This window comes from Streptomyces sp. NPDC046349 (genome assembly GCF_055587885.1).
This window is the reverse complement of the sequence record NZ_JBVJFK010000001.1, coordinates 1-55,768: the sequence shown is the minus strand read 5'-3', so window position 1 is coordinate 55,768 and position 55,768 is coordinate 1. Positions and strand designations below refer to the sequence as shown.

The following is a 55,768-nucleotide window of genomic DNA, read 5'->3' as shown; positions in this document are numbered from 1 at the left end:
GATCATGACCACGTCGTCCCAGCCCGCGCCGCCGGCCTCCAGGACGGAGCGGACGTTCTCCAGGGTCTGGAGGGTCTGCTCGCGCAGCGTCGGCCCCGCGGGGGTCGGCGGCCGGCCGTCGACGTGCGGGAGGAAGCCGACCTGGCCGGCGACCTGGAGGATGTTCCCCTTGCGCACGCCGTGCGAGAACCTCGCGGGCGGGACGGTGTGGGTGGCGGGGGTGATGGCGGTCTTCCCGGTCACGCTGTCTCCTGTACTCCTGAATAGTCCCGGCTGATCGCGCCGGCGGTGCGCAATACCTGCGGCAGCAGTTCGAGCAGCCCCTCCGCCGGGACGACCACGCCGGGCGCGGAGACCGACAGCGCGGCGACGACCCGCCCGTCGGGACCGCGCACGGGCGCGCCCAGGCAGTTGATCGACTCCTCGTGGCCGCCGAGGTCGGAGGCCCAGCCCTGTTCCCGTACGAGGTCCAGTTCGCGCAGGAAGGCCTGCGCGTCCGGGGTGGAGCGGGCGGTGTAGCGGGGGTACTCGATGCGGTGGGCGAGGGCCCGGCGTTCGGCCTCGGGGAGGTCGGCGAGGAGCAGCTTGGCGACGGCGGCGACGGTGAGGGGCACGGGCCGGCCGATGCGGGAGTACATGCGCACCGGGTAGCGGCTGTCGACCTTGTCGACGTACACGACCTCGTCGTCCTGGTGCAGGGCGAGGTGGACGGTGTGCCCGGTGGCCTGGTTCAGCTCGGCGAGGTGGGGGCGGGCGACCTCGCGGACGTCGAGGTTCTCGACGGCCTCGGCGGCGAGCGCGAAGAGGCGTGCGCCGAGGCGGTAGCGGCCGTCGGGGCAGCGGTAGACGAACCCGCCCTCGTTCAGGGTGCGCAGCAGGCGCAGCGCGGTGCTCTTGTGCACGCCGAGCTCGTCGGCGACCGCACCGAGACCGGCCGGTCCCTTCGCGAGCAGCGGCAGGATGCCGAGCGCCCTCTGGACCGACTGGCTCATCGCTCGCCCCTTCCCACGCTCACTGCACCGCCGGCTCCGGCGGCGCGCCGGGCAGCGTTGACCCGCCGTCACCCGGGATGTTAGACAGCATGCAGTGGTACACGCAACGACCGTTGCAGCCAACGCAACACACCCGGGAGGCATCCGCATGGCCAGCGCCAGCGACCCCGTCAAGGACCTCGCCGACGAGCCGGTGGACCACCGGTTCAAGGGACTTCCCCCGGACGCCCAGGCGGACGGCCTGACCGTCGGGCAGCTCGCGGCCCAGCGCCGGGACCTGCACACCGGCGGGTTCACCACCCCTGTCCTGACCCTCGACGCGGACGCGCTGGAGCACAACCTCACCGCCCTCGGCACCTACTCCGCCCGCCACGGCCTCGCCTTCGCGCCGCACGGCAAGACCTGCATGGCCCCGCAGCTCTTCCGCCGTCAGCTGGACCACGGAGCCTGGGGCATCACCGTCGCCATGCCCCACCAGGCCCGCGTCTGCCGTGCCTTCGGCATCCGGACGGTCTTCCTGGCCAACGAGCTGGTCGACGCGCCCGCCCTGCGCTGGGTCGCCGACGAGCTCGCCGCCGACCCCGGCTTCCGGTTCGTCTGCTACGTCGACTCCGTCCGCGGGGTCGAGCTGATGGACGCCGCCCTGCACGGCCGCGGCGCCACCCTCGACGTCGTCCTCGAGCTCGGCGCCGGCGCCGAGGGGCGCACCGGGCTCCGCACCGACGCCGAATGCCAGGCCGTCGCCGAGGCCGTCGCCGCGTCCCCCGCCCTGCGGCTGGCGGGGGTGGCCGGCTACGAGGCCACCATGCCGGGCGCCGACGCCGACAGCGTCCGTGCCTGGCTGCGCCGCCTCACCGCGCTCGCCGCCGATCTCGACAAGCAGGGCCTCTTCACCGGCACCGGCCTGGACGAGGTCATCGTCAGCGCCGGAGGCAGCGAATGGTTCGACGCCGTCGCCGAGGTCTTCGCGGAGATCCCGGAACTGTCGCTGCCCGTCCTGCCGCTGCTGCGCTCCGGCGCCTACGTCTCCCACGACCACGGCTGGTACTCGGGCTTGACCCCCTTCAACCGCGTCCCCGAGGAGGGCGGCCTGCTCCCCGCCTTCCGGCTGTGGACCCAGGTGGTCTCCCGCCCCACGCCCGGCCAGGCCTTCGTCAACGCCGGCAAGCGCGACATCGCCTACGACCTCGGCCTGCCCAAGGTGCTCGCCGTGCGCAGCGCCCGCGACGGCGTCGAGCGCGCCGCGGCCGGAATCCGGGTGGCCAAGCTGTCCGACCAGCACGCCTGGATCGAGACCGACGCCGACGCCACCGCGCTGGAGGTCGGCGACTGGGTCTCCCTCGGCATGGCCCACCCTTGCACGATCTTCGAGAAGTGGCCGCTGATCCCGGTCGTGGAAGCCGACGGCACCGTCACCGACTACGTCCGCACCTTCTTCTAGGCACCGGCCGGTGGACCTGGTCATCCGCGGGGTCCGCGTCGTCGACGGCACGGGCGGCCCCTCGTACACCGCCGACGTCGGCGTCCACGAAGGCCGGATCGCCGCCGTCGGCAGGCTGTCCGCAGGCCGCGAGACCCTCGACGCGCACGGTCTCGCCCTGGCCCCCGGCTTCGTGGACATGCACGCCCACAGCGACCTCGCCCTGCTCCGCGACCCGGACCACAGCGCGAAGGTCGCCCAGGGCGTGACCCTCGAAGTCCTCGGCCAGGACGGCCTGTCGTACGCCCCCGTCGACGACCGCACCCTCGCCGGGGTGCGGACCGCGATCGCCGGCTGGAACGGCCCGGGCGACGACGTCGACTTCGACTGGCGCACGGTCGGCGAGTACCTCGACCGGCTGGACCGCGGCTTCGGCGGCGAGGGCGTCGCCGTCAACGCCGCCTACCTCGTCCCTCAGGGCACCGTCCGCGCCCACGTCGTCGGCTGGGACGACCGCCCGGCAACCGCGGCCGAGCTGGACCGGATGCGCGCCCTCGTCGCCGACGGCCTCGCCCAGGGCGCCGTCGGGATGTCCTCCGGGCTCACCTACACCCCCGGCATGTACGCCTCCGGTGCCGAACTGGCCGAACTGTGCCGGGTGGTGGCCCGGTACGGCGGCTACTACTGCCCCCACCACCGCAGCTACGGCCGGGGAGCCCTCGCCGCCTACGCCGAGATGCTCGACCTGACCCGCGAGGCCGGCTGCGCCCTGCACCTCGCGCACGCCACCATGAACTTCGGCGAGAACGCGGGCCGCGCCGCCGAGCTGCTCGCGCTCCTCGACGCGGCCGTGAACGCGGGCGCCGACATCACCCTGGACAGCTACCCGTACACCCCGGGCTGCACCACGCTGGTGGCGCTGCTGCCCAGTTGGGCGAACGACGGCGGCCCGGAGGCGGTCCTGGCCCGGCTGCGCGACGACGGCACGGCGGAGCGGATCCGCCGCGCCCTCGAGCACGAGGGCGCCGACGGCTGCCACGGCGTACCCGTCGACTGGTCGACGATCGAGATCTCGGGCGTCGCCGATCCCGCGTACGCCGCCCACGTCGGCACCCGCGTGGACGGCTGGGACACCGCCCGCCGGCTCCTGATCGGCGACCGGCTCGCACCGACGATCCTCCAGCACGTCGGCCACGAGGAGAACGTCCGGGCGATCATGCGCCACCGCGCCCACACCGGCGGCTCCGACGGCATCCTCCAGGGCGCGAAGCCGCACCCGAGGGCGTACGGCACCTTCCCGCACTACCTCGGCCACTACGTCCGCGAACTCGGCCTGCTCTCCCTGGAGGAGTGCGTCGCGCACCTGTCCGGCCGGCCCGCGGCGCGGCTGCGCCTGCCCGACCGGGGCCTGGTCCGTGTGGGGCGCCGCGCCGACCTCGTCCTCTTCGACCCGGACACGGTCGCGGCCGGCTCCACGTACGAGCGGCCCCGCACCCTGCCCACGGGCATCCCGCACGTTTTGATCGGCGGACGGTTCGCCGTCCGCGACGGGCGCAGGACCCAGGTGCTGGCCGGCCGGTCGGTACGCAGAACCGGCCACATTTCCCGGTAGATCCGCCGCCTACGATGGGCGCCATGGTCGCCTTCGCCCTCGCCGCCCTGCTCTTCCTCGCGTTCTGCGCCAGCGTCAGACAGGACCGGCGCCGCTTCAGCAACGCCGTGCTCCTGGGGCTGACCTTCCTGACCGCCTTCTCCGCCCTCTTCCTCCAGGTGGCCAAACTGCCCTTCTGGGCAGCCGTCACGGTCGTCGTACTCACCTTCGCCGCACCGGCGTTCGGCATCCTGGCCCTGGGCGTCCTCCTCGTCCGCAACGGCATGACGATGGTCCGCAAGGAGGGCTTCCGCCCGGCCAACCTGCTGTCGATGCTGGCCGGCCTCGCGATCTTCGCGCTGATCGCGCTGCTGGTCCTCGTCGGCGTGGTCGGCTCCCCCGTGCTGGGCGGCATCGCCGGGACCCTGACCGTCGTCGCCGGCTACGTCTCCTTCGTCTTCTTCTGCTTCCTCGGCTACGCCTTCCTCTACGGCCGCATCAAGGTGCGCGGCGACGTCGACCATGTGGTGATGCTCGGTTCGGGCCTGGTCGGCGGGGACCGCGTCCCGCCGCTGCTGGCCTCGCGTCTGCGCAAGGGGCAGCAGATCTACGAGGGCCAGCTGGCCCGGAGCGGTCGGCCGCCGGTCCTGCTCGTCTCGGGCGGCAAGGGCTCGGACGAGAAGGTCGCGGAGGCCCGGGCGATGGCGGACTGGCTGATCGCGGAGGGCGTGCCGGCGGAGCACATCGTGCTGGAGGACCGGTCCACCACGACCGAGGAGAACATGCTCTTCAGCCGGCAGATCATGGAGGCCCACGATCCGGACTACCGGTGCGTGGTGGTCACCAACAACTTCCACGCCTTCCGGGCCGCGATGCTGGCGCGCAAGACGGGCGTGAACGGGCAGGTCCTGGGCTCCCCCACCGCGAAGTACTACTGGCCCAGCGCCACCATCCGCGAGTTCGTCGCGGTCTTCTGGGAGCACCGGACGGTCAACCTGTCGATCTGCGGCCTGCTGGCCGTCTTCGGTGCGCTGGGCACGCTGGCCGCGGTCCTCGTCTGACCGGGGGCCGCCCGCGCACGGGGAGGTGCCGTGACTCCCCCCTGGCAGTCACGGCACCGGTCACGTCACCGATCAGACCCGCTGCCAGAGCGCCGGGACGTTCGGCGGCTCCCATCCGGTCTGGGCCTGGTGCCCCTGGATGCAGCGGTAGGTCGAGCCGCCGTGGGTGACGGTGGCGCCGGCCGCGTAGACGGTGCCGGCCTTCCAGGTGCCGCCCGGCTCCGGCTCGGGGCCGGGCCCGGGGCCCGGGTCGCTGCCGCTGACCTTGAGGGTCAGCCCGTACGCCGACAGGATCGGGTTCAGCGGCTGGAAGAAGGTGGTCCCGCCGCTGGAGCAGTTGCCGGAGCCGCCCGAGGTCACGCCCTGCGCCTGGCTCCCGGAGATGTAGGAGCCGCCGGAGTCGCCCGGCTCGGCGCAGACCGTCGTACGGGTCACGCCGGAGATGGTGCCCTCGGGGTAGGTGACGCTGGTGTTGTGCTGCTGGATCGTGCCGCAGTGCCACCCGGTGGTCGAGCCGGACCGGCACACCGACGCCCCGACCGGCTGCAGCACCGAACCGGCGACCTGCACGTTCGCGCCGCCGCTGCCCTTCACGTAGGGGGTCGGGGACCAGTTGGCGTTCGCTGCGACCCAGGCCATGTCGTTGCCCGGGAAGACCGAGGCCTGGAAGGAGCCCTGGGCGACCTGGTTGAAGCCGGTGGTGGTGGTCCCGGCGCGGCCGCAGTGCCCGGCGGTGGCGAAACCGCTCACGGTCCCCTTGGTCACGGGGAAGCCGACGGAGCAGCGGCCGCTGCCGTTCATGTAGTAGGCGTCCCCGCCGCGCAGGTCGTAGAGCGGACGCGGGGCCTCTGCCGTACGGAGGACCGTGACCAGGGCCGGGTCGGTGCCGGTCGCGGCGAGCAGCCGTGCGGCGGCCCCCGCCTCGGTCTCCTCGACGACGAGCGTGTTGGAGCGCGGGGCGACGTAGCGGACGGGGGTCGCGGGGCCCGCGGCCCGGTCCAGGGCGGCCTTGGCGCCGTCGAGGTCGGCCAGGGCTCGGGGGACGAGCTTCGCCCGGGCCCCGGTGGCCCGTATCGCGGCGGTGTCGGCGGCCCGCGTGGTGGCCACGGTGAGCACGGCGGAGTCGGCCCCGTCCACCCAGGCCCCGGCGAAGGCGGCGCCGAGCCGGTCCCGGAGGCGGGCGGCGGCGGCCCCGGCCTCGGCTTCGTGGGTGAGGCGGGCCTTGGCCTGCGTGGGGGTCAGGCCGAGGTCGCGCTGCATGGCGGCGAGCAGTTCGGGGGCCGCGTCGGCGGTGCGCAGGGTCGCGGCCGCGGAGGGTACTGCGGGGGCGGGGTCGGCGGTGGCGCCGCCCGTCCCGGCCAGCAGCAGCCCGGCGGCGGCCAGGGCGGTACACGCCGCGCGGGCGTGTCGCTTGAGCATGGGGGATCTCCTCGGTTTCCGGTGGGGGGTCTGCGGAAACCGTAGAAATCCGAACCGGTGCGCGGGAGCTGCCGGTTGGCCCCTTCCCCGGTGTTATGCCCGCGACCTCGCGGCGGCCGAAGTGCGTTCATGGGACGGCGGCCGGAGTATGGGGCCAGGGGAAAACGTAGGAGGTACGCGATGGTCAGTGAACCCGACGAGCAGCCCACGCGGTCGGACCGGCTCTTCACGGGCGGGGAACGACCGTACGACCCCGAGGACCTCGTGATGGCGACAGGCCACGACCCGACTCCGGAGCGGGTCGAGAAGGCCCGCAAGTTGATCGAGAAGGAGGGCCCGCAGGTCATCGAGCGCTACCTGCCGTAGCCGCTCGGAGGCTGCCCCACCGCCCCCGGTCCCGCTCTCCTCGGCCTCGTCGGCGATCGAGGCGCGGGGCCCGGGGCGGAGCCCCGCTCTTCCGGCCCCCTCCGCGTGTGAGGCGCCCGGGGCCCGGGGACGCGCCGCAAGGGTGCCGCACCCGCCCGTCGGCGCCGCACGGCTACGCAGCGGACGCCGGCACGGCCGCCCGCAGGCCCGAAGCCCCGGCCGACCTCGCCAGAGCCTGCGCGTGCGCTGCCCTCGCATGCCCCAGCACGTCCGCGGCCCGCGCAGCGACCCGTCCGCCGGGATGCCACCCGAGCACGTGCCGCCACACCAGCGGGGTCCCGGCGAGCGGCCGCGTGACCACCCCCGGGGTCACCGGAAAAGTGGCCCGGCACAGGCCGACCGCCCGCCCCACCTGCACCAGGTGCACACAGGAGGCGGTGTCGGTCTCGTAGACGCATGCGGGCGCGAATCCCGCCCGCACGCAGGCCGCGGCGAAGCAGTCGCCGAAGCAGCCGTCGCCGGGGACATCCGTCCATGCCTCGGCGGCCAGCTCGGCCAGCTCGACCTCGTCGCGCGGGGCCCGGGCCCGGGCCAGCGGGTGGTCCTGCGCCAGCATCACGTGCACCGGGTCGCGCGCCACCTCCATCCAGGCGAGCCGTCCCGGCTCGGGCGGCGCACTCTCCCCGCAGACGCCGACCAGCGCGAAGTCCAGCCGCCCGTCGGCGACGCCCCCGGCGACCTCCCTCTCCGACCATGAGGTGTAGGTCGTCACCGGCACACCCGGCTCCTCGTGCGCGAGCCGGTCCACGAGTCCGCCGAGCAGCGGTCCGTGCGTCCCGCCGAGGCGGTAGCCCGGCGCCCCCTGCCGGGCGAAGCGCCGGGCCTCCTCCTGGAGCTCGCACACCGCGGGCAGCAGCACTCTCGCCCGTTCCAGCACCAGCTGCCCGAGCGCGGTGGGCCGTACGCCCTCCCGCCCCCGCACGAAGAGCATGCCGCCCAGCGCCCGCTCGATCCGCTTCAGCTGCGTACTGAGCGCGGGCTGCGCCAGGCCGAGCGCGGTGGCGGCCCGGGTCAGGCTCCCGGCGTCGGCGACCGCCCTGACGATCTTGAGATGCCTCAGCTCCAGATCCATACGAAGAGCTTGGTCCAGACCTATAGACGTGCGCCATGGGTCGTACGCATCCAGAATCGTTAATGCTCGTTAGCCGCCAGGGGGCCGCAACCCTAAGGACAGGCAAATGCACACACTCGAAGTCGACTGGGACCACCCCACGGACCCGCGACCCGGTCCGCAGCTCGACCACGTCCGCGCGTACGTCAGCACCGCCGGCGCCGACGGGCACCTCTGGCACGGAGTCCCCACCCTGCTGCTCACGACGCTCGACCGCGCCACGGACGCCGCGGTACGCATTCCGCTGATCTACGGCGAGGACGCGGGCCGCTTCCTCGTCGTGGCGTCCGCCGACGGCGCCCCGGACCACCCCCGCTGGTACCGCAACCTCACCGCCCACCCGGAGGCCCGCCTCCAGGTGGGCGCCGCCGCCTTCGAGGCGACGGCGCACACGGCCACAGCGACGGAACGGGAGGTGTACTGGGAGATGATGACCGCCCTCTGGCCCCCCTTCGAGGACGACCAGGCGGCCGCCCGCCCCCGCGAGATCCCCCTGGTGATCCTGGAACGCCTTCCGGGCCGCTAGGGGGTCCTGCGGGGCTCGTCCCGAACCTCGAACCGCACCGAGCGCACCCTCAGGTGGTCGGTCGCGGGTCGGCCCATGGGGCGCAAACGCCACTGGGAGCCCGCGCAGTCGGCGTCGGCGTAGACGGTCGCCCAGGAGTCGGTCTGGTTCTGCGGGGCGTAGCCCGCTTCCACGTCGTCGGAGCCGACGGCGTAGAGGTTGACGCACTCGCCGCTGTCCGGGTCGTCCAGGATCACGCGCTGCTCCTGGCCGAAGTCGTCCGTGTACTTGTAGTGGAACTGGCCTTCGGCCGCCAGGGCCGAACCGGGCAGGGCGAGGACCATCGCGCAGGCTGCGACCGCGGCGGCCGCGGCATTGCGGAGCTTCATCGGGGGAAACCCTTCGGAGGGGACCGGGAGATCTGCGGGCACGACCCTAGGAGGGCCGGCCGCGGCGAATCGATCCTCCGAACGCCTTCGGCGTGGCGGATCAGCCGCGGTCGTAGACGGTCACCGCCACGTCCCGCTCGCACAGCGCCTCGGTGATCAGCGGCTCGACGCGCGACCATCTGCCGCCCGCGAGCCCGCAGCCGATTCTCGGCATGTGCACGCCCGCACCCAGCTCCACAGCATGTCCGGCCAGTGCGGCCAGGCAGCGCTCCAGCGCGTCGTAGCGGATCGGCGGTCCCCCGCTCCCGGTCCGCATCCCGCGCTGTCCGACCATGTTGGCCACCCACACGTCCGGCTTCACCCGCACCACCTGCACGGCGCCCAGCCCGAAGTCGTTGCCACCGCGCCCCCGGTGCCAGGCCCGGTACGCGGCCTCCGGCTCGGGCCACCGCTTCGAGACGGCCAGTACGAATCCCTTCCCCCACCCTCCGAGGTCGTTGCAGACGTGCGCAATGATCTTGGGCCCCTTGGCCTGGGGGCTCGTCGCATCCCCGGCGATGATCCTCAACGGCTTCATGCCCCGACGCTACGCCGCCCCGCCGACACCACCGTGCGGGCCGACCCAAACCGGGCCGACCCAACCGGGCCGACCCCACCGGGCCGCACGCGGCGTGGGCGTGGGGCGGCGGCGTTGGGGCGGGGCCGAAGCATGGCGAAAGCGGGGCGGGGGTGGGGGCGAGGCGGGGTGGGGCGAAGGCGGCGCGCAGGCGGGGCGGGGCGCAGGCGGGGCGAGCGAGGCGGGGCGAGTGAGACGGAAGCAGGGGGAGAGGCCCGGCGGAATGCGCGGGGGCAGGGTTTCGGCGGGGTTAGGGGGTGTGCTGGGGGTTTCCCGTCAGTCCCATCGCCTCTCCGGTTCGTGCCGGCCCGCCCTTCCCCCGCCTCTCACTCCGCCGCGCCTCCCACCACACCCCCACCCCGCTTCCGCCGCGCTCCGACCCCGCTCCACGCCACCGGCCCGGGGCGCGGGGGCCGCGGGCGGGAAGGCCCCGCCCGAGCGGACCCCCATACCCGCCCGTACCCGCTCAGAGGTACTCCCGCGCGAACTCCACCGCCCACTCGACCGCGGCCACCGGGACGCTGCCCGTTGCGGGGTCGATGGTCAGGCGGGCGTCCTCCCAGCCCCGGCCGTGTTCGCGGAAGATCGCGAAGTGCCCCTCCTCCGAGGTGCCCCCCGGCCTGACCAGGAACTCGATCGCCCGGTCGTCGCCATCCGTGCCGCTCGTGGTGATCGCCATGTCACCGACTAGGAACTCCACTGTCCCGCGCCCCTCACTCGCCGCCGCCCGGGCATCACTGGCCCCGGATCAGGACTCCAGCCTCCACGGCGGGCCGGGCGCCCGCATGAGTGCGCGTACTCACCCCGCGTACTCAGTCACCCCCACGATCCCCCCAAGGTGACGAGGGCAACACGCACCGCCCCGCCGCAGTTCGCCCCACCCATTCCGCAGGTCGGGATGCGGCCGTGGCCCCGGATTCCAAGGGAAGAGCACGGCGCCACCCGCCCATCGCGCCAATCGGGACAAAGCGGCCTTCCGGTCTCCGGGCGAAAAGGCGGGTCGAGCCCGCACCCGGGCCCGTAAGCTCCCGTCATGCAGGTGATCCAGTCAACCAAACTCGCCAATGTCTGCTACGAGATCCGCGGCCCCGTGCTCGAAGAGGCGATGCGGCTCGAAGCAGCAGGTCATCGCATCCTCAAGCTCAACACGGGCAACCCCGCGGCCTTCGGCTTCGAGTGCCCGCCGGAGATCCTCGAGGACATGCTCCGCAACCTGGGCACCGCCCACGGCTACGGCGACGCGAAGGGCCTGCTGTCCGCGCGCCGTGCGGTCATGCAGCACTACCAGACCAAGGGCATCGACCTGGACGTCGAGGACATCTACCTCGGCAACGGCGTCTCCGAGCTGATCCAGATGTCGATGCAGGCGCTGCTCGACGACGGCGACGAGGTACTGGTCCCGGCACCGGACTACCCGCTGTGGACGGCTTCCGTCTCCCTCGCCGGCGGCACGGCCGTGCACTACCGCTGCGACGAGCAGTCCGACTGGATGCCGGATCTCGCCGACATCGAGCGCAAGATCACCGACCGCACCAAGGCGATCGTGATCATCAACCCGAACAACCCGACCGGCGCCGTCTACGACGAGGAGATGCTGCGCGGGCTGACGGACATCGCGCGCCGCCACAAGCTGGTCGTCTGTTCGGACGAGATCTACGACCGGATCCTGTACGACGGCGCCCAGCACTTCAACACGGCCGCCATCGCCCCGGATCTGCTGACGCTGACCTTCAACGGCCTGTCCAAGAACTACCGGGTCGCGGGCTACCGGGCCGGCTGGATGGCCGTGTGCGGCCCGAAGAAGCACGCCACGGACTACATCGAGGGCCTCACGATCCTCGCGAACATGCGCCTGTGCGCGAACATGCCCTCGCAGCACGCGGTGGCCACCGCGCTCGGCGGCCGGCAGTCCATCGAGGACCTGGTCCTGCCCGGCGGACGGATCCTGGAGCAGCGCAACGTCGCGCACGACCTGCTCACCCGGATCCCGGGCGTCACCTGCGTGAAGCCCAAGGGTGCTCTGTACGCCTTCCCGAAGCTGGACCCGACCGTCTACAAGATCAAGGACGACCGGCAGATGGTCCTGGACCTGCTGCGGGCCGAGAAGATCATGGTCGTCCACGGCACTGGCTTCAACTGGCCAGAGCCCGACCACTTCCGGATCGTGACCCTGCCCAACGCCAAGGACCTGGCCGATGCCGTGACCCGGATCGGGAACTTCCTGGACGGCTACAGCCAGGCCTGACCGCACACACTCGGACAACAACAGGATCCAGCTCAACTTTAGAACCGATCCAATGTAGGATGGTCTCCTGACCACGCAGGAGGCCTCCTCATGTACGAGCCGATCCGCACGAAGCCGGTCGTCCAGCGCATGGGCGGCGCCACGGTCGACTATCCCCACAGCAGCCGCGGCGAAGCGCTGGCCGTCCAGCTCGCCGGCCACCTCTCAGCCCTGCTCGCCGTCACCGACGAGCTCGGGCTCGACGAGGCCGCCGCCCAGATCGCCGCCCAGGTGACCCGGCTGCGCGGGGCCCAGCCCGTCCGGGCACCCCAGGGCCCCGGCGGGGACGCCGCCGCGCTGCACCAGCGCGCGCACGACCTCGCCGCCCGCGCACTCCTCGTCGCCGCGTCCCGCGCCGACACCACCGTCGCGATCCTCGCCGCCGAGCGCATGGACGCGCACGCCGCCGCCCTGGAGTCCCTGGACCCGGCCGGCGCCCTCTAGACGGCCCCGGTCCGGGGCCGCGGAGGCTCCGGACCGGGTGCCATGACTCCCAGCGGCCGACACCTCCGGGCCCTCCCGCCGCCCGCGCGCGGCCAATGAATTGGACAGATCCCGACCTGCCGAACACGATGTTGGCTGAAACATCGCGGCAGCACGGGGGAGGCCGCTCACGTGAACCATCTCCTCCACTCCGCTTCGTCCCCGATCGAGCACCCTGGAGAGATGCGCCAATGAGCTTCGGCGATCCGAACAACCCGTACGGCCAGCCCCCGCAGGGCCAGCCCGGCTACGGCCAGCAGGCCCCGCAGGGCGTCCCCCCGCAGTACGGCTACCCGCAGCAGCCGGCGCCGGGCGCGGCCCCCCAGTACGGCTACCCACAGCAGACCCCGCCGCCGGCGCCCTACGGCGCGTACCCGCCCCCGGGCATGCCGGGGATGGCCGGGGGCATGCCGCCGCTGGCCCACTGGGGTCTGCGCTTCGGCGCGTACCTGCTCGACATCCTCATCATCGTCGGCCCGATGTACGCCTTCACCGGCATCGGCGTCGCCATCGACGGCGGCGAGAGCGGCGTCGGCGCGGTGCTCGGCCTCCTCGGCTTCCTGTACACGATCGGCATGGGCTTCTTCCAGGTCTACAAGGAAGGCACCACCGGCCAGACGATCGGCAAGAAGGTCGTCGGGATCAGCCTGCACCGCGAGGCCGACGGCGCCACGCTCGGCTTCGGCATGGCCTTCGTGCGCAAGCTGGCGCACTTCCTGGACAGCATCTCCTGCTACCTCGGCTGGCTGTGGCCGCTGTGGGACGAGAAGAAGCAGACGTTCGCCGACAAGGTGTGCAGCACCGTCGTCGTCAAGGTGAACAAGAACGGCTGACCGGGCACCCGCCCCACCGGCTACGGAAGCCCCGGTGTCGGGGTGGCCTGCGTGAACTCCGCGCCGGCCACCCCGCACCAGGGCACCGTCGCCACCGGCCACACCGGGCCGACCGCCTCCCCGTACTCGGTCGCGCCCGGGGCCACCCCCGGGATCCTCACCAGCGCCTGGGCGGCCCGCCGGCCGGGATCCGCCTCCGCCCGGTCGCGGAACTCCACCGTCACGACGTACGCGCCGACGCCCTCGGCCCGCCCGGTCGCCTCCACCGCGGCCGCCACCCGCCGGCTGGCCGGATCGACACGGCAGCCGGTGACCCGTACGTCCTGCACCGCCGCCCGCGGCGGCGCCTCCGGCTGTTCACCGCCGCTCGCCCACACGTACAGGCCCAGCGGAGCGAACACCAGCAGCCCGGCGATCGTCACCAGGCCGACCAGCCAGCCCTGCCACTTCAACGCGCTCACGCCCATGCCCCCGATCCTCCCGGGCGGCCGCCCCGCCCACCAGCACCCGCGAACTCACACAGCATTTCGAAGTGGGACCGCCTGGACACCTGACGTTCACTCAAGACGGCGCGGAATGTGGGTTTCCGTGAGCAGGCTGCACCCGTGAGACGCATCCTGGGAATCCTCCTGGGTCTCCTCCTCGTCGGCGGCGTGCTCTACGTCGCACTGCAGGGGCAGGATCACCCGGAATCCACGGCAACGAAGACCGTGCGTGGCGTCATCGGTTCGGAGAAGTCCGAGTTCTTCCGCGACCCCGACGTCGTCAAGGCCCTTGCCGCCAAGGGCTACACCGTGAAGACGGAGACCTCGGGCTCCTGGGCGATGGACCAACTCGCCCTCAGGGAATTCGACTTCGCCTTCCCCGGCAGCAGTGAACCCGCCAAGGAGGTGGCGGCGGCCGCCGGGCTCAAAGGAGCGCAGGAGACCAAGCCCTTCTACTCCCCGCTCGTCGTGATCGCCCGACCGGGCGCGGCGCAGGTACTGGCCGCAGGCGGCCTCGCCACCATGACCGGCAAGAACTCCGGGACCCTGCTGATGGGCCCCTTCCTGAAGGCCGCCGCCGAGGACCGCACCTGGCAGCAGCTGACCGGCTCCTCCGCGTACGCCGAGCTGACCGGCACGGTGTTCGTCAAGACCACCGACCCGGCCTCATCCAACTCCGGCGCGCTCTTCCTCGCCGCCACCTCCAACGTCGCGAACGGCAACACCGTCGTCGCCGACGATGCCGGGATCGAACGCACCGCGCCCCTGATGCGCAAGCTGATCTCCGTCCAGGGCGCTCTGGAGACCAGCACCGACGACCCCTTCCGGGCCTTCATCAGCGGCAGCGGCGAACCGCTGATCCTGGTGTACGAGTCCCAGGTCGCCTCGCTGCTGCTGCAGAAGCAGAACCCGGGCGAGATGGTGGTGCTCTACCCGGACACCACCGTGAACACGGCGCACACCTTCGTACCGCTCAGCGAGGACGCGAAGGAGCTGGGCACGCTCCTTGCCACCGATCCGAGGCTGCGCGAGCTGGCCGTGCTCCGCGGGTTCCGCCCGCAGGACGGCGTGGCCGAGTTCACCGCCGCGACCGCCCCGCACGCCGACCACCTCAACCCGGGGCTCACCGGCATCCGCCAGGTCGGCACACCCACCGTCAAGATCCTCATGGCGCTCGCCCAGCGCGCCAAGGGCTAGGGGGACCCCACCATGACTTCGACACCTCCCGAGGACACCCCGCTGGTCCTCAGCGCTCCCGAGCCCGTCGCCCCCGTCCACAAGGAGCAGGCCGCCGGACTCGTACCGCTCGAGGACGGCGTCCGCGACGAGATGGCCCGCCGGGCCGGGGAGTACGTCGGCTCGCTCGCCGGGATCGACGCCCGCTCCCCCGAATTCGCGCAGCGCATCGGCGAGATCGCCGCACTCGGCTCGGCCGACATACGCACCGCCGCCCAGCAGTCCAACCGGATGCTGGAGCGGGCCGTGCGCTCCCTCGGCACCGACGCCGGGGCCGACGCGCAGGCGCGGGTCGCCGGCTCCCTGGTCGAGCTGCGGCGCACGGTCGAGGACCTCGACCCGCGGGACACGCCCGCCAAGGGCGCCCGCAAGCTCCTGGCGAAGCTGCCGGGCGGCAACAGGTTCCGCGACCATGTGGCGAAGTACGCCTCCTCGCAGGCCACCTTGAACCGGATCGTGGGGGCGTTGCGCAGCGGCCAGGACGAGCTGCGCCGCGACAACGCGGCCCTGCACACCGAGCGTTCCCGGCTCTGGGAGACGATGGGCAGGCTCCAGGAGTACGCCGTCCTCGCCGAGGCTTTGGACGGCGCCGTCGCCCAGCGGGTCGCCGAGACCGAGCACACGGACCCGCGGGGAGCCGACGCGCTGCGCGCGGACGTGCTCTTCCCCGTTCGGCAGAAGCACCAGGACCTGCTGACGCAGCTGGCCGTATGCGCCCAGGGGTACCTGGCGATGGACGTGGTCCGGCGCAACAACGACGAGCTGATCAAGGGCGTCGACCGGGCGGCCACGACCACCGTCTCGGCACTGCGCATCGCGGTGATGCTGGCTTCGGCGCTGGACAGCCAGCGCACGGTGATCGAGCAGGTCAACGCCCTGAAGGGGACCACGGAGGACCTGATCCGGGGCAACGCGGACATGCTGTCCGCGCAGAGCGGCGAGATCCAGCGGATCGCGGCGGATCCGGCGGTGGGTGCGGAGACCCTGCGGACGGCCTTCGCCCAGATCTACCGGACGCTGGACGCGATCGACACCTTCAAGGTGCAGGCCGCGGAGAACATGGCGGCGACGGTGGAGTCGCTGGCCGGTGAGCTGCAGAACGCGTCGGCGTACCTGGCGCGGACGCGGACCGCCGGTGCGCTCGAGGGCGGTGCCCTGTGAGCGCGGCCGGGACGGTACGGGTGGTCGAGGCTCCGCCCCGGCTCCCGCGGCCGCGGCGCCGGCGGGCGCCGACCGCCCTCGCGCTCGCCCTCGCCGTGTTCGCTGCGGCCACGGCCTGCACCTCGGACGAGCCCGCGGGGTCCGCCGGGACGGCTTACAGGGAGGGCACCCTGCGGGTGCTGGCTTCCAGTGAGCTCGCCGACATGGAGCCGGTGCTGGAGCAGGCCCGGAAGGCCACCGGCGTCACCGTGAAGCTCACGTGGTCCGGGACGCTGGACGCCGCCGAGCAGGTCGCCTCCGGGCAGGCCGACGGCACGTACGACGCGATCTGGCTCTCCTCCAACGACTACCTGAGGCTGCGGCCCGAGGCTGCCGGAAAGCTCTCCAGCGAGACCCCGGTGATGTCCTCGCCCGTCGCCCTCGGCGTGAAGCCGGAGGCGTTGGCCCGGCTCGGCTGGAAGCCCGGTGAGGTGACCTGGCCGGCGGTGCACGAGGCCGTCGCCGCCGGGAGGCTGACGTACGGGATGACCGATCCGGTGCGTTCCAACTCCGGTTTCTCCGCGCTGGTGTCGGTGGCGTCGGGGCTCTCGGGCGCGCAGTCGGCGCTGAGCGACGCGGACGTGAAGGCGGCCACGCCGCGGCTGAAGGAGTTCTTCGCCGGGCAGAAGCTGACGTCGGGCTCCTCGGGCTGGCTCGTCTCCGCGTACGGCAAGCGCGGGGACGTGGACGCGCTGGTGAACTACGAGTCGGTGCTGCTGTCGATGAACCGTGACGCGAAGGGTGCGGGAGCTCCGCTGACGGTGGTCCGGCCGCGCGACGGTGTGGTCACGGCCCACTACCCGCTGACGCTGCTGACCTCGGCCCCGGCCGGGGCCCGTGATGCGGGGCGGGCACTGGCGGACTACCTGCGGGGCTCCGAGGCGCAGCAGGCGATCACCGGGCAGACCTTCCGCCGGCCGGTCGCGGCCGGGGTGGCGCCGGCGGCCGGGCTGGACCAGGAGAAGCGGCGCGAGCTGCCGTTCCCCGGCTCGCGGGGCGTCGCCGACGGGCTGCTGGCCTCGTACGAGAACGAGCTGCGCCGGCCCTCGCGGACGGTGTATGTGCTGGACACCTCGGGTTCGATGAGCGACGAGGACCGCATCGGGCGGCTGAGGTCGGCGCTCACCGCTCTGACGGGCACGGGCACTTCGGGCACCGGGCGGCGTTTCCGGGACCGCGAGGAGGTCACGCTGCTGTCCTTCGGTTCGAAGGTGAAGGAGGTGAACACGCACGTGGTGGAGCCGGGCGATCCGGGGCCGGCCCTGGATGCGATCCGCGGTGACGTGAAGTCGCTGAAGCCGGAGGGGGGTACGGCGATCTACAGCAGTCTGGAGGCGGCATACGAGCAGTTGGGCAAGGGCGGCACGGACGCCTTCACCTCGATCGTGCTGATGACGGACGGCGAGAACACCGAGGGCGTCGGAGCGGAGCACTTCGACTCCTTCTACGCGCGGCTGCCCGAGGCGCAGAAGCGGACGCCGGTCTTCGCCGTCCTGTTCGGCGACTCGGACCGCAAGGAGCTCACCCATATCACCGAACTGACCGGCGGGAGGCTCTTCGACGCCACCGGCACGGGGGTCCCCCCAGGGGTGGCCGGGGGAGGTTCGCTGGCCGGAGCCTTCGAGGAGATCCGTGGCTATCAGTAGGGCGACCGGAGCCTTGAAGTACCTGGAGTCGCGGAAGAACCTGGCCGGCTCGGCCTGCGGGGTCGTCGGCCTGGCCTTCACCCTGGCCGGGGTGGCCGGTGCGTACTGGCCGCTGGTGGTCGCCGGGCTGTACGGGGCGGGCGCGCTGATCGCGCCGCCGGAGCGGACGGCGCCGCCGCCCTTCGACCCGCGCGAGGAGCTCGGCGTCCTGCGCGAGGACTTCGGGCGGCTGGGCGCGTATGTCGACGGGGTGGAGCTGCCGTCGGGGCCCGGGGAGGCGCTCCGGGAGCTGCTGGAGCTGTACGGGGCGCTGCTGGAGCCGGGATGGGTGGCCGATGTGCTGGCCGCCGACCCGGAGGCCGTGCACGCCGTGTCCCGGGCGGTGCGCCAGGACCTGCCGGAGAGTGTGGACGCGTACAACCGGACCCGCTGGTGGAGCCGGATGGGGCCGGGCGGTGAGGCGCCGGAGCGGCACCTGGAGCGGCAGCTGGGGCTCCTGCGCGAGGAGGCGCAACGCGTAACGGCGGGCCTCCACGAGGTGGAGGCCCGCCGTCAGCAGACGCACACGGCCTACCTGGAGGAGCGCGGACGCTCCTGACAAGGCAGGTCGGTGCTGCGGTGGGCGCCGCTTGGTCGGGGGCTCCCACAGCGGTGGGACGCCGCTTGGTCGGGGGCTCCCACGTTCATCGGCCCTTGTTCAGGGCGTGCCCTTCTTCAGGGCGTGTCCCGGCTCAGCCCAGGCGCTCCACGAGGGCGTGGTACTGCTCCCACAGCTCCTTGGGGGTGTGGTCGCCGTAGGTGTTGAGGTGCTCGGGGACCAGGGCGGCCTCCTCGCGCCAGACCTCCTTGTCGACGGTGAGGAGGAAGTCGAGGTCCTCGGCCGGGAGGTCGAGGCCGTCGAGGTCGAGGGAGTCCTTGGTCGGCAGGATGCCGATGGGGGTCTCCACGCCTTCGGCGGTGCCGTCGAGGCGGCCGACGATCCACTTCAGGACACGGCTGTTCTCGCCGAAGCCGGGCCACACGAACTTGCCCGCGTCGTTCTTGCGGAACCAGTTCACGTAGTAGATCTTCGGGAGCTTGGCGGCGTCCGCGGAGGCGCCGACCTTGACCCAGTGGGCCATGTAGTCGCCCATGTTGTAACCGCAGAACGGCAGCATGGCGAAGGGGTCGCGGCGCAGCTCGCCGACCTTGCCCTCGGCGGCGGCGGTCTTCTCGGAGGCGATGTTCGAGCCGATGAAGACGCCGTGGTTCCAGTCGAAGGACTCGGTGACCAGCGGCACGGCGGAGGCGCGGCGGCCGCCGAAGAGGATCGCGGAGATCGGGACGCCCTTGGGGTCCTCCCACTCGGCGGCGATCGTCGGGCACTGGGAGGCGGGGACGGCGAAGCGGGCGTTGGGGTGGGCGGCCGGGGTCCCGGACTCCGGCGTCCAGTCGTTGCCCTTCCAGTCGATCAGGTGGGCGGGCGCCTCTTCGGTCATGCCCTCCCACCAGACGTCGCCGTCGTCGGTGAGCGCGACGTTGGTGAAGACGGTGTTGGCGTACATGGTCTTCATGGCGTTGGCGTTGGTGTGCTCGCCGGTGCCGGGGGCGACGCCGAAGAAGCCGGCCTCGGGGTTGATCGCGTAGAGGCGGCCGTCCTCGCCGAAGCGCATCCAGGCGATGTCGTCGCCGATGGTCTCGACCGTCCAGCCGGGGATCGTGGGCTCCAGCATGGCGAGGTTGGTCTTGCCACAGGCGGACGGGAACGCGGCGGCGAGGTACGTCGGCTCGACGGTCTCGCCCTCGCCGGCCGGCGGGGTGAGCTTGAGGATGAGCATGTGCTCGGCGAGCCAGCCCTCGTCGCGGGCCATGACGGACGCGATGCGCAGGGCGTAGCACTTCTTGCCGAGCAGGGCGTTGCCGCCGTAGCCGGATCCGTAGGACCAGATCTCGCGGGACTCGGGGAAGTGCGAGATGTACTTGGTGGTGTTGCAGGGCCACGGCACGTCGGCCTCGCCCTCGGCGAGCGGAGCGCCGAGGGTGTGGACGGCCTTGACGAAGAACCCGTCGGTGCCGAGCTCGTCGAGGACGGGCTGGCCCATGCGGGTCATGGTGCGCATGGCGACGGCGACGTAGGCGGAGTCGGTGATCTCGACGCCGATGGCGGAGAGCTCGGAGCCGAGGGGGCCCATGCAGAACGGGACGACGTACATCGTCCGGCCCTTCATGGAGCCGCGGAAGATGCCCTTCTCTCCCGCGAAGATCTCCTTCATCTCCGCCGGGGCCTTCCAGTGGTTGGTCGGGCCCGCGTCCTCCTCCTTCTCGGAGCAGATGTAGGTCCGGTCCTCGACGCGCGCGACGTCGGAGGGGTCGGAGGCGGCGTAGTAGGAGTTCGGGCGCTTCGTCTCGTCGAGCTTCTTGAACGTTCCCTTGGCGACGAGCTCCTCGCACAGGCGCTCGTACTCGCCCTCGGAGCCGTCGCACCAGACGACGCGGTCCGGCTGGGTGAGGGCGGCGATCTCGTCCACCCAGGAGATCAGCGCTGCATGCTTGGTGGGAAGAGTCGAACTGGTGGGAGCCGCGTTGTCGCGCGCCACGATTGCTCCTTGTTGAGGGGTTTGTTTGGTGTAGGCCCCGTGGGGGCTGCGACCCGGACGCTTCGCGCTCCGCTCATCCGGTGTCGACCGCACTCATCTGATCATCCGGTGGATGTGCGCATATGTCCAGAGGGCCTCTCACGTGAGCATTGCCACGTCCGTCAATCTTCCGTAAAGAGGATGAGCGGAAACCTACGGACCCGTAGGTAGCATGGCGCGCATGACTTCTGACGCCGCCGCCGTCCCCGCCCCCGAGGCCGCCGCGGCCTCCGAGGCCTCCCCGGTCATCGAGGCCGCGGAAGCCGTCGAGTCCGCAATCGAGGCCAAGCCGCTGCTGCGCGGCTGGCTCCATCTCGGCATGTTCCCCGCCGTGGTCGTCGCCGGCCTCGCGCTGATGGCCTTCACCGACTCGACCCGGGCCCGCGTCGCCTGCGGCGTCTACATCCTCACCGCCTGCCTGCTCTTCGGCGTGAGCGCGGTCTACCACCGCGGCACGTGGGGCCCGCGCGGCGAGGCCATCCTGCGACGGCTCGACCACGCCAACATCTTCCTGATCATCGCGGGCACCTACACCCCGCTGACCGTCCTGCTGCTCCCGCCCTCCACCGGCCGGACCCTGCTGTGGGCGGTGTGGATCGCGGCCGCCGCCGGCATCGCCTTCCGCGTCTTCTGGGTCGGCGCCCCGCGCTGGCTCTACACCCCCTGCTACATCGCCATGGGCTGGGCGGCCGTCTTCTTCCTGCCCGACTTCATGCGCACCGGCGGCATCGCCGTCCTGGTCCTGGTGATCGTCGGCGGTCTCCTCTACAGCGTCGGCGGGGTCATCTACGGCATGAAGCGGCCCAACCCCTCCCCTCGCTTCTTCGGCTTCCACGAGGTGTTCCACTCGCTGACCCTCGCGGCCTTCGTCGCCCACTACGTCGGCATCTCGCTCGCCGCCTACCAGCACTGAGCCCGCCGGGAGGGGCCCGGCCGCACTCTCGCGGCCGGGCCCCTGCTGCGTGCGTTCAGCAGGCGTAGCCGTCGCCGTCAGGGTCCAGCCGCAGCGGATCGCTGCCGTTGACCTTCAGGCGCTTCGGGTACTCGTGGGAGGCCAGCCACTCGCAGCGGGCCTTCGTCGTCGCCTTCACCTCGGCCGGGAACCGGGTCGGCACGCACACGTTGGCCGTGCCGTAGTGCCGGTCGCAGCCCGCCACGCTCGGCGCGACCGGGACGGAGTCCCGCTTCGCCGGGTTCGGCTTGGCCGGCCCCAGCCTGTCCGCGAAGGTGTGCTCGTGCGCGGACGGCTGCTGCTGGGCGGCCACCGGCACGGACGGACCGCCCAGGTGCACCCACGTCGCGATCGACGGGACGCCGTTGGCGTCGACCGCGAAGAGCATGTACCAGCCGGGCGGCGCCAGGTTGGGGTTGCTCGTGACGTTCAGGTCGATGTTGTTGCCGTCCACCGTCATGGGCAGGTCCACGAACCGCTGGTTCGGGTCCGAGGAGTGCGTCACCGCCGCCGGGCGGATCAGCTCCGCCTTGGCGATCGGCCGGTTCACGGTGATCCGCTGCGTGTCCCCGTACACCCACTGCGTGTCGATCACCGAGGTGATCTGCGGGCGGGTGCCCTTGAACAGGTACGGCGGCGTGTAGATCGACACGTTGTGGTTGTAGGTGCCGTTGCCCGGGTTGTCGCCCACCGACATGACGCGGCCGTCGGGCATGAGGAACGACGCCGAGTGGTAGGTCCTCGGGATCGGGTCGGTCGCCAGGCCCGCCTGGTAGCTGTTGGTGGCCGGGTCGAAGAACGAGGCCTCGAAGACCGGGTCGGCCCGGTCGTGCAGCCCGCCGCCCGTCTCCAGCACCTTGCCGTCCGGCAGCAGCACCGCCGAGACGTACATCTTGCCCTCGGCGCCGGTCTGCGGCCGCTTCCCGGTGCCCGTGTCGACCAGCCCCTGGGGCAGGTCCGGGCCGGCCGTGTAGGCGGGGCTCGGCTTCTTCAGGTCGATGATGTCGGTGATCCGGTTCGCCGCCGGATTGCGTTCGTTGTTGCCGCCGCCGATCGTCAGGACCCGCTGGTCCTGGGCCGGGGGCAGCAGCACGCTCGCCGACTCGTCCCGCTCGTCCTTGTTGCGCAGGCCCGGCACGTCGGTGATGGTGTTGGCGTCGTGGTCGTAGATCGAGGCGCCCGTCCCCGGGGTGCCGTTGCCGAACGTGTGGCTGCCCGAGTAGAAGAGCCGCCCGTCCTGCATCAGGATCATCGACGGGTACAGACCCCAGTACGACCAGGTCTGGTTGACCTCGTTCATCGGCAGCCACTTGTTCTGCGCCGCCGAGAACTTCTCCGCGGTCACGTTGCCCGTGGAGTCCTCCTTCAGCCCGCCGAAGGAGATCACGTCACCGTTGCCGAGGACCGTCGCCGACGGGTACCAGTGCCCGCCGTTCATGTCGTTCGTCCTGGTGTACGTCTCGGTGGCCGGGTCGAAGGTGTACGAGTCCTTCAGCCCCTGGTAGCCGATCGAACCGTCGGCCGACGGATAGCCCTTGTTCCCGCTCATCACCAGCACCCGGCCGTCCGCCAGTTGCACGTGCCCCGCGCAGAACATGTCGACCGGCGTCGGGATCGTCCTGAACGACCCGTTCGCTGGGTCGTAGACGGCAGACGTGAAGGTGCCCGCGTTGAACTGCGCGATGTCGTTGCCCGAGCCCGCGATCAGCAGCACCTTGCCGTTCTTCAGCACGACGGCGTGCATGGAGCGCACCGGGTTCTGCGCGGGGATCACCTCCCACCTGCCCTTGGCGCATTGTTCCGCCGTACCCGAACAGGCCGGCTGCGGAGGGACCGCGCCCACCTCCTCCAGGGCGTAGTCGTCGGAGGTGAGCGTGCCCACGCCGTACACCGACAGACCCCATGCGATCTTGTCCGTGTTCGGCGGGACGACCGGCGTACGCACCTCCGTACGGGCCCACCCGGCACTGACGGGCGGATTCTGCAGGTCGGTCCAGTACTGCCAGCCCGACGTCGTGTCACGGCGGAACACCGTCACCGACACGTCAGGGGTGTTCGACTTGTACCACGCGGACAGGTCGTACTGCCTGCCCGGCGTCACCGTCGGCGCGCACGTGGTGTTCTCGGTGACCAGCGCCTTGCGGTCGCCGTCCACCCGACGGGTCAGGGACACCCTCATCGCCTTGGTGCCGCTGTGTGCGTCGGCGACGGTCGCGAAGGTGAAGTCGTTGTCGCCCCAGCCGGACTTGGACCAGCAGGACGGCATGTCGGAGCCGGCGGCGCCGGCGGTCTCGAAACCGGGATTGGAGAGCAGATTGGGCGGACCGGCCGTGGCCTGCTGCGGTGCGGTGAGCAGCAGACCCGCGGTCATCGCCCCGACGGCGAGCAGTGCGGCACGCCGCCCCGCCCTCCGCCGGAAGATCGGACGCATGGAAAGGTTCCTTTCTGTGCGGCTCAACTCCTGCTGTGACGCCCCGGCTCGGCCGGGGACGCATCGCCCCGGGGCGTGTCCACCGGGGGCGTATCGGCCGGGGGCGTACGGCGCGGCAGATAGACGAGGGCCTCGGTCGCCGCGAACCGCAGGACGAAGGTGGTCACCAGCGCCAGCGCCGTGGCGGGCAGCACCGCCATCCCGAGCTGGGCGACGAACACCGCGATCAGCGGGATGCGCAGCAGCAGATCGGCATTGGCGAGCAGCGCGAACCGGCCCAGCCGGTCCGCCCAGTGACGGTGCCGGCGCCGCTCCCGGAACAGCAGGACCTCGATGAGGACGAAGTTCCACAGCACTCCGGCCTGGTTCGCGACGATCTCGGCCGGGAGGTAGTGCATCCCCGCCCCCGTCAGCAGCCACAGCGCCGCCAGGTTCGGCACGAACCCGGTGAGACCGATCAGGCCGAAGCCGATCATCCGCGCCGGCGGGGCCGCCGAACGCAGCGACGCCAGGTGCGCCAGGAAACGCATGCCCTCACGGGCCGTGGACTTCGACTCCCCCGCGAAGCGCTCCTGGAAGACGAGGGCACCTCCGCCACCCGGGCCGGACGGCAGCGCACCGCCAGCTCCAGGAGGATCTTGTAGCCGAGCGGTGTGAGCGCCTCGGCGGTCACCGCCGAGCGGCGCATCGCGAAGAACCCGCTCATCGGATCACTGATGCCGCGCAGCGCACGCGGGAAGAGCCCCTTCGTCAGCCACGTCGCCCCCCGGGACACTGCGACGCGGTAGCTCCCGGCCAGCCCGGCCCGGCTGCCGCCGCTGATGTAGCGGGACGCGACCACGAGGTCCGCCCCGGTGCGCTCGCCCTCGCCGACGAGCTCCGGAACCAGGTGGGGCGGATGCTGCAGGTCGGCGTCCATGACGACGATCCAGTCGGAGTCGGCCCGGCCGATGCCCTCCACGACCGCGCCGCCGAGGCCCCCCTCGGCCACCTCCCGGTGCAGGACCGACACCGGGAAGGGATGGCCGGCGGCGGCCTTCTCGATGACGGCGGGGGTGTCGTCCGTGGAGTCGTCCACGAACAGCACCTCACAGGGCAGGCCGCCGGGGAGCGCCTGACCGAGCCGGTGGAGCAACTCGCCGATGTTCCCGGCCTCGTTGAAGGTCGGGATGATCAGGGTGACACTGCCGGGCACGACAAGCGGTGCATGCCGCTCTGCATCGACCGGGGCGCGCAGGGACCACAGGTCCTCGGTCATGGCGGCTCAGCTCCCACTCGCGCGGTCGGTGCGGCGGATCTCGATGCGGTCCTCACCCGCACCGAAGACGGCCACCACGGTCGAATGCTCCAGCGCGGCCTTCACCGTCGGCAGGTCCACCGCGTCACGGCGCACCGTGGGCGAGGAGACCACGTAGTCGATGTCCCGCCAGCCGCCCGGCAGGGTCTTGGCGACCGCGGGGTCCAGGTCGGCCTTGTAGAACCAGATGGCACCCGGCCCCGGCTCGAAACCGTGGTGCACCGCGTCCAACCAGAGCGCGTCATCGAGCAGCACCCGGGTGCCCGCCGGGTCGGCGACCTCGCTGCCCAGCCACGCCGCGGCCTGCCGGTACGGGGCGTTCGCGTCGACCGTCAGCGCGGTGCGGTTGCCCTCGTACCAGCGCGGCAGCACGTACACCGCCGCCGCCGCGGCCAGTAGGCCGAGCACCGTCCAGCGCACCCACACCCGTGGCCCGCGCGCCCCCGTCCCGCGGCGGCGGCGCAGTACGGCGTGCGTGACGCCGGCGGCGCCGCCCGCCAGGACCAGGGCGAGGAACGGCAGCGCCTGGATCACGTACATCGCGGGCAGGTAGCCCGACGGCCGCATCGCCACGGCGGCGAGGATGACGGCGGCGAGCGCCGGACCGGCCAGCGCCCGCGCGGTCACCGACCGGCGCACGGTGACGATCAGCAGCACCGCGCCGGCCAGGCCCCCGAGCGGGAGGACGGTGTCGTAGTAGAGCCAGGACCGGAACACGCCGTTCGAGCCGGAACCGGGCGTGAGGATGAAACCGGACCCCTCGCGCCCCATCTGGTAGGTGATGCCGTCGATCAGCGAGACGTGCCCGGAGCCGGGCAGCAGCTCGCCGTTGAGCAGGGCGTACAGCGGGTACGACAGGCCGATCAGCGCACAGGCGGTCACGGCCCCGGTGACGGCGAACTTCCTGGTGTCGCGGTGGCTGTGCCGCCACATGGTCACCAGCAGCGCCGGGAGCACCACCAGCATCGTCTCCTTGGTGAGGACCGCGGTGGCGGCCGCCAGCCCGGAGGCGAAGTGGTGCCACAGGTGGCGGTTCGGCGACGCGGCGAGGCAGAACGCCAGCAGCATCCACATCACGGCGATGTTGTCGAGGAAGATCTCCCGCTGGAGGACCACGGACAGCGGCGACAGGCCGAAGAGCGCCATCGCGAGCCCGGCCGCCCACCGCGGCAGCCACAGCCGGCGTGCCAGGACGTAGAGCAGCACCGAGGACGCGGCGGAGACCGCGAGCATCGCGAACCGCATCGGCGCGACGGTCATCCACTCCGGGACGAACAGCGACGGCAGGTACGTCAGGGCCGCCACCTGGATCCAGCCGAGCGGCGGATGGTCGTACCAGTACGTGTAGTGGGCCAGACCCTCACCCTGCTGGACCGCCCACGCCTGGGCCAGGTAGGTGCCCTCGTCGTCGCTCAGGGTCGGGAAGTTCGTGATGTTCCAGCCCTGGACGGCGATGATCACGAGCAGCAGGGCCCCGCACAGCAACAGGTCGGGGCGGGAGGAGCGGAAGCGCACGAGCGGGCGGGCGGGCGGGGCCGGGCGGACACCGAGCCCGCCCGCCGTGGTGCGCCGGGCGGGGGCGGCCGGGGTCGCGGTCCCGGGCCCGGGGGCAGTGGCCGTGGGCAGGGTGGCGGTCACCGGTGGCTGTCCTCTCGGATCGCGGCGGAGGCGGAAGCGGAGGTGGCGGAAGCGGAGGCGGAGGCGGCGGACGGGGCCGAAGCGGATACGGGGACGGCCGGGACGGTCGTCAGATGGGCGCCGGTGTGGCTGGTCAGCTCCCACTCGTTGCGGCCGCGCTGCTCGCGCCAGACGGCGCGGATCGCGGCGCCGGCGAGCATCACCTGGTAGAAGGGGCCGCCGACGACGAGCTTGACGTAGTGCACGAAGCGGACACGCAGGCCGTACTGCCGGCCGAAGTCGTGCAGGCCGACGATCTCGAAGACGAACGTCACCATCGCCGTGATCATGGGCAGGAAGGTGACGATCGCAATGCCCACCGGCACGTCGAGGAAGACCGCGACGGCGAAGTTGACCGGGATGATCACACCCGAGGCGGCCTGCATGAACGGGGTCATCAGCGTGTAGCGGGCGAGCCAGCGCTGGCCCCGGCCGGGCAGCTGCTGCCAGTCCTTCTTCCGGTACACCTGCAGGAACCCCTGGTTCCAGCGGGTGCGCTGCTTGAGCAGGCTCACCAGCGAGCCGGGCGTCTCCTCGCGGGTCACCATGTCGGAGTCGTAGGCGACGACGACCTTCTTGCCGACCGAGGACAGCCGCACCCCCAGGTCGCAGTCCTCGGCCAGGCAGTCCTGGTCCCACCCGCCGGCCTCGCGCAGCACCTCGGTGCGGACGAAGACGGTGTTGCCGCCCAGCGGGATGAACCCCTTCTCGGCGTGCAGGTGGAGCCGGGAGCGGAACCAGAAGAAGTACTCCAGGCAGTTGCGCAGGCTGTACCAGCTGGAGTGGAAGTTGATCAGCTGGACCCCGCCCTGGACCACGTCGGCCCCGGTGGAGCGGAAGGCGTGGTCGACGTGGGCCAGCAGCTCGGGGTGGACCTGGTCCTCGGCGTCGAAGACCCCGACGATGTCGCCGCGGCAGGACGGCAGCGCGGTGTTGAGTGCTTTCGGCTTGTTCTTCGTCTCGTGGTGGTCGACGACCACCCGGACCCTGGCCGGCTCGCGGGCCGCGGCCCGTTCGGCGACGGCGGCGGTCTCCGGGTCGTCGTGCCCGACGATCACGATGATCTCGTAGTCGGTGTGGCTCGATTCCAGCAGCCGGTCGATGGTGTGCTCCAGCACCGCCTGCTCGTGGCGGGCGGGCAGCAGCAGCGAGAACGCCAGGCGCCCCTCCCCGTCGGGACGGTCGAAGCGCGTGGATGCGAGCGTCTCCGGGGTCCGCCACGCGTGCATCTGCCACCAGAGCGTGAACGCGGCCATCCAGAAGAGCACCAGTGAGATGACAGCGATGAACACAGACGTGTACACAAGGCCCCCCACAGACCCGCCGCCCCCCAGGCGGCGATCAGAAACCCCCCCGGGGACTCGCGGCAGGCCCCCCGGCCCGCCGCCGCCCCGCTTCCCCCCGGACGCACCCCCCAGCGCGCCGTCTCGGTCGTTCCCGAAGCCATGAGACTAGGCAGCGAACATGACATCCAGCCTCAGTGTCGATGAAATACGTGTTTCTGAATCGACATATACACAAACGGAACTGACGGCACTCCGGGTACTTCAGGGACGAACCGCGCCCAACTGCTCGGCCAGCTCGACCGGGTCCGTCGTAGGGCGCGCGCAGACGAAATGCCGGCACACGTACGCCGTCGGAAGGTCGTGCACGAGTGTGCGCTCGGCCAGAAGGGGGAACTCCCCCTCGCCGCCGTCCACGGTCTGCGGCTGACCCACCGCCACCACCGCACCAGGAGCCGTCCCCAGCAACGCCGCCCGGTGCAGGGCCGCCCGCGCCGGATCCTCCGCATGCCCGACGACCGCCACCTCACGCGGCCCGTCCAGGAGCGCCTCGGCCACCGACAGCCCGTGCCCGATGAAACGCGGCACGCGCGGACCCAGCGCGTGCACCACACCGAGCGCCCGCTCCGCCGCGGTACGGTGCGCCGGCGAACCGGTGTATGCCGCGTACGAGAGCAGCGCGCCCGCGGCGGCCGTCCAGCCGGACGGCGCGGCCGTGTCCGTCGGATCCTGCGGCCTTCGGATCAGCTTCTCCGCGTCGTGCGCCGTGTCGTACAGCGACCCGTCCTCGGCGGTGAAACGGTCCAGGACCAGGTCCAGCAGGAAGCCGGCGAACTCCAGCCACACCCCCTCACCCGTCACCGCCGCCAGGGCGAGGAAGCCCTCCGCGACGTCACCGTAGTCCTCCAGCACCCCCGCATTGGCACCCACGTGCCCGTCCTTGCTGGTCCGCGCGAGCCGGGGGGCCCGGCCCGCGGCGGCGTCGAAGTGCACCCGCACCAGCAGATCGGCGGCCTCGGTCGCCCGCTCCACCAGGTCGGGCCGCTCGAAGTACGCCCCGCACTCGGCCAGTGCCGCGATGGCCAGGCCGTTCCACGCCGCGACCACCTTGTCGTCCCGCCCGGGCGCGGGCCGCTCCGACCGCGCCTCCAGCAGCCGCGCCCTGATCCCGGCGATCCGCTCCGCGTCCACCGCCGGTCCGTCCTGCGGCAGTTGGAGCACGGACGCGCCGTGCTCGAAGGTCCCCTCCTCGGTCACCCCGAAGTATGCGGCGGCCAGCGCCCCGTCGTCCTCCCCGAGCACCTCCCGCAGCCGACCGGGGGTCCAGACGTAGTACGCCCCCTCGACGTGTTCGCCGGTCAGCGGGTCCTCGCTGTCGGCGTCGAGGGCGGAGGCGAAGCCGCCCTCTGCGGTCCGCAGCTCCCGGACCATGAAGTCCGCGGTCTCCAGCGCCACCCGGCGCGCGAGCTCCGAACCGGTGGCCCGCCACAGGTGGGCGTAGACCCGGCAGAGCAGGGCGTTGTCATAGAGCATCTTCTCGAAGTGCGGGACCACCCACTCCCGGTCCACCGAGTACCGTGCGAACCCGCCGCCGAGCTGGTCGTAGATCCCGCCGCGGGCCATGGCCTCACAGGTGTCGGCGGCCATCTGCAGCGCCCCGTCGGACCCGGTGCGGGCGTGGTGGCGCAGCAGGAACTCCAGCACCATGGACGGCGGGAACTTCGGCGCCCCGCCGAACCCGCCGCGCGCGGCGTCGTACTCGCGCGTGAGCCCGAGCAGCGCCTGGGCGAGCTCCTCGGGCCCCGGGGTCCCGGCCTTCCCGTAGTCCAGCTGCCGTCCGGCCAGGTCCCGCACGATCTTCTGGGCGACCTCGGCGACCTCATCGCGCCGCCCCACCCAGGCGGCCCGCACGCCTTCGAGCACCTGGACGAAGGAGGGCATCCCGTGCCGGGGCTCGGGCGGGAAGTAGGTTCCGAAGTAGAACGGCTCGGCGTCCGCGGTGAGGAAGACCGTCATGGGCCACCCGCCCTGCCCGGTGGCGGCCTGCACGGCCTCCATGTAGACGGCGTCGACATCGGGCCGCTCTTCCCGGTCCACCTTGATGTTGACGAAGTGCTCGTTCATGTGTGCGGCGGTCGGTTCGTCTTCGAACGACTCGTGAGCCATGACATGGCACCAATGGCACGCGGAGTAGCCGACCGACAGCAGAACGGGTACGTCGCGCCGTTTCGCTTCTTCGAACGCCTCGGGTCCCCACGGCCACCAATCGACCGGATTGTCGGCGTGCTGAAGCAGATAAGGCGAGGTCGTACCAGCCAACCGGTTCATACGAACCAGCCTCTCACAGCGCCTGGCACGGCCGGTGAAACCCTCGCGGGATCCTCTGAGCCAGGCGTCCCGACGCCTCGAAACAGTAGGCTGAGCTCAGTACTGCCAGCCCTGCCGAGGCTCCTCGAAGGAGGTACCCGATGACCGCCGAGATGGTGGCGCCCGCATGGATGCATTCGCAGATCAGCGCAGAGCAGTACGACTCCTGGTCCGAGGAGCAGTGCGCCGGCATCGAGATCGTGGACGGGATGGTCGTCGTGAGCCCGAGCGCCTCGAAGCGGCACAACCGGCTGGCTCGGCTCCTGGCCAATGCCCTGGACGCCGCCGCGGGCCCGGACTGGAACGCCGACACGGACTTCGACGTCCGCCTGCAGGACGTTCCGCTCACCAACCGCCGTCCGGACGTCATCGTCTACCAGGCGGACACCATCGACCTCACGCCCACCCGCCCCGAGCACGTGCTCCTGGTCGTCGAGGTCGTGTCACCAGGCTCGGAGACCACCGACCGGATCGTGAAGGTGGACCAGTACGCGAAGGCCGGCATCCCCTTCTACTGGCGGGTCGAGCAAGCCGCCACCGGCGTCCCGATCGTCTACACCTACGTCCTCGACCCCGCCACCAGAGCTTACCGAGACGGCGAGATGTTCACCGGCACGGTGAAGGCCACCGCGCCTTTCTCCATCACGGTCGATCTCGGGGCCCTGTAAGGAACCGAGGCTTCGCCCCGCGGTCTACATCAGGCCAGCAAGCTTCCAGGCATGCCGGACCTTGCACAATCCATCACCACCGAATCCAGAAGGGCCGGCCTTCTTCGACTGGCCGACGCCACCATTCGGTGGACTTGAAGCAGCCCATGAGCCAGTGTGCTTCGGCACCGTCAAGGATGACGTTGCCGATCGATGGGATGAGATCGAGGCGAAGCATCTGCTCCTGGATACGCACAGGCTCCCAGTCGAGGTCGTGATGCAGCAACACCGCAAACGGCTCCCCGCGCTTCTGCCAGAAGACCATGGGCTCGCCGCATTCGTTGATGAACGGCTTGACGATGTCGCTCGGCTCGAACTCGACGTCCGCCATGTCCGCCCACCGGCCGACGCCCTCGCGCTCCCGAGCCAGGTAGTTTCGCATTCGCCAGACGAAGGCCTCGAAGGTGGAATCATCCAGAACGGACTCCTGCCGGACGACAATGGACTTCAACATCTTGCGCAGCGCTTCGGCTCGGCGAAGCTGACGAGTCGCGTTGGCCCAGAAGAGGCCGCCCCGCTCAGGATCGTGTACGACGCACAGCACCGGCAGACTGCCGTCGCGCCAGTTGTCCCCGTGGTCCCCTACCTGGACGCGATACCCCCGCCGAGTGCGCGCCGAGACCCCGCCCTTGACCTGTACGGCCAGAGAGTCCGCTGTTCGCCGCCCGTCCTGGACGAAGGCGACGTGCAGATCCTCTCCGTGGTCGTTCGCGCCGTCGATCTCCTGCACGATGTGGCCGTTCCGCTCCAGCAACGAACGGACCTCGTTCACGGCCATGCGTCCAACGCGCCGGCTCTCAGGCACCTTGGGCATCTCGCCCCCTCTTGATCTATTCGGTCAAGGCTAGGGCAGCGCACCGACGCGCAAGTCATCTTCGGAGTCACCGAATTGGCACACCGGGACAGGCACAGCCGGGAGAGCAGCGAAGAGCAGTCGGCCGATGCGGCGCGTTCGGCGGGCATCGGCCCCAGCGGGGCAACAGGTCCAAGTCAGGAGTCCGAACCCGCTCACAGTTCTCATCCGATGGGTGGCTTGCCCGAGCCGAGACCTCCCTCGGATCATGAAAATGGACCGGCAACCTCTACCAGCACGCCGAACGGGCCGCCAACGACCTTCCGATCGCCACACCTGCGTCCTCAAAACCGCGAACAAGGCCTACTGGGCAAGCGAAGCACTTCGCCGGAAGCCCATGCACCAACGAGCCCCGGGACCGGCGGGAAGAGCTCCACCTTCAGGCCTGGGGCACCTCTCACCCTGCACACCGCAGGATGGCGGCGCGCATCGAGGCGTCGTCGCCGCGCTCGCGCTCCGCGTCCCGGCCCCCGTGATCGTCCTGACCTCCGACCGCGATGACTGGTCGAAGCTCTGCGGGAGCCGCGTGATCATCAGAGAGAGGCGTGTGAGCACCGCCGACTACTGGGTTCGCGAGTCCACTGACACCAATGGCACGCGGAGTAGCCGACCGACAGCAGAGCGGGTACGTCGCGCCGTTTCGCTTCTTCGAACGCCTCGGGTCCCCACGGCCACCAATCGACCGGATTGTCGGCGTGCTGAAGCAGATAAGGCGAGGTCGTACCAGCCAACCGGTTCATACGAACCAACCTCTCACAGCGCCTGGCACGGCCGACGAAGCCTTCACGGGATCGCTCGGCCCGGCCGCATTGCACTGGTGGGCCATCAGTGGTGGGCGGCCTCATCCCCTTCCGGCCGGGCGGCCGGATACCTGGACGCCGCTGCGGGCCGGGAGTCGAGCGCAGACACGGACTTCGAGGTCCGCCTGCAGGACGTCGCCCGGTTCGGAGACCACCGACCGGCTCGTGAAGGCGGCCCGGTGGGCCAAGGTCGGCGTCCCCTTCCACTGGCGGGTCGAGCAGGCCGCCACCGGTGTCCCGATCGTCCACACCTACCTCCTCGACGCCGCCACGTTCGGCCGGGGGCGCCCGCATCACGTTCGTCGCGGACCCATCGGGACGCTCTCCCCTCCGGAACACAACACACGACTCGCGGCGGACGCCATGCCGGCTCGCGGGGATCATCCAGCCCCGTCCATAGGGGAGTTGATCGTTGCGGTCGGCAGTGCGACAGAGACCGCTTCCCTCTGAACTAGCTCAGATTCCCTCGCGCACGGAGGAGTCCCGCAGGACACTGGGGCACGTTGCCGGAGCTCTCTGAGGGGGATGCCGATGCGGGACAGCCATCGCGGTGAGGCCGAGCGTCTGTTGGAGCGGGCCGTGGACGAGGCGGTCCGGCGGGGGGCGGGCTCGGCGGATGCCGCGGGCGGGGCGGTGGTCGACAGGGCGGCGCTGCTGACCCGCGGCCGGGAGGCCCTGGACGCGCTCGCCGCGAGTGCGGCGCCCGAGTACGAGGCGTTCGTGCGGGCGTTGGACGAGGCGGCGGCCGGGGAGCAGTCACTGGGTGAGGCGTTCCGGCGGGGGAACACGTCGACGGCGGTGCTGGTGACCGCGGTCGCGGCGGCGGCGGCCGTCGGGGCGGACCTGTCGCTGGGTGTCGCGGCGGGTACGGCGTTGACGACAGGCGCCGTCGTCGGCATCGCGGGTGCGGTGGCGACGGTGGCGAAGGTGACGGCGCTGCACGTGCCGGCGGCGAACCGGCGGGCCGGGGAGCTGGGGCGGCCGGGCGGAGCGGAGCAGCTGAAGCTGCAGTGGTTGTCGGCGTTGGAGGTGCGCGGGATACGCCCGTTCCTGGAGCAGCAGCGTGCGGTGGCCGCGGCGGCGCGGGCGCCGCGGCCGGTGGCGCTGTCGCCGGCGCGGACGGCGGGGCAGTTGCGCGGGGTGGACCGCAGTGCGGAGGCCAGGCGGCGCAGTGCGCTGGAGCATTCCTTCGGGCAGTTGCCGGATGTGGCCGACCGGTTCGCGGGGCGGCGGGCGGAGCTGACGCGGATCGCCCAGTGGGTGCAGGCGGCGCGGGCGAGTACGCAGACGCGCCCGGTGGTCGTGGTGTTGCACGGGGAGCCGGGGGTGGGGCGGACGGCACTGGCGCTGCGGGCGGCGCACGCGTTGCGGGACCAGTTCCGGGGTGCGTGTGTGGTGGACATGCGGGGTGGCTCGCCGGGCGGGGAGCCGGGCGAGGCGCCGCTGTCGACGCGGGAGGCGCTGCTGCACCTGATGAACCGGCTGGGTGCGCCGCGGGAGCAGTTGCTGTTCCGGGAGGGTGCGTCGGCGGAACAGCAGGTGAGGCGGCTGGGCGAGTTGTACCACCAGCACTTGCGGGGGCTGCCGGTGACGGTGCTGCTCGACGATGCGGTGGATGCGGCGCAGGTGCGGATGCTGGTGCCGGAGCGTTCGGAGAGTCTGGTGCTGGTGACGGCGCGGGGGCCGTTGGACTTGCCGGGGGATCTGGCGGCGTGGGTCCATCAGCTGCCGGTGGAGCGGCTGGACGGGGACGCCGCGGCGGAAATGGTGCGGGCGGTGGCGCCGGAGGCGGCGGCTGCCGAGGGGGCCGCCGCCGGGGTGGCTTCGGTGGTGGAGGTGAGCGGTGGGCTGCCGCTCGCGCTGCGGATGCTGGCCCCGCTGGTGGGTGGGGGTGTGGAGGCTCCCGCGGGTGAGGGGGGCGGGGCCGGGGTGCATCCGGTGGAGGCGGCTCTGCGGGCGGCGGATGCCCGGCTGGCGGAGCCCGCCCGGCTGCTGCTGCGGCGCTTGCCGCTGGCGGGGCGGGCCTCGCTGGGTGGTGCGGCGGCGGCCGCACTGGCCGACGTACCGGAGCAGGCCGCGTTGCGGACGTTGGAGGAATTGTGGGAGGCCGGGCTGATCGAGCGGGTCCGGGGCCAGCGGTTCCGGATGCATGATGCGGTGCGGGCGTACGCGGCGGCGCGGTTGGCGGCGGACGAGGACCGGGCGCAGGCGGTGGCGGCGCACGAGCGGCTGATCCGGAACTACGCGCAGTTGGCGGACTCGGTGATCCGGATGGTCGACGGGAAGATGTCGACGCGGGCGAACCAGTTCGGCGGGCACGGCTTCGTCTCGCTGGACGCGGCGCTGCGGTGGCTGGACGACGAGTCGAGCTTCATCACGGCGGCGCTGCGGCACTCGGAGGGGGTGGACCAGCAGGCGGTACTGGATCTGCTGGGTGCGTTGTGCGACTTCTGTCTCTTGCGCGGCGATCTGTACCGGCTGGGTGAGATCGATGAGCTCACGCAGTCGGTGGAGGCTGGTCGGCAGGGTCGGGAGGGACAGCAGGGCCGGCTGGTGCGGTCGGTGCAGTGGCGTACGGGTATCGCGGCGCGTCAGCTGGGTGAGCTGGACAAGGCGCGGACGACGCTGACGTCTGTGGTGGACCAGTACATGGAGGCGCAGCAGGAGGCGGGGGCGGCGATGGCGCTGGTCTCGCTCGGGATCACGCTGCACCACCAGGGCAATCTGCCGGAGGCGGCGGTGCGGATCCGTGAGGCGCTGGTGCTGCAGGAGCCGGCGGAGCTGGCGGGGGACCGGGCGTGGGCTCTGCACGCGCTGGCGGCGGTGGAGCGCGATCTGGCACATCTGGCGGAGGCGACGCGGCTGCTGGAGACGTCGCTGGAGTTGCACCGGGAGAGCGAGAGCGTGCACGGGGAGGCGTGGGCGCACTTCCAGCTGGGGCAGGTGCACCTGCGGTTCGGCGAGGTGGAGCAGGCGGAGAAGGAGCTGGATCTGGCGTTGCAGTTGTACGGGCGGACGCGGGACGACCGTGGTGAGGCCTGGGCGCTGACGCAGTTGGGTCGGGCGCGGGTGGTGGCCGGGGATCCGGGGCCGGCGGTGGAGCGGTTGCGGGAGGCGCTTTCGCGGCACCGGGAGGCGGAGGACGCGCGCGGGGAGGCGTGGACGCAGTACTACCTGGGGCAGGCGCTGGAGGTGTGCGGTGAGCGGGACCAGGCGGTGCGGGAGCTGGAGCGGGCGCGGACGATGTTCTCGCGGATGCGGGACGTGTACGGGCTGGCGCACGCCCGGCACCATTCGGGCCGGGTGACGCGGGACCAGCGGGCGGCGCAGACGGGGAACCTGAAAAATTCGGGTTTCGCCCGGCAGCTGTTGGTGGATGCGCGGGCGGATTTCCAGCGGATCGGGCTGGCGCACGGTGAGGCGTGGACGTGCCTGGAGCTGGCGGTGGTGGATGCGGGCAACGGGCGGCTGTCCCAGGCCCTGGGGTTGTGCGAGGAGGCGGTGCGGCTGTTCATCTCGTACGGGGACCGGCGCGGGGAGGACTGGGCGCGGTTCCTGCGGTGCACGCTGTTGCCGTATGTGGGTCTGGCGGGGCCGGGTGTGCCGGAGGAGGCGCGGGCGGAGCTGGGGCGGCTGGTGGAGGCGCCGCATGCGGCGCGTGACGGCCGGCTGGAGGACTGCCTGGAGACGTACGGGGTGATCCTGGGCCGGGGTGTGGATCCGGCGGAGGGCTGGCAGGCCTGGCGGCTGGGTCTGGTGCCGGACCTGCATTCGCGGGAGGTCATGGGCGTGCCCCGACCCTGACCGGCCGCCCGCCACGGGCCGGCCCAGCCGCCGCCGGCCCCGAGGCGGCCCGCACGGCCCGGCCGCCCCGGCCGGCACCACCGCGGGGCTGCCCGACCCGACCGGGGGTTTGACCGAAACGGCCGCGAGCCCGGTTGGCACGACGTGAGGCCGGGCGGCACGACCGCGGGGGTGGCCGGCACCACCGCGAGGCCGGGCGAAACGGCCGTAGGGCCGGCCGACACGACCGGGGGCTGGCCGACACGACGGGGGCTGGCCGAGACGGCCGGGGGGCCCGCCGACACCAACGCGAGGCCGCCCGCCCCGGCCGGCACCACCGCGGGGCTGGCCGGGGCGGCCGGGGGCCTGGCCGAGACGGCCGGGGGCCGGGCGGCACGGAGGCGAGGCCGGGTCGCCCTGCGCGGCTTCCACGGAGGTCGGCCGCACGACTGCCGGGCGGCCGCGGCCACTGTGTCTGCGACGGCTCGGCCGTCCACGGCTTGGCCCGACCCGGGCAGGCGGCAGCCACGGGGCCGACCGGTGACGGCCCCCAGGATGCGGCCGCCCGCCTGCGGGCGCCGCCACAGTGGCGGCGGGCTCGTCGGACGGGCGCCCACCGGTCGGCCGGCGCGCCCGCAGGGCTTCAGCCGACGGCACGGCGCAGAACGCGGCCGCACGGGCGGGGCCTGGCCACGCGGTGTACCGCTGCAGGCACGGCCGGGGTGACGGCGGGGTCGGCCACCGTGGCCACCGGACCTGGCCGATGGCGCCCACCGCAGTCCGCGCGTCCGCACGGCACAGCAGCAGGTCGGCCGGGCGCGGCCGTCGGACCTGCAGCGGGTCCGTGACCGCGCGGGGGCGGCCCCGCCCGGGCCGGGCTAGTTGGTGGGCTTCGGCTCGGGGGCGGTCGCCGGGTCCGGGGCCTCTTCGAAGTCGACCCGGCCCATGTGCCGGTTCATGGACTTCATCAGGGCCCACACGCCGAGTGCGAGGACCGCGAACACGATGAAGCCCAGGATTCCGGGAGTCACCTTGTTCTTGTCGAAGGTGTCACCCGCCAGTGGGAGGAGCTGGGTCAGTGCTGCCTGCGTAGCGCTCATGGTCAGGCATTCTCCCGGATGCCCGCGAAGAGGTCGGACTCGGGGAGGGAGGTGTCCACGAGCGACTTCGCGAGTTCGTACTCCTCGGTGGGCCAGACCTCCTTCTGGACCTCCATGGGAACGCGGAACCAGCCGCCGTCCGGGTCGATCTGGGTGGCGTGCGCGATGAGGGCCTTGTCGCGGATCTCGAAGAAGTCCGCGCAGGGGATGTGGGTGGTGAGGGTCCGCTCCTTGCGCTCGAACTCCTTCCACCGCTCCAGCCACTCGCCGTAGGGGGAGTCGAGGCCGCGGGAGAGCATCGCCTCGTGGAGGGCGATGGTGCGCGGCTTGTTGAAGCCCTGGTTGTAGTAGAGCTTCTGCGGCTGGTAGGCGGGGCCGTACTCGGCCTCGGGGTACTTCTCGGTGTCGGCCGCTCCGTCGAAGGCCACCATCGAGATCTTGTGGGTCATGATGTGGTCGGGGTGCGGGTAGCCGCCGTTCTCGTCGTACGTGGTGACGACCTGCGGCCTGAAGGCGCGGATCTTCTTGACGAGCTCGCCGGCGGCCTCGTCGACGTCTGCGAGGGCGAAGCAGCCTTCGGGGAGCGGGGGCAGCGGGTCGCCCTCGGGGAGGCCGGAGTCGACGTAGCCGAGCCACTCCTGCTCGACGCCGAGGATCTGGCGGGCTTCCTCCATCTCCTTGGCGCGGACCTCGTGGATGTTCTCCTCGATGTACGTGTCGCCCTGGAGCTTGGGGTTCAGTACGGAGCCCCGCTCGCCGCCCGTGCAGGTCACGACCATGACGGGGACCCCTTCGGACACGTACTTTGCCATCGTGGCCGCGCCCTTGCTCGACTCGTCGTCGGGGTGGGCGTGGACGGCCATCAGTCGAAGCTGCTCGGTCAAAACAGGATCCTCTGCGATTCGGCGCGACACTCGGCTTCTATAGTGACCGAACTGGGGGACGGAAAATTCCAGGGATGACCCACCCTCCCCAGCGAGAGGAAAAGATCATGAGCGCGGTGCGCGAGGGACTGCCCGAGGGCCGGTACGGCCGGTCGGCGGACGAGCGTGCGGACCGGAAGCTCAAGATCGTCGGGGCGGCGCTGGGTGCCGCGCTACTGGGTGTGATCGGCTGGATCGGCTGGGACTACGTCGCGGGCCGGAGCGTGAGCGCCGAAGTGATCAAGTTCCAGGTGATTTCGGACACCGAGGTGAAGGTTCACCTGGAGGTCCGCAAGGACGCGTCCGTCACGGGCGTGTGCACCATGGTCTCGCAGGACGAACAACACGCCGAGGTGGGCCGGGCCGACTTCACCTTCGCCCAGCCCGAGTCGCGGGTCGACGAGGTCGTGTCGGTGAAGACCACCGGCCGGGCCACCATGATCGAGCTGGTCGGCTGCCAGCCCGCGGGTTCCGCCGGCTGAGCCGCTGGACCGAGGCACTCCGCCGAGGCTTGGGAGTGCGGCCCGCGGGGCAATGGCCCTCTGGGGTCCTCCCCCTTTTCTTCCCGAATTGTTAGGCTCGTGGTTTCGTCCGCCGCTGGCGGCGTTGAAGTCCCCTGTACCGACGAGGAGCACCCGTGACCCAGACGAGCGAGAGCGTCACCTGGCTGACCCAGGCGGCGTACGACCAGCTGAAGGCGGAGCTGGACTACCTCTCTGGTCCCGCCCGCACGGAGATCGCAGCCAAGATCGCAGCCGCCCGCGAGGAGGGCGACCTGCGCGAGAACGGCGGGTACCACGCGGCCAAGGAGGAGCAGGGCAAGCAGGAGCTCCGGGTCCGCCAGCTCACGCAGCTCCTGGAGAACGCCAAGGTCGGGACCGCGCCCGCGTCCGACGGCGTGGTGGCCCCGGGCACTCTCGTGAAGATCGCTTTCGACGGCGACGAGGACGACACGATGGAGTTCCTGCTGGCGTCGCGCGAGTACGCGTCCGCGGACTTCGAGACGTACTCCCCGCAGTCCCCGCTGGGCACCGGCGTGCTCGGCAAGTCGATCGGCGAGGACGCCGAGTACGAGCTGCCGAACGGCAAGAAGGCCTCGGTCAGGATCCTGGACGTCAAGCCCTTCACCGGCTGATCGCTGCGGATCACTTCAGGTTCACTTGTGGTGCCCCGGCCGGTTCTCCGGCCGGGGCATCACGCGTACCGGGTCAGGTCGGGTCACGCGGTCGGACGGGGTCCGCACGGTAGCCGAGCGGTATGTGCGGGCCGAGAGGCTCGGCCGAGCGGGTGATGCGGAGGGGATGGCCCGCCGGTCCGGCCGCCTGCCGTCCAGCCGGCCCGCCGGCCGCCAGCCCGCCGCGGGGGGCGCCGCCGGCCCGCTAGCCCATCACCTTGTATCCCGCGCCGTGCAGCGTCCGCGCGACCTCCGCGCAGTGTTCCGGCCCCTTGGTCTCCAGGTGTAGTTCCACCTCCACCTCCGTGAGCCCCAGCCGCGGGTCGGTCCGTACGTGGCTCACGTCCAACACGTTCGCATCGACCACCGACAGCACCCCCAGGAGCCCGGCCAGCGCCCCGGGCCGGTCCGCCACGCGCAGCCGCAGCGACAGGTACCGGCCCGCCGCCGCCATGCCGTGCCGCAGGATCCGCTGGAGCAGGAGCGGGTCGACGTTGCCGCCGGACAGGACGGCGACCACCGGGCCCGCGCCGTACAGCTCGGGCTCGCTCAGCAGGGCCGCCACCGTGCTGCAGCCGGCCGGCTCGACGACGAGTTTCGCCCGTTCCAGGCACAGCAGCAGGGCGCTGGAGAGGGCGTCCTCGGAGACGGTGCGCACGTCGTCGAGGAGTTCGCTGATGATCTTGAAGGGGACGTCGCCGGGGCGGCCCACCTTGATGCCGTCGGCCATCGTGTTCGGCTGGTCGATCGAGATGGGGTGGCCGGCCTTGAGGGAGGGCGGGTACGCGGCCGCGCCCGCCGCCTGCACCCCGACGACCCGCACGTCGGGCCGCAGCGCCTTCACGGCGACGGCCACCCCGGCGGCGAGCCCGCCGCCGCCGATGCCGACGAGGATCGTGCGCACCTCCGGGCACTGCTCCAGGATCTCCAGGCCCACCGTGCCCTGGCCGGCAATGATGTCGCGGTGGTCGAAGGGGTGGATGAAGACCGCGCCCGTGCGGTCGGCGTAGTCCTGGGCCGCGGCGAGGGTCTCGTCGACGACCTGGCCGTGCATGCGTACGTCGGCCCCGTACTCCTGGGTCGCGGCCACCTTCGGCAGCGGCGCCCCGACCGGCATGAACACGGTGGAGCGCACTCCGAGGAGCGAGGAGGCCAGTGCCACGCCCTGGGCGTGGTTGCCGGCACTGGCGGCCACGACGCCGGCGGCGCGCTGCTCGGGGCGCAGGCCCGCGATGCGCACGTAGGCTCCGCGGAGTTTGAAGGACCCGGTGCGCTGGAGGTTCTCGCACTTGAAGTGGACCGGCGAGCCGGTGAGTGCGGACAGGTGCCTGCTGCCTTCCATCGGCGTGACCCGGGAGACTCCGGAGAGCATCTTTTGAGCCCCCCGGACGTCGTCGAGGATGACCTGGGGAACGGGCTGGGGCACGCGGTAGTTCATGCCGTCAGTCTCGCAGCCCGGGCGGGGCCCGGCGCGGAGCGTCCGCGGGGCTGCGGGAGGGCCAGGGACGCAGGCCGGGGACGCTGTCGGAGCAGGGTCGAAATCTCGCCATCCGGGACGCCCGTAGGACGGGTGCCCCGGCGGGCCGTACCAGTTCTCGTACGAGACGTACGAGCCGCCGCAGGGCCGCGTACTCTGTCCCCCATCCTTGTCCGACCCACGCGAAGAGAGCCCACGGCCATGCCTTCCTCCCCGGCCAATTCCGATCTGTCCGTGCAGGCCGAACCGCCCGCCGGAGCCGGTCTCCTCGACGCGCTCCAGCACCAGGTGGCGGTTTTCGCCCGGCGCGCCGAGCAGACCCGTCTGGGTGGCGTGGGCCAGGCCCGGAACTCGATGGACCGCGCCGCCTACCTGCTGCTCAACCGGCTCGACCTGGAAGGGCCGATGGGCGTCAAGGCGCTCGCCGGCGGCATGGGGATCGACTCCTCGACGGTGACCCGTCAGGTGGCGCCGCTGGTCGACAGCGGTCTGGTCAAGCGGACCTCGCACCCCGAGGACGGGCGGGCCGTGGTCCTCGCGCTGTCCCCGCGGGGGTTGGCGCGCCTGGAGGAGGTGCGCTCCTCGCGGCGCGAGCTCATGGCCCGGGTGACGGAGGGATGGAGCGAGGACGAGCGCGAGTCCTTCACCGGGCTGCTGACGCGCTTCAACCTGTCGCTGTCGGAGCTGATGGCGGCCGTGACCGAAGCCGGTCCGGCCTCCTGAGCGGAGTCCGTCCGTCCTATTGACCTGACCGGTCCCACCGGCCGCACTATGTGAATATGCGAGCGGTTGATCAACAGGCGCGCCCTTACGGGGAGTTCGAAGCTTTCGTCGCGGGTGCGGCGGGGCGGCTCCTGCATGTCGCGGTGCTGCTGACCGGCGAAGCGGAGTCGGCCCGCCGGCTGCTCGCGGGTGCGCTGGCCCGTACGTACGCGAACTGGCGGCGCCTGCGCGCCGACGACCCGTACGACTTCACCCGCCACGAGCTGTGTGCGGCCTTCGCCCGGACCGGTTGGCGCCACCAGGGTGGGACCGGGGTGCTGGCCCGGCTGAGCCCGCCGGAACGGCTCGTGCTCGTCCTGCGGCTCTACGAGGGGCTCGCGGAGGAGGTCACGGCGGCGCAGCTCGGGATGCCGGTGGAGCGGGTCCGTGTGCTGTGCAATCGGGCCGTGTCCCTGCTGAGGGCCCGGGAGGCGGCATGAGCGGGCTCCCGAACCGCAAGGAAGCCCAGGTCAAGCAGCTCCTGGAAGGGCCTTACCCGGTGGTGCCGGCGGGCCTGGCGGCGGGAGCGGCGGCCCGTGGTGACCGGCTGCTGCGTCGGCGCCGGGCGTGGCGCAGGTTCGGCTGGGCGGTGCTGTTCGCCGCCGCGGTGGCCTTCGCGGTCTGGGCTTCGCTGACCCGCCCTTGGGCGGGCCCGCCGAGCGGCATCTCCCCACCCCTGGAGGGCTGGTAACCCCACCCTCCGGCTCCGCCGCTTCATCCGCGCGCCGACATTGCGGTGGAGCCCGGCGGGGGCCGGTCTGCCGGGGCGTCGCCCCAGACCCCACGCCTCAAACGCCGGCGAGGCTGGAGTACGGCGGCGCAGCAGGAGTGTCACGGCTCAGCCACTGCCGTGCGGCAGCCGCCGCAGCCGAGCTGGACCCAGGCCCCGCCCGGGCCGAGGCGGCCAAGGCAGTGCGACGGCCCCGCCGAGGCCAGGTCCGACCCCCACCCGGGACCAGGGCGGGACCCGGGCCCGCCGGGGCCGAGGTGAGTCCGGCAAGGCGGGGCCGAGAGGACCCGCCCCGCCGGAGCCGGGGTGGCACAGCGCAGCCAGGGCAGTGCGACGGCCCCGCCGAGGCCAGGTCAAGGCCCGGCCCCACCCGGGTCCGATGGGCCCGGGCCCCACCCCGGGCCGAGGCGAGCCCGGGCTCACGCGGAGCCGGGGTGCCGCGGCTCGGCCAGGGCAGTGCGGCGGCCCCGCCCGGGAGCAGGGTGGGCCCGGGCCGCGGCGGGGCGGGGCGTCAGCCCAGTGCCTGGGTCAGGTCCGCGATCAGGTCGTCGGCGTTCTCGATGCCCACCGAGACGCGGATCAGGTCCGCCGGGACCTCGAGGGCCGAGCCGGCCACCGAGGCGTGCGTCATGCGGCCCGGGTGCTCGATGAGGGACTCGACGCCGCCCAGGGACTCGGCCAGCGTGAAGATCTTGGTGCGGCCGCAGACCGCGACGGCCTCTTCCTCGCCGCCGGCGACCTGGAAGGACACCATGCCGCCGAAGTTGCGCATCTGCTTGGCGGCGACCTCGTGGCCCGGATGCTCGGGCAGGCCCGGGTAGAGGACCTTGGTGACCTTCGGGTGCCGCTTGAGCACCTCGACGATCTTGGCGGCGTTCTCCGCGTGGCGGTCCATGCGCACGGCCAGGGTCTTGATGCCCCGCAGCACCACCCACGAGTCGAACGGCCCGGCCACCGCGCCCATCGCGTTCTGGTGGTAGGCCAGTTCCTCGCCCAGCGCCTCGTCCGCGGTGACGAGCGCGCCGCCGACCACGTCGGAGTGGCCGCCCATGTACTTGGTCAGCGAGTGCACGACCACGTCCGCGCCCAGCGCCAGGGGCTGCTGGAGGTACGGCGAGGCGAAGGTGTTGTCCACGACCAGCTTGGCGCCGGCGGTCCGCGCGATGTCGGCGACAACGGCGATGTCGGTGATGCCGAGCAGCGGGTTGGAGGGGGTCTCGACCCAGATGACCTTCGTCTTCGGGGTGAGGGCGGCGCGTACGGAATCGGCGTCGGAGGTGTCGGCCACCGACCACTCCACGCCCCAGCGGGAGACGACCTTCGCGAAGAGGCGGAAGGTGCCGCCGTAGGCGTCGTTCGGGATGACCACGTGGTCGCCCGTGGAGAGCAGCGTACGCAGCAGGCAGTCCTCGGCGGCCAGTCCGGACGCGAAGGCGAGGCCGCGGCGGCCGCCCTCCAGCGCCGCGAGGTTCTCCTCCAGGGCGGTGCGGGTCGGGTTGGCGCTACGGCTGTACTCGTAGCCGCCGCGCAGGCCGCCGACGCCGTCCTGCTTGTAGGTGGAGACCTGGTAGATCGGCGGCACGACCGCGCCGGTCTGCGGGTCGGCGGTGTTGCCCGCGTGGATCGCGCGGGTCTCGAAGCTCTGGTGCTCGTGGCTGTCGTCGCTCATGGTCAGATGCTATGCCCAGGCCCGGTGTGCACCCCCCTGTTCGCCTGCGGCCCCCTCGGTCTGGTTCGCTGGAGGCATGGAGATTCTGTGGTTCCTGTTCGCGGTGCTCATGATCATGCTCATCGTCGGCCCGTTCGTCCGGCGCCGGCGCGGCGGCATCCGTCTGGTCGCGCCGGGCAGCCCTGACGCCGCCGACCCGGCGAACTACGGATTCGACCGGCAGGAAGACCTCGACATCCGCATCCCCGGGCCCGACCAGGACTTGATGGACGCCCTCGACAACGTGCGGCGCACCGGGCAGTGGCAGGCGGCCTCGCAGCTGCTGGCCGGGACCCCGCGGGAGGGTGAGCGCCGCTGGCAGCGGGTGCAGGCACTCGGCGGCGCGGCGGCGCTGGAGCTGGTGGCGCAGCCGGGGGTGGGCGCGCAGTGGCTGAAGGCGTGGCGGCTGGAGGCGGACAAGGACGCGGGCGGTGCGCAGGTGCACGCGGAGCTGCTGGTGCAGCAGGCGTGGCGGCACTCGGGCGGCGTCGGGTCCGAAGACCACCGGATCATCCTGGAGGAGGCTCGGGAGGCGTGCCGCAAGGCCGCGCTGCTGGCGCCCGGGGACCCGGTCCCGTACATCACGGAGCTGGCGATCGCCCGCGGTCTGGCGTACCCGGAGGCGGAGTTCGACGAGCTGTGGGCGAAGGTCATCGACCGGGCGCCTGAGCACATGGGCGCGCACCTCGCGGCGCTGCACTACTGGTGCGCGAAGTGGCACGGGTCGCGGGAGAAGGCCGACGCCTTCTCGCACGCGGCCGCGGCGCGCGCCCCGCAGGGCTCGCTGCTGGCGGCGCTGCCGCTGTTCGCGCTGTACGAGAACCTGCCGGACGTGATCCTCAGCAGCGGTTTCCACCGCGGGGAGACCGTGACGCGGGCGGTGGAGGGCGCGCTGTACGCGGTGCACACGGCCCGGCAGGACGACCCGATGCTGGCGCACGTACGGCACCTGCTGCTGCTGTTCCTGGTCAACATGGAGCGGTGGGCGGAGGCGATGGAGCAGGTCCGGCACGTGGACGGGTATGTGGGCGCGCTGCCGTGGTCGGCGGCGGAGGACCCGGCGGCGCAGTACGCGCTGTACCGCGCCCTGGCGGTGGCCGGCTACGAGGCCAACGGCGGCTCCCCGGCGACGCTTCCCCGCTAGGCGTCGTGCCGCTTCCGGTGCGGACCCACCGCCGGAAGCGACACGTCGAGCGGCCTCCCGTGCGGGCACACCTCCGGGAGCGGCACGACGGGCAACTTCCCGGTGCGGGCAGAGCGACGGAAGGACACGACGAGCGGCTTCCGGTTCCGGCCCACCGCGGGGAGCGGCACGACGAGCGGCTTCCTACCCGCCGGTACCCCCACGACCAGCGGCGACGAGCAATGAATAAGGTTGCCGTCAACAATCTCCGAGCCGCATCATGCGGCGTGGCGGCCATCGGCCCTCACCACGCGGCTCATCATTTTTTTTCATCCCGTGGGGGGATCTGTCCATATGGGCGCTTCTTTGCGCGCCGTCCGCGCGCTCGTCCTGCTCGCAGGCTTCTATCTGCTCGGCGTCTTCCTGCTCGCCGCCCTCGTGGGCGTCGACTTCGCCGTCGTCACCTGGCTGCACGGCCCGGTCGCCTTCAAGATCATAATCGTGTCGGTCGTCCTCGCCGTTCCGATCGTCCGCGGTCTGTTCATGCTCCGCACCCCCAAGGGCGAGCCGCCTGCCGGCATCCCGGTCACGGAGGCGCAGGAGCCCCTCCTGTGGCAGACCGTGCGCGAGATCGCGCAACAGGTCGGTACCCGCGCCCCCGACGAGATCGTGCTGATCGACGAGGTGAACGCGGCAGTCGCCGAGGACGCGCGGCTGCTGGGCCTGCGGCCCGGGACCCGCCGCCTCTACCTCGGCCTGCCCCTGATGACGGGCCTGGACGAGATGCAGCTGCGCGCCGTGCTCGCCCACGAGATGGGCCACTACGCCAACTTCGACACCCGCCTCACCCCCCTGATCGCCCGCGGCCGCGCCCAGCTGATCCGTACGATCGGCCACTTCCACGAGCGCGCCGACAACAAGGTCGCCAAGGAGCGGGCCCGCCAGGAGAAGCGGGACGAGAAGCGGGTCGCCAAGGGCAAGGGCGCCAAGGGGGTCGACACCTCCGGTCAGGGCGCGACGTACCGCGCCATGGCCAAGATCTACATGGCGTACGGCAACTTCTACATGCGAGCGACCCGCACCGCCGGTCGCCGCCAGGAGCTCGCCGCCGACCTCGCCTCGGTGCGCGTCGCCGGCCGCGACTCCGCCGCCTCCGCACTGCGCGAGATCAACGCCTTGGACTCCGCGCACGACTTCTACATGAGCTCGTACGCCACCCTCGGCGTCGGTGCCGGGCTGCTGCCCCGCCCCGGCGAGGTCTTCGGCGGCCTGCGCAAGCTGCTCGACGCCCGCTCGGAGGACCTGGACGACCTGCGCCGGGACCTGTCGACGGAGCCCTCCTCCCCCTACGACTCCCACCCCCCGCTCGCCGAGCGCGTCGCCCGTATCGAGGCCCTGCCCGACGACGGCCGCGGGGGGCAGGTCGCCCGTCCCGCCCTGGAGCTGCTGTCCGACGCGGGCGCCGCGCTGGCCGCGCTGGAGCAGGCCGTCCTCACGCCCGAGGCCCTCGCGCTCGAGCGGGTGGACTGGGAGGACCTCGTCCACCAGTCGATGACGCGGTATGTCGGCCAGGGCGCGGAGGAGGTCCGCGAGGCCTTCGCCGCCGAGGGCGCCGGCCCCGGGCTGCCCGCCCTGCTCGACGCGATCGAGGCCGACCCGGCGGTGCGCTGGCGCATCGCCGACCGTTTCCCGAAGTCGGAGGAGGCCGCGGCGGCCACGGGCCGCACGGCCCGCGAGTTCGCCCGCCCGGTCGTCCGGCGCGCCCTGAACCAGCTGGTCACCGTGGAGCTGACGGCCCGCGGCGCCGCCCGCTGGCAGCTGTCCTGGTCCGACTCGGCGGCCCTGAGCTACCCGGCCGAGGGATTCGAGGAGGAGCTGCGCCTGGCCCTGGACGCGGCCGTCGCCGACCTGCCCGACACCGAACCCCTGCGAAAGCTGGTGCTTGCCCCGTGATCGGCCTGTACATCCTGGGCGCCATGCTGCTGTTCGGCGCCTTCAAGCTCCTGCGCGGCGTCTACTACATCCGCAAGGCGAAGCGCCTGGAGGCCGAGGCGGCCGCCCTGGAGGGCCGCACCGCTGCCACGAACGGCCGTACCGCCGCCGCCGAGGCCGAGCGGAAGGCGCAGCAGGCCGCGGCGGTCGTCGCGCTGGGCTTCGTGCCGGAGGCCGAGCTCGACACGGACAACGCGCGGCCCGTGTCGCCCGAGCAGATCGCCGCCGTCGCGGCGGTCAAGGCCGGCGACTGGGAAGCGGGCGCGGCCTACCTCGACGCCGCCGGACAGGACTGGGAGGAGCGCTGGCAGCGCATGCGCCCCCTGTCCGAGCTCGCTGCCGACGACGACTCCTGGCTGCTGGCCTGGCGTGCGGCCAGGCCGTCGGACCCGTCCGCGGCCCTGGTGAACGCGGACACGGGCGTCCTGGTGGCCTGGAACGTGCGGGGATCCGCTCGGGCCAGCCACACCACCCAGGAGCAGTTCCGGATCTTCCGCGAGCTGCTGCTCAAGGCGCAGGAGCAGGCGCGGGAGGCCCAGCGGCTGGCGGACCCCGCGGACCCGGTTCCGTACATGGTGGAGCAGTCCATCAGCCAGGGCCTGGGCTACTCGCACGACGAGTACCGGCAGCTGTGGTCGCAGATCACCACGCGTGACCCGAAGAACCTGTCGGCCCACACGAACGCCATGCAGTACTGGTCGCAGAAGTGGCGCGGCTCGCACGAGCTGGCGCTCGCCTTCGCCCGCGAGTCGGCCGCCGGGGCCGAGCCCGGTGAGCTGCTGTCCCTGCTGCCGCTCGTGGCCTACGTCGAGCAGGAGCTGCACGAGTCGGAGCTCAAGCCGGAGACCTTCTTCAAGGAGCCGGAGGTCCTCGCGGCGGTGGAGGCCGCCCTGGCCGATCTGGCGGCGGCCGATCCGGGTGACTGGCGGGCGATCCGGCTGCGCCACCTGCTGGCCTGGTTCCTGTTCTGGCAGGACCGGGACGCGGAGGCGGTCGAGCAGTTCCGCCACATCGACGGGTACATCGGGGCGATGCCCTGGTACTACTGGTCGCCGTCGCGCTACGTGTACGCACGGGACTGGGCGGTGCGCGAGGTGACGCCCGGCCTGTGAGACGCCCGGCCTGTGAGACGCGCGGCGGGGGGGGGGGGGGGGGGGGGGGGGGGCCCCCCCCCCCCCCCCCCCCCCCCCCCCCACCACGCCCTGCCCGGCCCCGCCGCGGGAAGACGTCAGAAGAAGACGGATCTCCGCTGCACCAGCAGCTTGTAGAGCGTGTGCTGGATCTGCTCCCGCACCTGGTCCGTCAGGTTGAACATCAGCATCGGGTCCTCCGCCGCCTCCGCGGCGTACCCGTCGGTCGGGATCGGCTCGCCGAACTGGATCGTCCACTTCGTCGGCAAGGGCACCGCCCCCAGCGGCCCCAGCCACGGGAACGTGGGCGTGATCGGGAAGTACGGGATCCCGAGCAGCCGCGCCAGCGTCTTCGCGTTCCCGACCATGGGGTAGATCTCCTCCGCTCCCACGATCGAGCACGGCACGATCGGCGTGCCCGCCCGCAACGCCGTCGACACGAACCCGCCCCGCCCGAAGCGCTGGAGCTTGTACCGGTCCCCGAACGGCTTCCCTATTCCCTTGAAGCCCTCCGGCATGACACCGACCAGCTCCCCGGCCTCCAGAAGCCGCTGCGCGTCCTCCGCGCATGCCAGGGTGTGCCCCGCCTTGCGGGCCAGCTCGTTCACCACCGGCAGCATGAACACCAGGTCCGCCGCCAGCAGCCGCAGGTGACGCTCCGCCGGATGGCGGTCGTGCACGGCGACCTGGAGCATCAGCCCGTCCAGCGGCAGCGTCCCGGAGTGGTTCGCCACGATCAGCGCGCCGCCCTCCGCCGGGATGTTCTCGATGCCCTTGACCTCGACCCGGAAGTACTTGTCGTACAGCGGCCGCATCAGGGACATCAGGACCTGGTCCGTCAGCTCCTTGTCGTAGCCGAAGTCGTCGACCTCGTACTCCCCGGTGACCCGCCGGCGCAGGAACGCCAGCCCTCCGGCGATCCGCCGGTCCCAGCCGCCACCGCGCTCCCCCGGGGCCGTCTCGGGCTCCGGCGCGGGAGCGACCGGATCCTGCTCCGCCGGCGTGGGTGTCGGCACCGCCCGCACCCGGCGGGGCATCCGCCGGCGCGGCCGGTCCTCGTCGAACGGAATGACCTTGGCGTCCGCCACTATCGCTTCGCTCCTTCAACCATGTCGACGTCGTCCCGCAGGCCGTCCGCATCCAGCATGGCCGCCACCCGGTCCACGGCCCGTCCGACCCGCTCGGGCGGCAGCAGCCCGTTGCCCCGGCTCCGGGCGAAGTCGGCGAACGTCTCGGTGGTCGTGTAGAGCGGTTCGAAGCCGAGGACCTCGCGCATCTGCGTGGTCTCCACGACCCGGCCGTGCGTGAGCAGCCTCATCTGCTCGGGTGAGAAGTCGGTGACCCCGACCGCCCGCAGCGCGGACCCCACCCACGTGAGCGCCGGCAGCAGCAGCGGCAGCGTGGGCCGCCCGAGCCGCCGCGAGCACTGCGACAGCAGCAGCACGCCGTCACCCGCGATGTTGAAGGTCCCGCTGTTCAGCGTCCCGCGCCGGGGCTCCCGCGCGGCCAGCCGCAGCACTTCGAGCACGTCGTCCTCGTGGACGAACTGCAGCCGCGGGTCGTAGCCCAGCACGGTCGGCATCACCGGCATCGAGAAGTACTCGGCGAGCGCCGAATCGGCGAAGGGCCCCAGGATGTTGGCGAACCGCAGCACGCACACCGCGACGTCCGGCCGTCGGCGCGCGAAGCCCCGTACGTACCCTTCGACCTCTGCGGCGTCCTTGGCGAAGCCACCCGACGGCAGCGACTTCGGCGGCGTCGTCTCGGTGAAGACGGCCGGATCACGCGGGGTGCCCCCGTACACGCTGGTACTGGACTTCACCACGAGCCGCCGAACTGTCGGCGACTTCTGGCAGGCACCCAGGAGCTGCATCGTCCCGATGACGTTGGTCTCCTTGACGGCGCTGTGCGCGCCGCCCGCGAGCGGCCGGCCGCCCGTGACCGCCAGATGGACCACCGTGTCCACACCGTGCTCGGCCAGGACCCGGGCGATCGACGACTGCCTGATGTCCGTACGGACGAACTCCGCCGACCCCAGCCGGTGCGGCGGTGTCACGGCGTCCACCGCGATCACCCGCTCGACCTCCGGGTCGCGCTGGATCCGGCGGACGAAGCGGCCGCCCAGCTGCCTGGCAGCCCCGGTGACGAGTACGACCTTCCCCACGAGCTCAGCGCCTCCCTCGAAGAAGTACCCGGCTGCACCGCAGCCCCTCCACCAAGGATGGTGGAGGGGCTGCGGAGAACACGTACAGCTGCCGTTTACTTCTTGTTACGGCGCTGGACGCGGGTGCGCTTGAGCAGCTTGCGGTGCTTCTTCTTAGCCATCCGCTTGCGCCGCTTCTTGATAACAGAGCCCACGACTACCCTCGCTCACTTCTCTTCACTGGTGCGGGGCGTCTGGGCCCACACGACCTACGTCGGCCTAGCCTACCCGCCCGAGCTCTGAGCCCGTAATCCGAGTGCTTCCCAGGGGTTACGAAGGCGTCAGGGTCCGTCAGTCTCAGGCCGACTCCACCCCCACATAGGACTCTCGGAGGTACTCGTGGACCGCGTTCTCGGGGACCCGGAAGGACCGGCCCACCCGGATTGCGGGCAGATGACCGTTGTGCACCAGCCGGTACACGGTCATCTTCGACACTCGCATCACCGAGGCGACCTCCGCCACGGTCAGGAACTGAACCTCACTGAGAGGCCTCTCGCCAGCAGCCATGACACACCTTGACCTTCCGCGCATGACGGGCACCGGCTTCCCCTCCGGTTACTCCTCGTCGTCGCACGCTCACTCCCCAGAGTAGGGGCGGGTGATACGAGTGGGGAAGAGGAGCTACGGCCACTCCTGTCGCCCCGTCAGACTCGCCCGGCCCAACACGTACCGGGCAAGCGGATGGTAGTAGTCCGATCGCACCGCGTCATCAAGCGGAACGGCCACCGAAACCCGCCCCTCGGCCTCCCCGACGAACAATGCCGGATCGTCCGTGTCGGCCAGCCCGATCGCCTCCACGCCGAGCTGACCTGCACCGCAGACCCAGCCGTGATCCCCCACCACCAGGTCCGGCAGCGGTTCGCCGGCCTCCGCGAGGGCCCCCAGGGCCACCCGAACCGGCAGTGGCGAATGGCTGTGCACGCCGGTCGCACTCCCCGGCTCCTGCACGCCGGGTTCCCGCACCAGTGCGACCCCCCGTACGTACGCGATGCGGTGCGTGCGTACGCCGAACCGGGTCGTCATGTCGACACTGACCCCCTGCGCCGGAGTGAGGACAACACATCCCGCCGCCGACATCGCCTCGGCCAAACCGGCGTAGAAACCCAGGAGACGATGGGGATGACCGGTCCCGAACAGCACGTGCGACCGGGCCCTCGCAGCCTCGCCGAGCCGCCCCGCGAACGCCTCCAGCGCCGCCATCGTCCGCTCCGGATCGATCACGTCCGGCCCGCTGACGTGCGAGGGATCTGCCGACACCCCGCACTTGTCCGCCATCAGCCTCAGCAGGTCACCCTCGCCCCAGCCCCACTCCGGATCCAGCCCCAGCAGCACCCGCGGATCCCGTGCCGCGAACAGCCGGTAGCTGCGCAGGCTCTCCTCCCGTGAGGTGGCGACGGGCCCGGCCAACCGGGCGGCCAGCAGATGCGCACGCAGCGCGCCGGTGCTCAACACCCTCCGATGCTCCCCCACCGCATCTGGCGGATCATCAATTCCGCCGAACAGCCCCACAGTTGGCGTAACGATGCAGCACGGTCCGCGGCCGGTCAGGTCAGCAGGCCGCGCAGCGGGAACACCGCCCGCCGGGTGGCGAGAACGGCCTGATCCGTCCGGTCCGCCGGGTCGTAGCCGGCGTCCCAGTCCCGCCACGAAGGGCTCCGCCCGTCGGTCATCCGCCCCGGCGCCAACTGCCGCGTCCTCGCATACACCTCGTCGCGCCACGACGCCGGGACCGCCGTCTCGGGGTCCAGCGGCCGGTGCGCGGCGATCGCCACCAGGTGCGTCCACGACCGCGGTACGACGTCCACCACCGCGTACCCGCCGCCGCCCAGCGCCAGCCACCGCCCGTCCGCGTACTCGTGCGCCAGCCCGTGACAGGCCTCCTGGACGGCCCGCTGCGCGTCCAGGGACACCGCCAGGTGGGCGAGCGGGTCCTCGAAGTGGGTGTCGGCCCCGTGCTGGGTCACCAGCACCTGCGGCCGGAAGTCCGCCAGCAGCTCCGGCACCGTGGCGTGGAAGGCGCGCAGCCACCCCTCGTCCCCGGTGCCGGCCTCCAGGGCCACGTTCACCGCCGACCCCTCCGCCGCCGGACCGCCGGTCTCCTCCGGCCAGCCGGTCTGCGGGAACAGCGTCCGCGGATGCTCGTGCAGCGAGATCGTCAGCACCCGCGGGTCGTCCCAGAAGGCGGCCTGGACGCCGTCCCCGTGGTGCACGTCCACGTCCACGTAGGCGACCCGCTCCGCGCCCAGCTCCAGCAACCGGGCGATGGCCAGCGACGCGTCGTTGTACACGCAGAAACCGGCCGCCCCGCCCGGCATGGCGTGGTGCAGCCCGCCGGCGAAGTTCACGGCGTGCCCGGCCTCGCCGCGCCAGACCGCCTCAGCACCCGCCACCGACTGGCCGGCGATCAGCGCGGACGCCTCGTGCATCCCGAGGAAGGCCGGATCGTCCATCGTGCCCAGCCCGTACGACCCGTCGGCGACACCCGGGTCGTCCGACACCTCGCGCACCGCGGCGACGTAGTCCTCCCGGTGGACGAGCCTCAGCGTCGAGTCCCCGGCCGCGGGGGCCGCCCGCACCTCCATCGCCCGGTCCAGGCCGAAGGCCCGCACCAGGCCCATGGTCAGCGCCAGGCGCACCGGGTCCATCGGATGGCTCGGTCCGAAGTCATACCCCGTTACCGCCTCGTCCCACATCAACAGCCCGGTCACCGGCTCGCCGCTCATGGTCGACACCGTATCGGGCCTCCCGCGGCCCGAACGAACGGGCATGGAACAGTGTGATCAGGACGAGGACCATCGGCACCAGCATCGCGCCCCGGTAGCTCCAGGCGTCGCCGATCGCCCCGACGAGCGGTGAACCGATCAGGAACCCGACGTAGTTGAAGATGTTCAACCGCGCCACCGCCGTGTCGGACGCCCCCGGGAACAGCCTCCCGGCGGCCGCGAAGGTCTGAGGCACGATCACGCACAGCCCGATCCCCAACAGCGTGAAGCCGAGCATCCCCGCCCACACCCCCGGCGCGGCCGCCACCACGGCGAATCCGGCGGCGGCGAGCAGTGTCCCGCCCCGGACCACGGCCACGGCCCCGAACCGCCGCACGCCGAGGTCGCCCACGGCCCGTCCCAAGAGGGTCGTCACCATGTAGACGTTGTAGGGGACGGTGGCCGTCTGCTCCGAGCTCCCGAGCACGTCCTGGAGGTACTTGGCACTCCAGTTCGCGACCGTGGAGTCCCCGATGTACGCGCAGGCCATCACCAGGCAGAGCGGCAGCAGGAGCCGGAAACCCCCGTCGCCCAGCCCCTTCTCCGGCTCGCCCACGGGCCCGCAGCGGTCCCCCCGGTCGACGTAGTACCGGCTCGCCAGCAGCACGAGCGGCAGCAGAACGGCCACGGCCGGCAGGTAGCTGACGAACAGCCCCAGGTGCGCGTGGGCCCCGTACCAGGCCGCGGACGCCCCCAGGATCCCGCCCAGGCTGTACGCGGCGTGGAAGCCCAGCATGATGCTGCGACCGTGGGCCTGCTGCAGGCTGACCCCGAGCATGTTCATCGAGGCGTCGAGCGCTCCCACCGACAGCCCGAACGCCCCCAGGGCCACCGCCACGTGCCACAGCCTCTCGCCGGCACCCACCCCGAGCAGCGACAGCAGGACGAGCGGCTGGGACCACCGCAGTACGACACTCGGCGCGACCCGCTTGACCAGGCGCTCGGTGCCGACGCTGGCCACGCCCGCGAGGACGGGGACGGCCGCGAGGAAGGCGGGCAGCAGCCCGTCGGATATCCCGTACCGGTCCTGGATGGCCGGGATCCGGGTGACGAGCAGGGCGAAGGTGACGCCCTGCACGAGGAAGCTGAACCCCAGGGCGCCGCGGCCGCGGCGCAGCCCCACATCATCCGTCATGGCGGGTCAGCGTAGGCCCCGGGGCTACCCGTGGGTAGAGAGATCACACGGGCAGTTGCAGGATCAGCGGGAGCTGCATCATGTCGCCGAAATAGCCGGTGGCTCCGGGGAGCTGGTCCGCGGGCAGCAGCGCCGTGTACCCGTAGACGTCCATGCCGGCGGCAGCGGCGGCCCGGATGCCGCGGGGGCTGTCCTCGATGACGACGCACCGGGCGGGCTCGACGCCCATCCGGCGTGCGGCGTGCAGGTGGAGCTCGGAGTCGGGCCTGCCCGGGCCCACGTCGTCCGCACTGAAGATCCACTCTTCTTCGAACCACCCGTCGAGGCCGGCCACGCGGTGCCCGACCCGGATCCGCTCGTGACTGGTGGGGGAGGTCAGGCAGTACCCGATCCCGTGGGCGGTCAGCGCGCCGAGGACCTCCTCCACTCCGGGGACGGGCTTGAGCTCCTGCTCGAAGGCGGCGCAGGTCCGCGCATGCAGCGTCTCGTCGAAGTCCGCCGGCAGCCGCTGCCCGGTGCGTTCGAGGACGAGCTCGTGCACCCGGTGCACGGGGGCACCCATGTAGTCGCGGACCGATTCCTCGTACGTGGTCGGGTGCCCCAGCTCGGTCAGGTACCCGGCGAGGACGTTGTTGGCGATCGGCTCGCTGTCCACCAGCACGCCGTCGTTGTCGAAGATGACGAGGTCGTAGCCCATACCTCCAGATTACGGAGCAAAGGGGTGAGGCACGGTTCCGCCGTGCCCACCCGGCCACCGGGTCACCCGACCGGCCCGTGAACGCAGAAAAGCCCCGCACCAGAAGGTGCGGGGCTTTCCCACAATGATTGTTCGGCGGCGTCCTACTCTCCCACAGGGTCCCCCCTGCAGTACCATCGGCGCTGAAAGGCTTAGCTTCCGGGTTCGGAATGTAACCGGGCGTTTCCCTAACGCTATGACCACCGAAACACTATGAAATTCTGAACATGCTGGTGTTTTCACAGCCGTTCGTTATTTCAGAACTAACACAGTGGACGCGAGCAACTGAGGACAAGCCCTCGGCCTATTAGTACCAGTCAGCTTCACCCGTTACCGGGCTTCCACATCTGG

49 protein-coding genes, 1 rRNA gene and 4 pseudogenes (1 of these 54 cut by a window edge) are annotated in these 55,768 nt (G+C 71.9%); 25 read left to right on the top strand and 29 right to left on the bottom strand.

Going from position 1 to position 55,768, the window contains the following annotated elements:
- Positions 1–243, bottom strand: partial view of a RidA family protein gene (locus tag ACZ6JS_RS00270; RefSeq protein WP_469294768.1) — the 5' portion only. Its footprint begins 168 nt before the window's first position; only the first 243 of its 411 coding nucleotides appear in the window; it begins with the start codon at positions 241–243; the stop codon falls past the left edge of the window.
- Complete coding sequence (locus ACZ6JS_RS00265; RefSeq protein WP_469294767.1) at positions 240–992, bottom strand: IclR family transcriptional regulator; 753 nt, start codon at positions 990–992, stop codon at positions 240–242. Before ACZ6JS_RS00265 ends, ACZ6JS_RS00270 begins: the two co-directional genes overlap by 4 nt.
- Positions 993–1,140: 148 nt before the next feature.
- On the opposite strand from ACZ6JS_RS00265, the gene ACZ6JS_RS00260 reads away from it, so the two are divergent.
- The 3 genes from ACZ6JS_RS00260 to ACZ6JS_RS00250 are packed head-to-tail and all read left to right on the top strand — an operon-like array spanning position 1,141 to position 5,064.
- Positions 1,141–2,433: an amino acid deaminase gene (locus ACZ6JS_RS00260; protein WP_469294765.1), complete on the top strand. Its 1,293-nt coding sequence runs from the start codon at positions 1,141–1,143 to the stop codon at positions 2,431–2,433.
- Positions 2,434–2,443: 10 nt separating this feature from the next.
- Complete coding sequence (locus ACZ6JS_RS00255) at positions 2,444–4,024, top strand: N-acyl-D-amino-acid deacylase family protein (RefSeq protein ID WP_469294764.1); 1,581 nt, start codon at positions 2,444–2,446, stop codon at positions 4,022–4,024.
- Positions 4,025–4,047: 23 nt separating this feature from the next.
- A complete protein-coding gene (locus tag ACZ6JS_RS00250) occupies positions 4,048–5,064 on the top strand; it encodes a YdcF family protein (protein ID WP_469294762.1) in 1,017 nt (338 codons plus the stop codon).
- Positions 5,065–5,136: 72 nt separating this feature from the next.
- Here ACZ6JS_RS00250 and ACZ6JS_RS00245 read toward each other — a convergent pair whose 3' ends face one another.
- Positions 5,137–6,483, bottom strand: coding sequence for a carbohydrate-binding protein (locus ACZ6JS_RS00245; RefSeq protein WP_469294760.1), 1,347 nt, complete (start codon positions 6,481–6,483; stop codon positions 5,137–5,139).
- A gap of 180 nt (positions 6,484–6,663) precedes the next feature.
- Between ACZ6JS_RS00245 and ACZ6JS_RS00240 the strand changes: the two genes are divergently transcribed.
- Positions 6,664–6,849 carry a hypothetical protein gene (locus tag ACZ6JS_RS00240; protein WP_030034983.1) on the top strand — a complete coding sequence of 62 codons (186 nt, stop codon included), beginning with the start codon at positions 6,664–6,666 and terminating at the stop codon, positions 6,847–6,849.
- Between the two features lie 172 nt (positions 6,850–7,021).
- On the opposite strand, the gene ACZ6JS_RS00235 is transcribed toward ACZ6JS_RS00240, so the two are convergent.
- A complete protein-coding gene (locus tag ACZ6JS_RS00235) occupies positions 7,022–7,981 on the bottom strand; it encodes a LysR family transcriptional regulator (RefSeq protein ID WP_469294759.1) in 960 nt (319 codons plus the stop codon).
- A 106-nt stretch (positions 7,982–8,087) separates the two neighbouring features.
- Here ACZ6JS_RS00235 and ACZ6JS_RS00230 point away from each other — a divergent pair, with 106 nt between their 5' ends.
- Entirely contained in the window at positions 8,088–8,546 is a 459-nt protein-coding gene (locus ACZ6JS_RS00230) for a nitroreductase/quinone reductase family protein (RefSeq protein WP_469294757.1), read from the top strand.
- On the opposite strand, the gene ACZ6JS_RS00225 is transcribed toward ACZ6JS_RS00230, so the two are convergent.
- From ACZ6JS_RS00225 to ACZ6JS_RS00215, 3 genes are all read right to left on the bottom strand, one after another.
- Complete coding sequence (locus ACZ6JS_RS00225; RefSeq protein WP_469294755.1) at positions 8,543–8,914, bottom strand: hypothetical protein; 372 nt, start codon at positions 8,912–8,914, stop codon at positions 8,543–8,545. The genes ACZ6JS_RS00230 and ACZ6JS_RS00225 overlap by 4 nt on opposite strands.
- Positions 8,915–9,014: 100 nt before the next feature.
- The gene (locus ACZ6JS_RS00220) at positions 9,015–9,491 is read right to left on the bottom strand and encodes a macro domain-containing protein (protein ID WP_469294753.1); all 477 of its coding nucleotides are present in this window, start codon (positions 9,489–9,491) and stop codon (positions 9,015–9,017) included.
- A 505-nt stretch (positions 9,492–9,996) separates the two neighbouring features.
- Entirely contained in the window at positions 9,997–10,209 is a 213-nt protein-coding gene (locus ACZ6JS_RS00215; protein WP_469294752.1) for a hypothetical protein, read from the bottom strand.
- A 354-nt stretch (positions 10,210–10,563) separates the two neighbouring features.
- Between ACZ6JS_RS00215 and ACZ6JS_RS00210 the strand changes: the two genes are divergently transcribed.
- The 3 genes from ACZ6JS_RS00210 (at position 10,564) to ACZ6JS_RS00200 (ending at position 13,130) form a co-directional block, all read left to right on the top strand.
- A complete protein-coding gene (locus ACZ6JS_RS00210) occupies positions 10,564–11,775 on the top strand; it encodes a pyridoxal phosphate-dependent aminotransferase (protein ID WP_469294751.1) in 1,212 nt (403 codons plus the stop codon).
- 90 nt (positions 11,776–11,865) lie between these two features.
- Positions 11,866–12,258 carry an SCO4983 family protein gene (locus ACZ6JS_RS00205; protein WP_469294749.1) on the top strand — a complete coding sequence of 131 codons (393 nt, stop codon included), beginning with the start codon at positions 11,866–11,868 and terminating at the stop codon, positions 12,256–12,258.
- Positions 12,259–12,488: 230 nt separating this feature from the next.
- Positions 12,489–13,130, top strand: coding sequence for an RDD family protein (locus ACZ6JS_RS00200; RefSeq protein ID WP_469294747.1), 642 nt, complete (start codon positions 12,489–12,491; stop codon positions 13,128–13,130).
- A gap of 20 nt (positions 13,131–13,150) precedes the next feature.
- Here ACZ6JS_RS00200 and ACZ6JS_RS00195 read toward each other — a convergent pair whose 3' ends face one another.
- Positions 13,151–13,591 carry a hypothetical protein gene (locus ACZ6JS_RS00195; RefSeq protein ID WP_469294745.1) on the bottom strand — a complete coding sequence of 147 codons (441 nt, stop codon included), beginning with the start codon at positions 13,589–13,591 and terminating at the stop codon, positions 13,151–13,153.
- 144 nt (positions 13,592–13,735) lie between these two features.
- Here ACZ6JS_RS00195 and ACZ6JS_RS00190 point away from each other — a divergent pair, with 144 nt between their 5' ends.
- The 4 genes from ACZ6JS_RS00190 to ACZ6JS_RS00175 are packed head-to-tail and all read left to right on the top strand — an operon-like array spanning position 13,736 to position 18,295.
- The gene (locus tag ACZ6JS_RS00190; protein WP_469294744.1) at positions 13,736–14,812 is read left to right on the top strand and encodes a hypothetical protein; all 1,077 of its coding nucleotides are present in this window, start codon (positions 13,736–13,738) and stop codon (positions 14,810–14,812) included.
- 12 nt (positions 14,813–14,824) lie between these two features.
- Positions 14,825–16,012 carry a toxic anion resistance protein gene (locus ACZ6JS_RS00185; RefSeq protein ID WP_469294743.1) on the top strand — a complete coding sequence of 396 codons (1,188 nt, stop codon included), beginning with the start codon at positions 14,825–14,827 and terminating at the stop codon, positions 16,010–16,012.
- Between the two features lie 20 nt (positions 16,013–16,032).
- Positions 16,033–17,697: a substrate-binding and vWA domain-containing protein gene (locus ACZ6JS_RS00180; protein ID WP_469295511.1), complete on the top strand. Its 1,665-nt coding sequence runs from the start codon at positions 16,033–16,035 to the stop codon at positions 17,695–17,697.
- Positions 17,684–18,295 (top strand): hypothetical protein, encoded by a 612-nt coding sequence (locus ACZ6JS_RS00175; RefSeq protein ID WP_469294741.1) that lies wholly within the window; start codon positions 17,684–17,686, stop codon positions 18,293–18,295. Before ACZ6JS_RS00180 ends, ACZ6JS_RS00175 begins: the two co-directional genes overlap by 14 nt.
- Before the next feature lie 133 nt (positions 18,296–18,428).
- Here the strand turns inward: ACZ6JS_RS00175 and ACZ6JS_RS00170 are convergent, their stop codons facing one another.
- The gene (locus tag ACZ6JS_RS00170; protein ID WP_469294739.1) at positions 18,429–20,273 is read right to left on the bottom strand and encodes a phosphoenolpyruvate carboxykinase (GTP); all 1,845 of its coding nucleotides are present in this window, start codon (positions 20,271–20,273) and stop codon (positions 18,429–18,431) included.
- Positions 20,274–20,493: 220 nt separating this feature from the next.
- Here ACZ6JS_RS00170 and trhA point away from each other — a divergent pair, with 220 nt between their 5' ends.
- A complete protein-coding gene (trhA, locus tag ACZ6JS_RS00165) occupies positions 20,494–21,225 on the top strand; it encodes a PAQR family membrane homeostasis protein TrhA (RefSeq protein WP_400925671.1) in 732 nt (243 codons plus the stop codon).
- 55 nt (positions 21,226–21,280) lie between these two features.
- On the opposite strand, the gene ACZ6JS_RS00160 is transcribed toward trhA, so the two are convergent.
- The 5 genes and pseudogenes from ACZ6JS_RS00160 to ACZ6JS_RS00140 form a co-directional block, all read right to left on the bottom strand.
- The gene (locus ACZ6JS_RS00160) at positions 21,281–23,695 is read right to left on the bottom strand and encodes a galactose oxidase-like domain-containing protein (protein WP_469294737.1); all 2,415 of its coding nucleotides are present in this window, start codon (positions 23,693–23,695) and stop codon (positions 21,281–21,283) included.
- Between the two features lie 23 nt (positions 23,696–23,718).
- A pseudogene (locus ACZ6JS_RS00155) lies at positions 23,719–24,953 on the bottom strand (glycosyltransferase).
- Positions 24,954–24,959: 6 nt separating this feature from the next.
- On the bottom strand, positions 24,960–26,630 hold the full coding sequence (locus ACZ6JS_RS00150; RefSeq protein ID WP_469294736.1) for an ArnT family glycosyltransferase: 1,671 nt from the start codon (positions 26,628–26,630) through the stop codon (positions 24,960–24,962).
- The gene (locus ACZ6JS_RS00145) at positions 26,627–27,925 is read right to left on the bottom strand and encodes a glycosyltransferase (RefSeq protein ID WP_469295510.1); all 1,299 of its coding nucleotides are present in this window, start codon (positions 27,923–27,925) and stop codon (positions 26,627–26,629) included. The genes ACZ6JS_RS00150 and ACZ6JS_RS00145 overlap by 4 nt, the downstream gene beginning before the upstream one ends.
- A 291-nt stretch (positions 27,926–28,216) precedes the next feature.
- Positions 28,217–30,280, bottom strand: coding sequence for a thioredoxin domain-containing protein (locus ACZ6JS_RS00140; protein WP_469294735.1), 2,064 nt, complete (start codon positions 30,278–30,280; stop codon positions 28,217–28,219).
- A gap of 140 nt (positions 30,281–30,420) precedes the next feature.
- On the opposite strand from ACZ6JS_RS00140, the gene ACZ6JS_RS00135 reads away from it, so the two are divergent.
- Entirely contained in the window at positions 30,421–30,987 is a 567-nt protein-coding gene (locus ACZ6JS_RS00135; protein ID WP_469294733.1) for a Uma2 family endonuclease, read from the top strand.
- Positions 30,988–31,060: 73 nt separating this feature from the next.
- Here the strand turns inward: ACZ6JS_RS00135 and ACZ6JS_RS00130 are convergent, their stop codons facing one another.
- Entirely contained in the window at positions 31,061–31,804 is a 744-nt protein-coding gene (locus ACZ6JS_RS00130) for a DUF4365 domain-containing protein (protein ID WP_469294732.1), read from the bottom strand.
- Positions 31,805–32,315: 511 nt separating this feature from the next.
- Here ACZ6JS_RS00130 and ACZ6JS_RS00125 point away from each other — a divergent pair.
- Positions 32,316–32,420: pseudogene (locus ACZ6JS_RS00125) on the top strand (DNA-binding protein); the annotation flags it as partial.
- Between the two features lie 43 nt (positions 32,421–32,463).
- Here ACZ6JS_RS00125 and ACZ6JS_RS00120 read toward each other — a convergent pair.
- A pseudogene (locus ACZ6JS_RS00120) lies at positions 32,464–32,619 on the bottom strand (DUF255 domain-containing protein); the annotation flags it as partial.
- 122 nt (positions 32,620–32,741) lie between these two features.
- On the opposite strand from ACZ6JS_RS00120, the pseudogene ACZ6JS_RS00115 reads away from it, so the two are divergent.
- Positions 32,742–32,952 (top strand): annotated as a pseudogene (locus ACZ6JS_RS00115) (Uma2 family endonuclease); the annotation flags it as partial.
- 258 nt (positions 32,953–33,210) lie between these two features.
- Positions 33,211–36,483, top strand: a complete 3,273-nt coding sequence (locus ACZ6JS_RS00110) for a tetratricopeptide repeat protein (protein ID WP_469294731.1) — start codon at positions 33,211–33,213, stop codon at positions 36,481–36,483.
- Positions 36,484–37,340: 857 nt separating this feature from the next.
- Here the strand turns inward: ACZ6JS_RS00110 and ACZ6JS_RS00105 are convergent.
- Positions 37,341–37,562, bottom strand: a complete 222-nt coding sequence (locus ACZ6JS_RS00105) for a hypothetical protein (protein ID WP_469294730.1) — start codon at positions 37,560–37,562, stop codon at positions 37,341–37,343.
- Between the two features lie 2 nt (positions 37,563–37,564).
- Positions 37,565–38,446, bottom strand: coding sequence for a mycothiol conjugate amidase Mca (gene mca, locus ACZ6JS_RS00100; protein ID WP_469294728.1), 882 nt, complete (start codon positions 38,444–38,446; stop codon positions 37,565–37,567).
- Between the two features lie 107 nt (positions 38,447–38,553).
- Here mca and ACZ6JS_RS00095 point away from each other — a divergent pair, with 107 nt between their 5' ends.
- Positions 38,554–38,967 (top strand): DUF4307 domain-containing protein, encoded by a 414-nt coding sequence (locus tag ACZ6JS_RS00095; protein WP_469294727.1) that lies wholly within the window; start codon positions 38,554–38,556, stop codon positions 38,965–38,967.
- A gap of 155 nt (positions 38,968–39,122) precedes the next feature.
- Positions 39,123–39,620, top strand: a complete 498-nt coding sequence (gene greA / locus ACZ6JS_RS00090; RefSeq protein ID WP_469294725.1) for a transcription elongation factor GreA — start codon at positions 39,123–39,125, stop codon at positions 39,618–39,620.
- Positions 39,621–39,864: 244 nt separating this feature from the next.
- Here the strand turns inward: greA and ilvA are convergent, their stop codons facing one another.
- Positions 39,865–41,097 (bottom strand): threonine ammonia-lyase, encoded by a 1,233-nt coding sequence (gene ilvA, locus ACZ6JS_RS00085; RefSeq protein ID WP_469294724.1) that lies wholly within the window; start codon positions 41,095–41,097, stop codon positions 39,865–39,867.
- A gap of 240 nt (positions 41,098–41,337) precedes the next feature.
- On the opposite strand from ilvA, the gene ACZ6JS_RS00080 reads away from it, so the two are divergent.
- Genes ACZ6JS_RS00080 through ACZ6JS_RS00070 form a run of 3 tightly spaced genes read left to right on the top strand, consistent with a single transcriptional unit; the run spans position 41,338 to position 42,589 of the window.
- Entirely contained in the window at positions 41,338–41,859 is a 522-nt protein-coding gene (locus ACZ6JS_RS00080; protein WP_469294722.1) for a MarR family winged helix-turn-helix transcriptional regulator, read from the top strand.
- 56 nt (positions 41,860–41,915) lie between these two features.
- Positions 41,916–42,338, top strand: a complete 423-nt coding sequence (locus ACZ6JS_RS00075) for a sigma factor-like helix-turn-helix DNA-binding protein (RefSeq protein WP_469294720.1) — start codon at positions 41,916–41,918, stop codon at positions 42,336–42,338.
- Entirely contained in the window at positions 42,335–42,589 is a 255-nt protein-coding gene (locus ACZ6JS_RS00070) for a hypothetical protein (protein WP_469294719.1), read from the top strand. Before ACZ6JS_RS00075 ends, ACZ6JS_RS00070 begins: the two co-directional genes overlap by 4 nt.
- A gap of 550 nt (positions 42,590–43,139) precedes the next feature.
- On the opposite strand, the gene ACZ6JS_RS00065 is transcribed toward ACZ6JS_RS00070, so the two are convergent.
- Positions 43,140–44,297 (bottom strand): cystathionine gamma-synthase, encoded by a 1,158-nt coding sequence (locus ACZ6JS_RS00065; RefSeq protein ID WP_469294718.1) that lies wholly within the window; start codon positions 44,295–44,297, stop codon positions 43,140–43,142.
- A gap of 76 nt (positions 44,298–44,373) precedes the next feature.
- Here ACZ6JS_RS00065 and ACZ6JS_RS00060 point away from each other — a divergent pair, with 76 nt between their 5' ends.
- From ACZ6JS_RS00060 to ACZ6JS_RS00050, 3 genes are all read left to right on the top strand, one after another.
- Positions 44,374–45,480 carry a hypothetical protein gene (locus ACZ6JS_RS00060; RefSeq protein WP_469294717.1) on the top strand — a complete coding sequence of 369 codons (1,107 nt, stop codon included), beginning with the start codon at positions 44,374–44,376 and terminating at the stop codon, positions 45,478–45,480.
- 333 nt (positions 45,481–45,813) lie between these two features.
- Entirely contained in the window at positions 45,814–47,412 is a 1,599-nt protein-coding gene (locus ACZ6JS_RS00055; RefSeq protein WP_469294715.1) for a M48 family metallopeptidase, read from the top strand.
- Positions 47,409–48,563, top strand: a complete 1,155-nt coding sequence (locus ACZ6JS_RS00050; protein ID WP_469294714.1) for a hypothetical protein — start codon at positions 47,409–47,411, stop codon at positions 48,561–48,563. The genes ACZ6JS_RS00055 and ACZ6JS_RS00050 overlap by 4 nt, the downstream gene beginning before the upstream one ends.
- A 116-nt stretch (positions 48,564–48,679) precedes the next feature.
- Here ACZ6JS_RS00050 and ACZ6JS_RS00045 read toward each other — a convergent pair whose 3' ends face one another.
- The 9 genes from ACZ6JS_RS00045 to rrf all read right to left on the bottom strand — a co-directional run bounded on the left by ACZ6JS_RS00045 (position 48,680) and on the right by rrf (position 55,625).
- Positions 48,680–49,669, bottom strand: a complete 990-nt coding sequence (locus ACZ6JS_RS00045) for a lysophospholipid acyltransferase family protein (protein WP_469294712.1) — start codon at positions 49,667–49,669, stop codon at positions 48,680–48,682.
- Entirely contained in the window at positions 49,669–50,745 is a 1,077-nt protein-coding gene (locus ACZ6JS_RS00040; protein ID WP_469294711.1) for an NAD-dependent epimerase/dehydratase family protein, read from the bottom strand. Before ACZ6JS_RS00040 ends, ACZ6JS_RS00045 begins: the two co-directional genes overlap by 1 nt.
- A gap of 95 nt (positions 50,746–50,840) precedes the next feature.
- Positions 50,841–50,939, bottom strand: a complete 99-nt coding sequence (locus ACZ6JS_RS00035; RefSeq protein WP_003948845.1) for a 30S ribosomal protein bS22 — start codon at positions 50,937–50,939, stop codon at positions 50,841–50,843.
- A gap of 142 nt (positions 50,940–51,081) precedes the next feature.
- Positions 51,082–51,291 (bottom strand): helix-turn-helix domain-containing protein, encoded by a 210-nt coding sequence (locus ACZ6JS_RS00030; protein ID WP_008738568.1) that lies wholly within the window; start codon positions 51,289–51,291, stop codon positions 51,082–51,084.
- A gap of 114 nt (positions 51,292–51,405) precedes the next feature.
- Positions 51,406–52,236, bottom strand: a complete 831-nt coding sequence (locus tag ACZ6JS_RS00025) for a phosphatase (RefSeq protein WP_469295508.1) — start codon at positions 52,234–52,236, stop codon at positions 51,406–51,408.
- Positions 52,237–52,328: 92 nt separating this feature from the next.
- Positions 52,329–53,477, bottom strand: coding sequence for an acetoin utilization protein AcuC (locus ACZ6JS_RS00020; RefSeq protein WP_469295507.1), 1,149 nt, complete (start codon positions 53,475–53,477; stop codon positions 52,329–52,331).
- Positions 53,449–54,681, bottom strand: coding sequence for an MFS transporter (locus tag ACZ6JS_RS00015; protein ID WP_469294709.1), 1,233 nt, complete (start codon positions 54,679–54,681; stop codon positions 53,449–53,451). Before ACZ6JS_RS00015 ends, ACZ6JS_RS00020 begins: the two co-directional genes overlap by 29 nt.
- A gap of 43 nt (positions 54,682–54,724) precedes the next feature.
- Positions 54,725–55,378, bottom strand: a complete 654-nt coding sequence (locus tag ACZ6JS_RS00010; protein ID WP_469294708.1) for an HAD family hydrolase — start codon at positions 55,376–55,378, stop codon at positions 54,725–54,727.
- A 130-nt stretch (positions 55,379–55,508) separates the two neighbouring features.
- Positions 55,509–55,625 (bottom strand): 5S ribosomal RNA (rrf, locus tag ACZ6JS_RS00005).
- Positions 55,626–55,768: the final 143 nt, after the last annotated feature.

What these genes read in the sequence shown, in the direction of transcription:
- ACZ6JS_RS00030 (WP_008738568.1), bottom strand. Translation starts at nt 51,291, where the DNA reads ATGGCTGCTGGCGAGAGGCCTCTCAGTGAGGTTCAGTTCCTGACCGTG.
- ACZ6JS_RS00220 (WP_469294753.1), bottom strand. Translation starts at nt 9,491, where the DNA reads ATGAAGCCGTTGAGGATCATCGCCGGGGATGCGACGAGCCCCCAGGCC.
- ACZ6JS_RS00215 (WP_469294752.1), bottom strand. Translation starts at nt 10,209, where the DNA reads ATGGCGATCACCACGAGCGGCACGGATGGCGACGACCGGGCGATCGAG.
- ACZ6JS_RS00210 (WP_469294751.1), top strand. Translation starts at nt 10,564, where the DNA reads ATGCAGGTGATCCAGTCAACCAAACTCGCCAATGTCTGCTACGAGATC.
- ACZ6JS_RS00265 (WP_469294767.1), bottom strand. Translation starts at nt 992, where the DNA reads ATGAGCCAGTCGGTCCAGAGGGCGCTCGGCATCCTGCCGCTGCTCGCG.
- ACZ6JS_RS00240 (WP_030034983.1), top strand. Translation starts at nt 6,664, where the DNA reads ATGGTCAGTGAACCCGACGAGCAGCCCACGCGGTCGGACCGGCTCTTC.
- ACZ6JS_RS00230 (WP_469294757.1), top strand. Translation starts at nt 8,088, where the DNA reads ATGCACACACTCGAAGTCGACTGGGACCACCCCACGGACCCGCGACCC.
- ACZ6JS_RS00250 (WP_469294762.1), top strand. Translation starts at nt 4,048, where the DNA reads ATGGTCGCCTTCGCCCTCGCCGCCCTGCTCTTCCTCGCGTTCTGCGCC.
- ACZ6JS_RS00020 (WP_469295507.1), bottom strand. Translation starts at nt 53,477, where the DNA reads ATGTGGGACGAGGCGGTAACGGGGTATGACTTCGGACCGAGCCATCCG.
- ACZ6JS_RS00135 (WP_469294733.1), top strand. Translation starts at nt 30,421, where the DNA reads ATGACCGCCGAGATGGTGGCGCCCGCATGGATGCATTCGCAGATCAGC.
- ACZ6JS_RS00065 (WP_469294718.1), bottom strand. Translation starts at nt 44,297, where the DNA reads ATGAGCGACGACAGCCACGAGCACCAGAGCTTCGAGACCCGCGCGATC.
- ACZ6JS_RS00235 (WP_469294759.1), bottom strand. Translation starts at nt 7,981, where the DNA reads ATGGATCTGGAGCTGAGGCATCTCAAGATCGTCAGGGCGGTCGCCGAC.
- ACZ6JS_RS00145 (WP_469295510.1), bottom strand. Translation starts at nt 27,925, where the DNA reads ATGGCCGCGTTCACGCTCTGGTGGCAGATGCACGCGTGGCGGACCCCG.
- ACZ6JS_RS00070 (WP_469294719.1), top strand. Translation starts at nt 42,335, where the DNA reads ATGAGCGGGCTCCCGAACCGCAAGGAAGCCCAGGTCAAGCAGCTCCTG.
- ACZ6JS_RS00185 (WP_469294743.1), top strand. Translation starts at nt 14,825, where the DNA reads ATGACTTCGACACCTCCCGAGGACACCCCGCTGGTCCTCAGCGCTCCC.
- ACZ6JS_RS00130 (WP_469294732.1), bottom strand. Translation starts at nt 31,804, where the DNA reads ATGGCCGTGAACGAGGTCCGTTCGTTGCTGGAGCGGAACGGCCACATC.
- trhA (WP_400925671.1), top strand. Translation starts at nt 20,494, where the DNA reads ATGACTTCTGACGCCGCCGCCGTCCCCGCCCCCGAGGCCGCCGCGGCC.
- ACZ6JS_RS00110 (WP_469294731.1), top strand. Translation starts at nt 33,211, where the DNA reads ATGCGGGACAGCCATCGCGGTGAGGCCGAGCGTCTGTTGGAGCGGGCC.
- ACZ6JS_RS00095 (WP_469294727.1), top strand. Translation starts at nt 38,554, where the DNA reads ATGAGCGCGGTGCGCGAGGGACTGCCCGAGGGCCGGTACGGCCGGTCG.
- ACZ6JS_RS00015 (WP_469294709.1), bottom strand. Translation starts at nt 54,681, where the DNA reads ATGACGGATGATGTGGGGCTGCGCCGCGGCCGCGGCGCCCTGGGGTTC.
- ACZ6JS_RS00060 (WP_469294717.1), top strand. Translation starts at nt 44,374, where the DNA reads ATGGAGATTCTGTGGTTCCTGTTCGCGGTGCTCATGATCATGCTCATC.
- ACZ6JS_RS00080 (WP_469294722.1), top strand. Translation starts at nt 41,338, where the DNA reads ATGCCTTCCTCCCCGGCCAATTCCGATCTGTCCGTGCAGGCCGAACCG.
- ACZ6JS_RS00200 (WP_469294747.1), top strand. Translation starts at nt 12,489, where the DNA reads ATGAGCTTCGGCGATCCGAACAACCCGTACGGCCAGCCCCCGCAGGGC.
- ACZ6JS_RS00260 (WP_469294765.1), top strand. Translation starts at nt 1,141, where the DNA reads ATGGCCAGCGCCAGCGACCCCGTCAAGGACCTCGCCGACGAGCCGGTG.
- ACZ6JS_RS00075 (WP_469294720.1), top strand. Translation starts at nt 41,916, where the DNA reads ATGCGAGCGGTTGATCAACAGGCGCGCCCTTACGGGGAGTTCGAAGCT.
- ACZ6JS_RS00105 (WP_469294730.1), bottom strand. Translation starts at nt 37,562, where the DNA reads ATGAGCGCTACGCAGGCAGCACTGACCCAGCTCCTCCCACTGGCGGGT.
- ACZ6JS_RS00160 (WP_469294737.1), bottom strand. Translation starts at nt 23,695, where the DNA reads ATGCGTCCGATCTTCCGGCGGAGGGCGGGGCGGCGTGCCGCACTGCTC.
- ACZ6JS_RS00055 (WP_469294715.1), top strand. Translation starts at nt 45,814, where the DNA reads ATGGGCGCTTCTTTGCGCGCCGTCCGCGCGCTCGTCCTGCTCGCAGGC.
- ACZ6JS_RS00140 (WP_469294735.1), bottom strand. Translation starts at nt 30,280, where the DNA reads ATGAACCGGTTGGCTGGTACGACCTCGCCTTATCTGCTTCAGCACGCC.
- ACZ6JS_RS00245 (WP_469294760.1), bottom strand. Translation starts at nt 6,483, where the DNA reads ATGCTCAAGCGACACGCCCGCGCGGCGTGTACCGCCCTGGCCGCCGCC.
- ACZ6JS_RS00205 (WP_469294749.1), top strand. Translation starts at nt 11,866, where the DNA reads ATGTACGAGCCGATCCGCACGAAGCCGGTCGTCCAGCGCATGGGCGGC.
- ACZ6JS_RS00010 (WP_469294708.1), bottom strand. Translation starts at nt 55,378, where the DNA reads ATGGGCTACGACCTCGTCATCTTCGACAACGACGGCGTGCTGGTGGAC.
- ilvA (WP_469294724.1), bottom strand. Translation starts at nt 41,097, where the DNA reads ATGAACTACCGCGTGCCCCAGCCCGTTCCCCAGGTCATCCTCGACGAC.
- ACZ6JS_RS00225 (WP_469294755.1), bottom strand. Translation starts at nt 8,914, where the DNA reads ATGAAGCTCCGCAATGCCGCGGCCGCCGCGGTCGCAGCCTGCGCGATG.